Annotated in this window: 41 protein-coding genes and 1 tRNA gene; 24 read left to right on the top strand and 18 right to left on the bottom strand. The window is 70.1% G+C overall.

Translation table 11 applies throughout. The features are described 5' to 3' along the window. The coding region (locus tag B8W67_RS20920; RefSeq protein WP_207567704.1) for a hypothetical protein at positions 1–183 on the top strand (183 nt) is incomplete at its 5' end. 14 nt (positions 184–197) lie between these two features. Here the strand turns inward: B8W67_RS20920 and B8W67_RS14870 are convergent. Together B8W67_RS14870 and B8W67_RS14865 are read right to left on the bottom strand one after the other, a co-directional pair. Continuing rightward, on the bottom strand, positions 198–1544 hold the full coding sequence (locus B8W67_RS14870) for an FAD-binding oxidoreductase (protein ID WP_069392150.1): 1347 nt from the start codon (positions 1542–1544) through the stop codon (positions 198–200). 41 nt (positions 1545–1585) lie between these two features. Then, positions 1586–2125: an LppP/LprE family lipoprotein gene (locus tag B8W67_RS14865; RefSeq protein WP_069392095.1), complete on the bottom strand. Its 540-nt coding sequence runs from the start codon at positions 2123–2125 to the stop codon at positions 1586–1588. Between the two features lie 191 nt (positions 2126–2316). Here B8W67_RS14865 and B8W67_RS14860 point away from each other — a divergent pair, with 191 nt between their 5' ends. Both B8W67_RS14860 and B8W67_RS14855 read left to right on the top strand, forming a co-directional pair. Continuing rightward, complete coding sequence (locus tag B8W67_RS14860; RefSeq protein ID WP_069392094.1) at positions 2317–4071, top strand: DEAD/DEAH box helicase; 1755 nt, start codon at positions 2317–2319, stop codon at positions 4069–4071. Then, positions 4068–5249 (top strand): acyltransferase family protein, encoded by a 1182-nt coding sequence (locus tag B8W67_RS14855; RefSeq protein ID WP_069392093.1) that lies wholly within the window; start codon positions 4068–4070, stop codon positions 5247–5249. The genes B8W67_RS14860 and B8W67_RS14855 overlap by 4 nt, the downstream gene beginning before the upstream one ends. Here B8W67_RS14855 and B8W67_RS14850 read toward each other — a convergent pair. The 3 genes from B8W67_RS14850 to B8W67_RS14840 are packed head-to-tail and all read right to left on the bottom strand — an operon-like array spanning position 5246 to position 8517. Continuing rightward, entirely contained in the window at positions 5246–5845 is a 600-nt protein-coding gene (locus tag B8W67_RS14850) for a TetR/AcrR family transcriptional regulator (RefSeq protein ID WP_069392092.1), read from the bottom strand. The genes B8W67_RS14855 and B8W67_RS14850 overlap by 4 nt on opposite strands. Then, positions 5845–7077 carry a cytochrome P450 gene (locus tag B8W67_RS14845; protein ID WP_085304745.1) on the bottom strand — a complete coding sequence of 411 codons (1233 nt, stop codon included), beginning with the start codon at positions 7075–7077 and terminating at the stop codon, positions 5845–5847. The genes B8W67_RS14850 and B8W67_RS14845 overlap by 1 nt, the downstream gene beginning before the upstream one ends. A 39-nt stretch (positions 7078–7116) precedes the next feature. Further along, a complete protein-coding gene (locus B8W67_RS14840) occupies positions 7117–8517 on the bottom strand; it encodes an FAD-binding oxidoreductase (protein WP_069392090.1) in 1401 nt (466 codons plus the stop codon). 81 nt (positions 8518–8598) lie between these two features. Between B8W67_RS14840 and B8W67_RS14835 the strand changes: the two genes are divergently transcribed. Both B8W67_RS14835 and B8W67_RS14830 read left to right on the top strand, forming a co-directional pair. Then, positions 8599–9435: a uracil-DNA glycosylase gene (locus B8W67_RS14835; protein WP_069392089.1), complete on the top strand. Its 837-nt coding sequence runs from the start codon at positions 8599–8601 to the stop codon at positions 9433–9435. A 6-nt stretch (positions 9436–9441) separates the two neighbouring features. Continuing rightward, positions 9442–10491, top strand: a complete 1050-nt coding sequence (locus B8W67_RS14830; RefSeq protein ID WP_085304743.1) for an LLM class flavin-dependent oxidoreductase — start codon at positions 9442–9444, stop codon at positions 10489–10491. Positions 10492–10505: 14 nt separating this feature from the next. On the opposite strand, the gene B8W67_RS14825 is transcribed toward B8W67_RS14830, so the two are convergent. Further along, a complete protein-coding gene (locus B8W67_RS14825; RefSeq protein ID WP_069392087.1) occupies positions 10506–10967 on the bottom strand; it encodes a nitroreductase family deazaflavin-dependent oxidoreductase in 462 nt (153 codons plus the stop codon). A gap of 27 nt (positions 10968–10994) precedes the next feature. After that, the gene (locus B8W67_RS14820; protein WP_234806773.1) at positions 10995–11471 is read right to left on the bottom strand and encodes an HIT family protein; all 477 of its coding nucleotides are present in this window, start codon (positions 11469–11471) and stop codon (positions 10995–10997) included. A gap of 174 nt (positions 11472–11645) precedes the next feature. Here B8W67_RS14820 and B8W67_RS14815 point away from each other — a divergent pair, with 174 nt between their 5' ends. Continuing rightward, positions 11646–12764 carry an adenylate/guanylate cyclase domain-containing protein gene (locus B8W67_RS14815; RefSeq protein ID WP_069392085.1) on the top strand — a complete coding sequence of 373 codons (1119 nt, stop codon included), beginning with the start codon at positions 11646–11648 and terminating at the stop codon, positions 12762–12764. Positions 12765–12882: 118 nt separating this feature from the next. Then, positions 12883–13875, top strand: a complete 993-nt coding sequence (locus tag B8W67_RS14810) for an Acg family FMN-binding oxidoreductase (protein WP_234806772.1) — start codon at positions 12883–12885, stop codon at positions 13873–13875. A gap of 10 nt (positions 13876–13885) precedes the next feature. Here the strand turns inward: B8W67_RS14810 and B8W67_RS14805 are convergent, their stop codons facing one another. Both B8W67_RS14805 and B8W67_RS14800 read right to left on the bottom strand, forming a co-directional pair. Further along, positions 13886–15808, bottom strand: a complete 1923-nt coding sequence (locus B8W67_RS14805; protein WP_085304737.1) for an ABC transporter ATP-binding protein — start codon at positions 15806–15808, stop codon at positions 13886–13888. Next, a complete protein-coding gene (locus B8W67_RS14800; protein ID WP_069392148.1) occupies positions 15805–17556 on the bottom strand; it encodes an ABC transporter ATP-binding protein in 1752 nt (583 codons plus the stop codon). Before B8W67_RS14800 ends, B8W67_RS14805 begins: the two co-directional genes overlap by 4 nt. 122 nt (positions 17557–17678) lie before the next feature. Here B8W67_RS14800 and B8W67_RS14795 point away from each other — a divergent pair, with 122 nt between their 5' ends. Further along, positions 17679–18233, top strand: coding sequence for a DUF3558 domain-containing protein (locus tag B8W67_RS14795; RefSeq protein ID WP_069392083.1), 555 nt, complete (start codon positions 17679–17681; stop codon positions 18231–18233). After that, a complete protein-coding gene (locus B8W67_RS14790; protein ID WP_069392082.1) occupies positions 18230–18793 on the top strand; it encodes a DUF3558 domain-containing protein in 564 nt (187 codons plus the stop codon). Before B8W67_RS14795 ends, B8W67_RS14790 begins: the two co-directional genes overlap by 4 nt. 22 nt (positions 18794–18815) lie before the next feature. Here the strand turns inward: B8W67_RS14790 and B8W67_RS14785 are convergent, their stop codons facing one another. After that, positions 18816–19337 carry a SixA phosphatase family protein gene (locus B8W67_RS14785; RefSeq protein ID WP_069392081.1) on the bottom strand — a complete coding sequence of 174 codons (522 nt, stop codon included), beginning with the start codon at positions 19335–19337 and terminating at the stop codon, positions 18816–18818. 136 nt (positions 19338–19473) lie between these two features. Here B8W67_RS14785 and B8W67_RS14780 point away from each other — a divergent pair, with 136 nt between their 5' ends. Next, positions 19474–20634 (top strand): metallophosphoesterase family protein, encoded by a 1161-nt coding sequence (locus B8W67_RS14780; protein WP_069392080.1) that lies wholly within the window; start codon positions 19474–19476, stop codon positions 20632–20634. Next, a complete protein-coding gene (locus tag B8W67_RS14775) occupies positions 20631–23240 on the top strand; it encodes an AAA family ATPase (RefSeq protein WP_069392079.1) in 2610 nt (869 codons plus the stop codon). Before B8W67_RS14780 ends, B8W67_RS14775 begins: the two co-directional genes overlap by 4 nt. Before the next feature lie 16 nt (positions 23241–23256). On the opposite strand, the gene B8W67_RS14770 is transcribed toward B8W67_RS14775, so the two are convergent. The 4 genes from B8W67_RS14770 to B8W67_RS14755 form a co-directional block, all read right to left on the bottom strand. Beyond that, positions 23257–24933, bottom strand: coding sequence for an oligopeptide ABC transporter substrate-binding protein OppA (locus tag B8W67_RS14770; RefSeq protein WP_069392078.1), 1677 nt, complete (start codon positions 24931–24933; stop codon positions 23257–23259). A 3-nt stretch (positions 24934–24936) separates the two neighbouring features. Continuing rightward, a complete protein-coding gene (locus tag B8W67_RS14765) occupies positions 24937–26775 on the bottom strand; it encodes an oligopeptide ABC transporter ATP-binding protein OppD (RefSeq protein ID WP_069392077.1) in 1839 nt (612 codons plus the stop codon). Continuing rightward, positions 26772–27647, bottom strand: a complete 876-nt coding sequence (locus B8W67_RS14760) for an oligopeptide ABC transporter permease OppC (protein ID WP_109470102.1) — start codon at positions 27645–27647, stop codon at positions 26772–26774. Before B8W67_RS14760 ends, B8W67_RS14765 begins: the two co-directional genes overlap by 4 nt. Before the next feature lie 65 nt (positions 27648–27712). Continuing rightward, a complete protein-coding gene (locus tag B8W67_RS14755) occupies positions 27713–28690 on the bottom strand; it encodes an oligopeptide ABC transporter permease OppB (protein ID WP_069392076.1) in 978 nt (325 codons plus the stop codon). Between the two features lie 152 nt (positions 28691–28842). On the opposite strand from B8W67_RS14755, the gene B8W67_RS14750 reads away from it, so the two are divergent. The 4 genes from B8W67_RS14750 (at position 28843) to B8W67_RS14735 (ending at position 32802) form a co-directional block, all read left to right on the top strand. Further along, complete coding sequence (locus B8W67_RS14750; protein ID WP_069392075.1) at positions 28843–29331, top strand: beta-class carbonic anhydrase; 489 nt, start codon at positions 28843–28845, stop codon at positions 29329–29331. Between the two features lie 135 nt (positions 29332–29466). Next, positions 29467–30396 (top strand): sulfate adenylyltransferase subunit CysD, encoded by a 930-nt coding sequence (gene cysD, locus B8W67_RS14745; RefSeq protein WP_069392074.1) that lies wholly within the window; start codon positions 29467–29469, stop codon positions 30394–30396. Further along, on the top strand, positions 30396–32249 hold the full coding sequence (gene cysC, locus B8W67_RS14740; protein WP_069392073.1) for a sulfate adenylyltransferase subunit CysN: 1854 nt from the start codon (positions 30396–30398) through the stop codon (positions 32247–32249). Before cysD ends, cysC begins: the two co-directional genes overlap by 1 nt. Positions 32250–32334: 85 nt before the next feature. Beyond that, on the top strand, positions 32335–32802 hold the full coding sequence (locus B8W67_RS14735; RefSeq protein ID WP_069392072.1) for an Rrf2 family transcriptional regulator: 468 nt from the start codon (positions 32335–32337) through the stop codon (positions 32800–32802). Positions 32803–32817: 15 nt separating this feature from the next. On the opposite strand, the gene B8W67_RS14730 is transcribed toward B8W67_RS14735, so the two are convergent. Further along, entirely contained in the window at positions 32818–33207 is a 390-nt protein-coding gene (locus B8W67_RS14730) for a VOC family protein (RefSeq protein WP_069392071.1), read from the bottom strand. A gap of 19 nt (positions 33208–33226) precedes the next feature. Beyond that, entirely contained in the window at positions 33227–33640 is a 414-nt protein-coding gene (locus B8W67_RS14725) for a VOC family protein (RefSeq protein WP_069392070.1), read from the bottom strand. 40 nt (positions 33641–33680) lie between these two features. Here B8W67_RS14725 and B8W67_RS14720 point away from each other — a divergent pair, with 40 nt between their 5' ends. From B8W67_RS14720 to B8W67_RS14710, 3 genes are all read left to right on the top strand, one after another. After that, positions 33681–34583: an LLM class flavin-dependent oxidoreductase gene (locus B8W67_RS14720; RefSeq protein WP_234793883.1), complete on the top strand. Its 903-nt coding sequence runs from the start codon at positions 33681–33683 to the stop codon at positions 34581–34583. Positions 34584–34678: 95 nt separating this feature from the next. Beyond that, a complete protein-coding gene (locus B8W67_RS14715) occupies positions 34679–36154 on the top strand; it encodes a glycoside hydrolase family 183 protein (protein ID WP_069392069.1) in 1476 nt (491 codons plus the stop codon). A 39-nt stretch (positions 36155–36193) separates the two neighbouring features. Then, positions 36194–36661, top strand: a complete 468-nt coding sequence (locus B8W67_RS14710; RefSeq protein WP_069392068.1) for a hypothetical protein — start codon at positions 36194–36196, stop codon at positions 36659–36661. On the opposite strand, the gene B8W67_RS14705 is transcribed toward B8W67_RS14710, so the two are convergent. Next, complete coding sequence (locus B8W67_RS14705) at positions 36643–37167, bottom strand: hypothetical protein (RefSeq protein WP_085304735.1); 525 nt, start codon at positions 37165–37167, stop codon at positions 36643–36645. The genes B8W67_RS14710 and B8W67_RS14705 overlap by 19 nt on opposite strands. Before the next feature lie 132 nt (positions 37168–37299). Beyond that, positions 37300–37375: transfer RNA gene (locus tag B8W67_RS14700), tRNA-Arg, on the bottom strand. A 117-nt stretch (positions 37376–37492) separates the two neighbouring features. Between B8W67_RS14700 and argS the strand changes: the two genes are divergently transcribed. From argS to rho, 6 genes are all read left to right on the top strand, one after another. Then, positions 37493–39145 (top strand): arginine--tRNA ligase, encoded by a 1653-nt coding sequence (gene argS / locus B8W67_RS14695; protein WP_085304733.1) that lies wholly within the window; start codon positions 37493–37495, stop codon positions 39143–39145. After that, complete coding sequence (lysA, locus tag B8W67_RS14690) at positions 39142–40536, top strand: diaminopimelate decarboxylase (protein WP_234806771.1); 1395 nt, start codon at positions 39142–39144, stop codon at positions 40534–40536. The genes argS and lysA overlap by 4 nt, the downstream gene beginning before the upstream one ends. Continuing rightward, positions 40526–41851, top strand: coding sequence for a homoserine dehydrogenase (locus tag B8W67_RS14685; protein ID WP_069392064.1), 1326 nt, complete (start codon positions 40526–40528; stop codon positions 41849–41851). The genes lysA and B8W67_RS14685 overlap by 11 nt, the downstream gene beginning before the upstream one ends. Continuing rightward, complete coding sequence (gene thrC / locus B8W67_RS14680; RefSeq protein ID WP_069392063.1) at positions 41848–42930, top strand: threonine synthase; 1083 nt, start codon at positions 41848–41850, stop codon at positions 42928–42930. The genes B8W67_RS14685 and thrC overlap by 4 nt, the downstream gene beginning before the upstream one ends. A gap of 9 nt (positions 42931–42939) precedes the next feature. Then, on the top strand, positions 42940–43884 hold the full coding sequence (gene thrB / locus B8W67_RS14675) for a homoserine kinase (protein ID WP_085304748.1): 945 nt from the start codon (positions 42940–42942) through the stop codon (positions 43882–43884). 265 nt (positions 43885–44149) lie between these two features. After that, entirely contained in the window at positions 44150–46087 is a 1938-nt protein-coding gene (rho, locus tag B8W67_RS14670) for a transcription termination factor Rho (RefSeq protein ID WP_372507490.1), read from the top strand. The last annotated feature ends 283 nt before the right edge of the window (positions 46088–46370 follow it).

Below are 46370 nucleotides of genomic sequence, written 5' to 3'. Positions count from 1 at the left end.
GTGCGGGCACCGCCCGCCCCACCGCCGGTGCCCGCACCCGACGTCGCGCCGGGGCAGCCGGTGTGGGACCTCGGGCCCGACACCGACGAGTTGGTGCGCCCGCACGACGACCCGCTGTTCTCCCCCGGGGGCTGGGGCCGGGCATCCGGGGGCGGTCGTCACGCCCGCCGTGACCCCGACTGATCACAGCGCCCCGCTCAGCCGAACAGCACCGCGCTGTTGAGATAGCCGGTGGGATCGAAGGCGGCCTTCAGGGTGCGCATCGCCGCGATGTCGGCGGGCCCGCGCGACATCGGAAGAAACTCCCGTTTGCGTACCCCCACCCCGTGCTCGGAGCTGACGTTGCCGCCGCAGCCGGTGATCAGCTCCATCATGGCCGCATCGAGGCGATGCTCACGGTCCTCGGTGAGCTCGCAGCGCAGCACATTGAGGTGCAGGTTGCCCTCGCCGAGATGACCGAAGAGCACCGGGATCGCCGCGGGGGCGTGCTCGGCGATCACCGCGGCGGCGCGGGAGGTGAACCCGGCGATCTCCTCCAGCGGCAACGACACATCGAATTTCAACGGCGGGCCGAACACCCCCAGGATGTCGGTGATCGCCTCGCGGGTCCGCCACAGCCGATGGCGCGCCGCGGCGTCGACGGCGACCGCGGGCTCGGCGCAGGGGCGTACCGCGGCCAGGGCCTCGCCGAGTGCCGCGGTGGGATCGTGGTCGGCGGCCACCTCCACCAGCAGAAGCCAGGTGCCCTCGACCGGGGCAGGCACCCCCTGATACTCATCGGTGAGCACCAGAGCCGCCCCGTCGATCACCTCCAACGCGGCGACCCCGTCGAGGTCGGCGAAGATCCGTCCGGCGTCGACGAGGGCGGCCAACTCGGTGAAGCCGCAGACCGCGGTGACCCGGTGCCGCGCCGGCCGGTGCAACCGGACCTCCAGGTCGGTGATCACCCCCAGGGTGCCCTCGGCGCCGACGAACAGCGCCGGCAGGTCATAGCCGGTGTTGTCGCGTCGCACCCGGCTGTGGCGGCGCAGCAACGTGGCGTCGGGCAGCGCCACCTGCAGGCCCAGCACCTGCTCGCCCATGGTGCCGTAGCGGATGGTGTGCAGGCCCCCGGCATTGGTGGCGGCCATGCCGCCGACCGTGGCGGTGTCACGAGCGGCCAGATCCACCCCGAACAGCAGCCCGGCGGCAGCCGCGCTCTGCTGCAGCACCGCCAACGGCACCCCCGCGCCCACGCTCACCCGCCGCTCGGTCGGATCCACCGCGCCGATCCCGGTGAGCCGGTCGGTCGCCAACAGCACGTCGTCGTGGCGCGGCACGGTGCCGGCAACCAGCGAGGTGCGCCCACCCTGCACGGTGACGTGGGCGCCGGCCTGCAGACAGACCTGCAGCACAGCGGCGACCTCGGCGGCCGAACCCGGACGCACCAGGGCGCAGGCCCGACCGCGGTAGCGGCCGGTGTAGTCGACGCTGCGGGCGGCGAGCACAGCGGCGTCGGTGCTCACATGCTCGGAGCCGACCACCGACCGCAGCCGCTTCGCCAGCGAGACGCTCACCTCGCCGGTCTATCACAACGGCGCGGCGCTCAGCGCACGCTGTTGGCGATCAGTTCCACCCCGTTGCCGTTCCAGCGGAACTTCACCACGCTGTCGAGCCCCTCCAGGCCCGTCGAGTACGTCAGTGCCACGGTGTCGCCGGTGCACTGCGCGGTGTCGATGCCGGTGAAGCCGTACGTGTCGGGCACCCCCTCGGGGATGAACTTGCCGAGGTGGAACATGACCGCCCGGGTGTTGGGATGCTCGGCGTTGGTGTTGGCGGCCACGATCACCGCTGACAGTTGGGCGCACTCGTTGTAGTTGCCGCCCAACGGTTCGGGGTTCCACGGTTGCCCACTGCGCGGATCGCGCGGCAACTCCGAGACAGCGCGCGCCACGGTGGGCGCGGCCAGGTTCACCGCACACGGGTCGACCGGGCCGGGCGGGGGACTGCTCGACGGTGGCGCCGACGACGCGACGGTCGGTGTCTCGGTCGCCGGGTCGGCGATCGTGGTGGTCGGGGTGGGGGTCTTCGCGACGGTGGAGTCACCGGACCCGCACGCGGCCAGGCCGCACGCCAGCAGGACCATGCTCGGCCCCACGACAATCCACCGGGAGGGTCTGCCCGCACTCACCACAGAGGGCACCGTACCGGCCCCGCCGCGCCGGAGGCGGGAGGCGCGGCCTCACCGGTCGGTGGTGATCGCCACAATCGAACGCCGATCGGCGCCGACGGCGACGGTCACCGCGGCCCCCGCATGCCCGTAGACTGCAAGACGCCATGACCTCCCCCGACAGTGCCGAAACCCCCGATTCCGAGTCGAGCGCGACCGATCCGGGCGCCGAGTCGCCACCGCTGGTGACCTTCGCCGACTTGACCCTGCACCCCGCGGTGCTGCAGGCGGTCACCGACGTCGGCTACGAGTCGCCGTCGGCGATCCAGGAAGCCACGATCCCGGCGCTGATGGCCGGCTCCGACGTGGTCGGGCTGGCCCAGACCGGCACCGGCAAGACCGCGGCGTTCGCCACCCCGATCCTGTCCAAGATCGACACCGCCGCCAAGACCACCCAGGCGCTGGTGCTCGCCCCCACCCGCGAGTTGGCGTTGCAGGTCGCCGAGGCGTTCAGCCGCTACGGCGCGCACCTGCCCGGACTCAACGTGCTCCCGATCTACGGCGGTTCCTCCTACGGGGTGCAGTTGGCGGGGCTGCGCCGCGGCGCCCAGGTGGTGGTCGGCACGCCGGGCCGCGTCATCGACCACCTCGAGCGCGGCACGCTGGACCTGTCCCGTGTGGACTACCTGGTGCTCGACGAAGCCGACGAGATGCTGCAGATGGGCTTCGCCGAGGACGTCGAACGCATCCTCGCCGACACCCCCGAATACCGGCAGGTGGCGCTGTTCTCGGCGACCATGCCGCGGGCGATCCGTTCCATCACCGCGAAATACCTGCACGACCCGGTCGAGGTCACCGTCAAGGCGAAAACCGCCACGGCGGAGAACATCACCCAGCGCTACATCCAGGTCTCCGGACCCCGCAAAATGGATGCGCTGACCCGGGTGCTGGAGGTCGAGCCGTTTGAGGCGATGATCGTGTTCGTCCGCACCAAACAGGCCACCGAGGAGGTCGCCGAGAAGTTGCGGGCCCGCGGGCTCGCCGCCGCCGCCATCAACGGCGATATCGCCCAGGCTCAGCGGGAACGCACGATCAGCGCGCTCAAAGACGGCACCCTCGACATCCTGGTCGCCACCGACGTGGCCGCGCGCGGACTCGACGTCGAACGCATCTCGCATGTGCTCAACTACGACATCCCGCACGACACCGAGTCCTATGTGCACCGCATCGGGCGCACCGGGCGGGCCGGGCGGGCAGGTGCTGCGCTGCTGTTCGTCTCGCCACGGGAACGCCACCTGCTCAAGGCGATCGAGAAGGCCACCCGCCAAAAACTCACCGAAGCGCAGTTGCCCACCGTCGAGGACGTCAACGCGCAACGAGTGGCCAAGTTCCGCGATTCCATCACCGACACGCTCAGCGCGCCGGGGATGGACCTGTTCCGCAGCCTCATCGAGGACTACGAACGCGACCACGACGTCCCGCTGGCCGACATCGCCGCCGCGTTGGCGCTGCAGTCCCGCAACGGTGACGAGTTCTTGATGGTCGAACCGCCGCCGGAGAAACGCCGTGAGCGTCGCGACCGAAAGCCCGAGCGGGACAGCAAGAACGCGCGCAGCGGCGGACCGCGGTCAGGTTTTGCCACCTACCGGATCGCGGTGGGCAAACGCCACAAGATCGGACCGGGGGCGATCGTCGGCGCCATCGCCAACGAGGGTGGATTGCAGCGCAGCGACTTCGGCCACATCAGCATCCACCCCAACTTCTCGTTGGTGGAGCTGCCGGCGAAGCTGCCACAACAAACGGTCAAGGCGTTGGAGAACACCCGCATCTCGGGAGTGCTGATCAATCTGCAACCCGACCGCGCGCAGGGAAAGGCGGGTCGTCGTGACCCGGCGAAACCGCGCCGGAAACACACCGAATGACCGTCTCGCGTGACATGCCCGTGCAGGGCGGGCTCGAGCAGATCCCCAGCGGCAGCACCTACCGGGTCGAGTCCCTCACCGGGATCCGTGCGGTCGCCGCCCTGTTGGTGATGGTCACCCATGCGGCGTTCACCACCGGAAAATATCCCGAAGGCTACTTCGGGTCGTTTTGGTCGCGCACCGAGATCGGTGTCCCGATCTTCTTCGTGCTCTCCGGGTTCCTGCTGTTTCGGCCCTGGGTGCAGGCCAGCCGCAAGGGCAGGCCGGGCCCGTCGCTGCTGCGCTACACCCGCCACCGGATCCGGCGCATCATGCCCGCCTACGTCGTCACCGTGCTCGCGGCCTACGCCGTCTACCATTTCCGCGCCGTCGAGCCGAATCCCGGCCACACCGTGACTGGGCTTTTCCGCAACCTGACGTTGACCCAGATCTACACCGACAACTACGTGTACTCCTATCTGCATCAGGGCCTGACCCAGATGTGGAGTCTCGCTGTCGAAGTCGGCTTCTACATCGCGTTGCCGTTTTTGGCGTACGTGTTGTTGGTGCTGTTGTGCCGGCGACAGTGGCGTCCTTATCGGCTGTTGGCCGGTCTGGCGGTCGCGGCGGCGATCAGCCCGGCCTGGCTGATCCTCGTGCACACCGTCGAGGGGCTACCCGACGGTGCGCGGTTGTGGCCGCCGGCGTATCTGATGTGGTTCGTCGGTGGCATGACGTTGACGGTGCTGCAGGCCCTCAACGTTCGGGCGTACGGGTTTGCGGTCATCCCGCTCGCGGTGATCTGCTACGCCATCGCCTCCACACCGGTCGCCGGGGAGCCGACGACGACACCGCGGGAACTGGCCCAGGCGTTGGTCAAAGTGGTGTTCTACGCGGTGATCGCCGCGCTGGCCGTCGCCCCGTTGGCGCTGGGGGACCGCGGCTGGTACGCCTGGGTGTTGGGCACCCGACCGATGGTGTGGCTCGGGGAGATCTCCTACGAGATGTTCCTCATCCACATGGTGCTGATCGAGATCGCCATGGTGGACGTGCTGCACTGGCGGATCTGGACCGGATCGATGTGGGGGCTGTTCGCGGTCACCGTGGTGATGACGGTGCCGCTGGCCTGGCTGCTGCACTACCTCACCTGGGATCTGCCCGCCCGGCGCCGTGCCCGCCGCGAGGAGTCCCGGGCCTAACTGCGCCGGGCCGGTGACACCACCAGCGGCGCCACGAAATCGGTCAGCATCGCGGTCTCCTCGGCGTCGTCGCCGCCGGGAAAGACCAGCAGCGACGTCAGCACCCGCACCACCCAGCGGGCGCGGCGTTCGACGCTGGGCCGGCCCGGATCGGCGTCCGGCTGCACGCTTTCCAGGAACGCGGCGACCATCGCGATGATCACCTCGGAGCGGTCGGCCATCTCCCCGCCCAGGGGCCCGGTGCGCGCGAACCAGGAACTCAGCGCGGGATTGGCGCGCACCAGTGCGATCGCCTCGGTCATACCGGTGACCAACCGGGTCTGGGGGTCGCTGATCCCGGCGAGGCGTTCGGCGAGCAGGCGGTCGAGTGATCGGGCCTGCCGGTGCACATAGGCCCGGTGCAAAGCCTCCCGATTGTCGAAGTAGCGGTAGAGGGTGGCGCGCGAACACCCTGCGGCCCGGGCGATCTCGTTCATCCCGACGGTCTCGGGGTCGTGGTGGGCGAACAACGTCTCGGCGGCGTCCAGGATGCGTTCGGCGGCCACCTCGCTGCGCTGATCGGCCAGCCAGCCCCGGGGGCCGGAAGCGTCGCCCATCACGGGGTGAACGGCACCGACAGCGGGCGGCGCACATAGCTGCCGCCGGCCCACTCGATGCCGGACTCGTCGACGGTGAACTCCGGGCAGCGGGCCAGCAGCTCCTCCAACGCCACCCGAGATTGCATCCGGGCGGCCTGATTGCCGATGCAGTGGTGCGCGCCGTAGCCGAAACTCAGGATCTGGGTGGGTTTGCGCGTCACGTCGAGGTCCTCGGCGTCGGGGCCGAAACGCCGCTGGTCGCGGTTGGCCGAGGCGTAGAGCAGCAGCACTTTGCGCCCCGCCGGGATCGTGGTGTTCTCGATGGTGACATCGCGGGTCGCGGTGCGGCACAGTCCCTGCACCGGCGAGGTCAGCCGCAACAACTCCTCGACCGCGTCGCGGATCGCCGACGGATCATCGACGAGTCGGCGCCGCTGGTCGGGGTGGGCGTGCAGCAGTTGCGCCGAGCCGCCCAGCATTCCGGTGGTGGTGTCGTTGCCGCCGGTGACCATGGTGAAGGCGAACGCCAGGATCGAGAACACCCCGGCGTGGTCGTCGGGGTCAGCACCCACCCCGGCGGCGACCAGATGCGAGATCGTGTCGTCACCGGCGTCGGTGCGGCGCCGGTCGATCAGCCCGGTGAAGTAGCCCATCATCTCGCCGACGGCGCCGCTGGCGCTGGCCACCCCGTCGGGGCGGGTGGTCGCCGCGACGATCGCATCGGTCCAGCCGTCGAACTGAGCCCGATCGGCCTGGGGGACCCCCAGGAAATGTGCCACGACCATCGACGGCAGTGGCTTGAACAGCTCGGTGACCAGATCCCCGCCCCCGGCGGCGCGCAGCCCCTCGATGCGCTCCACCACGAAGTCCCGCACCGTCGCCTCCAGCGCGGCGACGTGTGCCGGCGTGAACGCCCGCGCCACCAGCTTGCGGAACTCGGTGTGGCGCGGCGGGTCCTGCATGACCATCGGCGGGTTGTCGGCCAGGCCGATCATGTCCAGCTCGCCGTAGTTGACGGTCAGTCCCTGCGCCGAGGAGAACGTCTCGTGGTCACGCGCGGCCTCCCACACGTCGGCGTGCCGGGACAACACGTAATAGTCGCCGGCGCCGGGGGTCTCGGGGGAGTCGGTCACATGGTGAACCGGTTCGTGGTCGCGCAGCGCCCGGTAGGTCGGCCACGGGTTCGCCCAGGTGTCGGCGTCGAACAGCTGAAACGGCGGCGGTAAGACGTGAGACAATGATGCTGTCATGTCTCATTAATAGGACAGAGGATAAAAAGTGTCAACCCCTCAGATGCCCGCTCCCGGGTTGAGGATCCCGGTCGGGTCCAGGGCGTCTTTGATGCGCTGGTTGAGCGCCATCACCTCCGGGCCGAGCTGATCACCGAGCCACGGCCGCTTCAGCCGGCCCACCCCGTGTTCGCCGGTGATGGTGCCGCCCAGCGACAGCGCGAGATCCATGATCTGGCCGTAGGCGAGCTGGGCGCGGCGGGTGTTCTCCGGGTCGGTCGGGTCGTGCACGATCAGCGGATGGGTGTTGCCGTCCCCGGCGTGGGCGATCACCGAGATCAACAGGTCCTGCTGCGCGGCGATCTCCTCGATCCCGGTGACCAAGTCGGCCAGCGCCGGCAGCGGAACCCCGACGTCCTCCAACAGCAGCGGCCCCTTGGCCTCCACCGCCGGGATCGCGTAGCGGCGAGCGGCGATGAACTCCTCGCCCTCGGTGGGGTCGTCGGTGGAGTAGACCTCGGTGGCGCCGTGCTCGGTGAACACCGAACCGATCAGCGCGATGTCCTCGGCGCCGGCGGCACCGCGTTCGTCGGAGGCGGCCACCAGCATCGCCCCCGCCTTGCGGTCCAGGCCCATCCGCAGTTTGTCCTCGACCGCGTTGATCGCCGCGGCGTCCATGAACTCCAGCATGGCCGGGCGCATCCGGCCGGTCACCGCCAGCACCGCCTCGCAGGCGTGGCGCACCGAGGCGAACGTCGCCACCACCACGCACGACGACGGTTGCTCGGGCAGCAACCGCAGCGTGGCCTCGGTGACCACGCCGAGCGCGCCCTCGGAGCCGACGAACAGTTTGGTCAGCGAGAACCCGGCGACGTCCTTGAGCCGCGGACCCCCGAGACGCACCGCGGTGCCGTCGGCCAGCACCACCTCCACGCCCAGCACGTAGTCGGTGGTGACGCCGTACTTCACACAGCACAAGCCACCGGCGTTGGTGGCGATGTTGCCCCCGATGCTGCAGATCTCGAACGACGACGGGTCCGGCGGGTACCACAGGCCGTGCTTGGCGACCGCCTTCTTCACCTCGGCGTTGAGCAGACCGGGCTGGCACACCGCGGTCCGGGTGACGGGATCGACGGTGATGTCGCGCATCTTCTCCGTCGACAGCACGATTCCGCCGTCCACCGCGGTGGCGCCGCCGGAGAGCCCGGTTCCGGCACCGCGGGTGATCACCGGGATCCGGTGGGCGCCGGCCCAGCGCAGCACCGTCTGCACCTGCTCGGTGCGGTGCGGCCGGACCACCGCCAGCGGTGTGCCGGCGGCCGGATCCAACGCCCGATCCTGGCGGTATCCGTCGGTGATCGTCGGGTCGGTGACCACCATGCCGTCGGGCAGCGCGCTGACCAACTCCGCGACGGCGTCGGCGGCGGTGTCTCCGGCGCCCGCGGGCTCCACAGTGCTCATGTGCCTCCTTCAGCGGTGTCAGCTCTGATCGTACGGTCGGGCCGGTGCCGGGTCGCCCGTGTCGGCGGGCACGATGGTCATGTGCTCCCCCATCCGCGAACGGGTCAGCTCTTCGACTCCCCGGTGCCGGCGGGGGCCGGCTGGCCGGGTGACCCGGCCACCGCGGCCACCCCGGTCGCCGAGACCGCCGAGCAGGTCGCCGAGCTGGCGGCGGGCGCGTCGTCCCTGGCCGAACTCGATGCCGCGGTCAGCGTGTGCCGCGCCTGCCCGCGGCTGGTGGACTGGCGCGAACAGGTCGCGGTGACCAAACGGCGCGCCTTCGCCGGCGAACCGTACTGGGGGCGCCCGGTGCCCAGCTGGGGGGCGCCGCAGCCGCGGATCCTCGTCGTCGGGTTGGCCCCGGCCGCCAACGGCGCCAACCGCACCGGACGGATGTTCACCGGGGACCGCTCCGGTGACCAGCTGTACGCCGCGCTGCACCGCGCCGGGCTGGTCAACCAACCCACCAGCGTCGATGCCGCCGACGGGCTGCACACCGACACCGTGCGGATCATCGCGCCGGTGCACTGCGCGCCCCCCGGCAACCAGCCCACCACCGTCGAACGCAACACCTGCCTGCCGTGGTTGCACGCCGAGTGGCGGCTCATCGCCCCGCACGTCGCGGTGATCATCCCGTTGGGCGGTTTCGCCTGGCAGATCGCGCTGCGCCTGCTCGCCGATCAGATCACCAGCAAGCCCAAACCCAAGTTCGGTCACGGCGCGTCGGTGACGTTGACCTCCGGGGCCACCCTGCTGGGCTGTTTTCACCCCAGTCAGCAGAACATGTTCACCGGCCGGCTCACCCCGGCCATGCTCGATGACATCTTCGGTCGGGCCGCCGAGCTGGCGGGAACGTCCGGGCCCGGCGGAACGTTATAGCCAGTCGTGCGTCTCTCCGTCCTTGACCTGATCCCGGTTCGTACCGACCAGACCACCGCCGACGCGTTGGCCGCCACCGTCCGGCTGGCCCGAACCGCCGATCGGCTCGGTTTCACCCGCTACTGGGTCGCCGAACACCACAACATGCCCTCGGTCGCCGCGACCAGCCCGCCGGTGGTGTTGGCCTATCTCGCCGCCCAGACCGCCGCGCTGCGGCTCGGCTCCGGCGGGGTGATGTTGCCCAACCACGCGCCGCTGGCGGTGGCCGAGCAGTTCGCGCTGCTGGAGGCCGCCGCCCCCGGTCGCATCGATCTGGGCATCGGCCGCGCCCCCGGCAGCGACCCGGTGACCTCGATGGCGCTGCGTGGCTGGAGTGGCCGCGACGCCGCAGCACTGGACTCCGACGTGGAGAACTTCCCCGACTACCTCGATCAGGTGCGCGCGATGATGGGTGAGCGCGGGGTGCGGGTGGCGATCCCCGGCCGCGACTACACCCTCAAGGCCACCCCCGCCGCGCACGGCGAACCGGTGCTGTGGCTGCTGGGCTCGTCGTTGTACTCGGCGCGACTGGCCGCCGCCAAGGGCCTGCCGTATGTGTTCGCCCACCATTTCTCCGGCCGGGGCACCGCCGAGGCGCTGGAGGTCTATCGCAGCCAGTTTCAGCCCAGCCCGTGGTGTGCGCAGCCGTGGACGTTCCTGACCGCCAACGCCTCGGTGGCCCCGACCCGGGCCGAGGCCGAGGACCTTTTGCTGCCGAACCTGCAGATGATGGCGCGGCTGCGCACCGGGGAGGCGCTCGGCCCGCTCGACGTGGTCGAGGACGCCCGCGACGCCCAGCTCACCGCCGCCCAGCAGCGGATCGTCGCCGCCGGGCTGGAGCGCGCCGTCGTCGGCGCCCCCGCCGAGGCCGCCGACCAGGTGCGGGCGCTGGCCGCGGAGTTCGACGTCGACGAGGTGATGATCAGCCCGGCCGCCTCGGTGCGCCGCGGCACCGACCCGGCCACCAGCCCCGGACGCGAACACACCCTGGAGCTGTTGGCGCAGGAATTGCTGTAAACGCCGGCGCTGAACTAGCGCGGCGTCAACACCACGACCGGGATCGGCCGTGAGGTCCGCCGCTGATAGGCCGTGTAGCGATCGAAGTTGTTGGCGTTGACGATTCGCCACAACCGGGCGTAGTCGGGCGCGTCGGCGGTCACCGGTCGTGCGGTCACCGCCACCCGGCGCGGCCCGACGTTGATCTCCACCTCCGGCTGGGCCTTCAGATTGTGATACCAGCCCGGTGCGCGGTCGGCGCCGGCCAGCGAGGCGACGATCAGATAGTCGGCGCCGTCGCGGGCGTAGGTCAGCGAAACGGTCCGCGCCAGACCGGTCTTGGCTCCGACGGTGTGCAGCAGCAGGCTCGGCGGCGCACCCGGCACGCGGTGCCCGATCCAGCCACCGGTGGATTGATAGACGGTGTCGTGCAGGCGCAACAGCCGGAATCCGACCGTGCGTTCAAACCAGCGCGAGATGTCCCGGGAGCCACTCATGGCCCCAGTCTGCACCCGGTCGCCGGGTCAGGCCGAGCCCGGGGCCTCGGTGGTGTCCCCGGTGGTGTCGTCGGTGGTGTCCTCGGGGGTTTCGTCGAGGCGCGCGAGCGCTTCGCGCAGAATCCGTCCGGTGGTCTCCCGGTCCGGGTCGCGGCGCCAGATCAGGCCCTTGGCGAACGCCACCCGGTCCCCGGTGCGCCGGGGCACCACATGCAGGTGGATGTGGAACACGCTCTGAAAAGCGGCCCGCCCGTCGTTGATCGCGATGTTGTTGCCGTCGGCGTGCAGTCCGGACAGACGCGCCGCACGGGCGATGCGCTGGCCCAGGGTGCTCATGCCCGCCAGCGTCGCCGCCGGGGTGTCGGTCAGGTCCACCGTGTGCACTTTGGGAACCACCAGGGTGTGACCGCGGGTGAACGGCCGGACATCGAGAAAGGCCAGATACCGGTCGTCGTCGTGGATCAGCACCGCCGGGGCGTCCCCGGCGACGATGGCGCAGAACACACACGATCGCGACGGCGCGGGTGACGACGGCGCGGGTGACGACGGCGCGGGTGACGACGGCGCGGGTGACGACGGCGCGGGTGACATAGTCGGCACCGTAGCGCATCACCGGCGGTGGCCACGGCGTGCCGTGATCGAGCGCGCGGCGCCTCGGCCTCGCGGTACGTTGACCGGGTGACCGATCCGAGTGACGACGGCCTGCTCGACGGTTTGGCGGGCCAGGCCCGCGAAGAACGCGCCGAGCTGGTCTCGTGGCTTCTCGAGCAGGGCGTCACGCCCGAGGAGATCGGCAGCACGGTCGCCCCGATGCTGTTGGCGATGCGCCGTCAGATCGGCGACGACGGCCACTACGTGTCGACGCGGGAGATCGCCGACGCCCACGGAATGGATCTGGCGTTTCTGCAGCGGGTGCAGCGTGCCATCGGGCTCGCCCGTGTCGACGACCCGGATGCGGCGGTGTTCACCCGCGCCGACGCCGAGGCGGCCGCCGCGGTGCAGCCCTTCGTCGAGCTCGGCCTGGACCCCGATGATCTGGTGCTGGCCGCCCGCGTCCTCGCCGACGGGCTCGCCGATGCCGCCGAGGTGATGCGCCACACCGCACTCGGTGCGGTGCTGACCCCCGGGGCCACCGAATTGGAGACCGCTCAGCGGTCCACCGCGCTGCTCAAACAGGTCGCGCCCCTGCTGGGCTCGACGGTGTCGGAGCTGCTGCTGGTGCAGCTGCGCCAACTGATGGAGACCGAGGCGGTCACCGCCAGCGAGCGCGCGGCCGGCACGCCGCTGCCGGGAGCCCGGGAGATCACCGTCGCCTTCGCCGATTTGGTCGGCTTCACCCGGCTGGGGGAGACGGTGCCGCCCGAACAACTCGAGCGTCTGGCTAACCGGCTCGCCGAACTGGGCCATGAGGTGGCGGTCCCGCCGGTGCGGATGATCAAGACCATCGGTGATGCGGTGATGCTGGTGTGTCCGGACCCGGCGCCGCTGGTTCGGGCGGTGCTGCGGCTGGTCGCCCTCGCCGACGACGACGACGAGCTGCTGCGGCTGCGCGCCGGGGTGGCCGCCGGCCCTGCGGTCAGCCGGGCCGGCGACTGGTTCGGCAGCCCGGTCAACCTGGCCAGCCGGGTGACCGGGGTGGCCCGTCCGGGGTCGGTGCTGGTCACCGAGGAGGTCCGGGACGCCATCGGAGCCGACGACGCGGCGTTCCGCTGGTCGTTCGCCGGGCCGCGCCGCCTCAAGGGCATCGGCGGTGACGTGAAACTGTTCCGCGCCCGGCCCAGCGATCCGCCGCGTTAGGCGGGCGTCAGGCGGGCTTTCGGCCTCGGTCGGAACCAGGGTCTTCCGGCCCTGTCGGACATCGGCGGTGCTGGGCCACCCTGGAGTCGAGTCACCGACGGTTGAAAGGGGGTGCGCCGTGAGTGCAACGTCGGCGCCGCTGCTGGATGTCGAAATCATCAAAGACGCTGTCTCGCTGGCCTGCCGTGCGCCGTCGCTGCACAACAGCCAGCCCTGGCGGTGGGTGCGTGACCGCGCCGGGTTGCAGCTGTTCCTCGACCCCAGTCGCGCGGTCTACACCGACGACACCGCGCGCGAGGCGCTGATCTCCTGCGGTGCGGCGCTCGATCACCTGCGGGTGGCGTTGGCCGCCGCCGGATGGCACACGCTGATCGAGCGGTTCTCCGACCCGACAGACCCCACCCACCTGGCCGCCGTCACCTTCGACCGTGGTGGCGAGGTCACCGCGGCGCAACGGCGCCGCGCCGACGCGATCCTGCTGCGGCGCACCGACCGGCTGCCGCTGGCCGCACCGCGGAACTGGTCGGTGGTCGAGGCGATCCTGTCGGCGGAGTTGGCGTCCGGCCCGGTGCGCCTGGACACGGTGCCCACCGCCGAACGCACCCGCCTGGCCGAGGCCTCGCAGTACAGCGAGACGCTGCGGCTCTACGACGGGGAGTACCACGCCGAACTCGATTGGTGGACCGCGCCGTTCGAGGTTGCCGACGGAATACCCCAGAGCGCGTTGATCTCGGCGTCGGAGAGCGACCGGGTGGACGTGGGCCGGGTGTTCCCGGTGACCCGCGCCGGGCAGCGCCGTGCCGACATCGGCGACGACCGCGCCGCGATCGCGGTGCTGTCCACGCCCGGCGACGGGCCGGGGGACGCATTGGGCTGCGGGGAGGCGCTCTCGACGGTGCTGCTGGAGTGCGCGGCCGCCGGGTTGGCGACCTGCCCGCTGACCCACATCACCGAGGTGGCGACCAGTCGGGCCATGGTGGCGGCGCTGATCGGTGGCGACGCGGTGCCGCAGGTGCTCATCCGGGTCGGCACGGCACCGGCCATCGAGAATCCTCCCCCGCCCACCCCGCGGCACCCGGTCGACGAGGTGCTGATCATCGAGGTGCCGTGACGCCGCGTCCTCAGACCTGCGTCATCGCGTAGTAGGCGCCGCGGCGGGCCAGCAACTCCGCGGGACTGCCCTGCTCCACGACTCGGCCCCGGTCGAGGACGACGATGCGGTCGGCGTCGCGCACCGTGGAGAGGCGGTGGGCGATGACCAGAGTCGTCCGACCCCGGCGCAGCGCGGTGATCGCTTGCTGGACAGCCAGTTCCGTTCGGGTGTCGACTGAACTGGTCGCCTCGTCGAGGACCAGTAGCCGCGGCTGACTCAGCATCGTGCGGGCGATGGTGATCAACTGTTTCTCCCCGGCGCTCAGCGTGCCACCGTCGTTGCCCACGCGGGTCGCGTAGCCCTCCGGCAGCGACCGCACCACCTGGTCGACGTGGGCGGCCCGGGCGGCGGCCACCACCTCCTCATGACCGGCGCCGGGCCGGCCGTAACCGATGTTCTCGGCGATGGTGCCGTCGAACAGCCAGGTGTCCTGGGAGACCACCCCGATCTGCGACCGCAGCGCCCGACGGCCGAGGGTGGTGATGTCGACGCCGTCGATGAGGATCTGTCCGGCGTCGTCGTCGAGGTCGTAGAACCGCAGCAGCAGATTGACCAGGGTGGTCTTGCCGGCGCCGGTCGGCCCGACCAGCGCCACCGTGCTGCCGGGGGGCAGGGTCAGCGACACGTCGGTGAGTACCGGCCGGCCCGGCCGGTAGCCGAAGCCGACGTGGCGGAACTGCACCTGCGGCGCCGCGGTCGCCGGTGGTTCGGCGCGCACGTGATCCGCGACGCCGACCTCGGTGTCCTGCTCTTCCGGCTCATCGAGGAAGTCGAAAACCCTTTCCGCGCTGGCCATTCCGGACTGCAGCGTGTTGTACATCCCCGCCAGCTGGGTCAGCGGCTGATTGAACTGGCGCACATAGACGATGAACGCCTGAATGCTGCCGAGGCTGACCTGGCCGGTGGCGACCTGCAGCCCGCCGACCACCGCGACGGCGACGTAGGCGAGGTTGCCGATGAACCCCGCGGCCGGCGAGATCAGCCCGGAGAACAGCTGGGCGCCGAAACTGGCGCGGTAGAGCTCGTCGTTGCGCCGGTGGAACTCCGCGCGGGCGGCATCGCGGTGCCCGAACGTGCGCACCACGGTGAACCCGCTGTAGGTCTCCTCGATGTGGGCGCCCAGCGCCCCGGTGGCGGCCCACTGCGCGGCGAACAGCCGCCGGGAGCGTCGGGTGACCGTGCGCACCGTCAGCAGCGACAGCGGCACCGCCAGCACCGTGATGCCCGCCAACAGCGGCGAGATCGACACCATCATCGCCAGCACGGCGACCACGGTGAACACCGCGGTGAGCAGTTGGCTGATCGTCATCGACACCGAGACCGAGATGTTGTCGACGTCGTTGGTGACCCGGCTGAGCAGCTCACCGCGCTGGCGGGTGTCGACATAGGACACCGGCAGCCGGTGCAGTTTGTCCTCGACGTCACGGCGCAGCGCGGACATGGTGCGCTGCACCGTCACGTTGAGCACCCGGGCCTGCAGCCACACCATCGCCGCGCTGAGCAGATACACCCCCAACGCCAGTGCCAGGGTGCGCCCCAAGGCGGTGAAGTCGACGCCGTGGCCGGGGGAGACCGCCATCCCCGACAGCAGATCGGCGAAGGTCGTGTCGCCGCGGGCGCGGGCGGCCGCGATGGCCTCGCCGCGGCTCATCGCCGGGTCCAAGCGCCGCCCGATCACCCCGGTGAACACCACATCGGTGGCGTGCCCGAGGATCCGGGGGGCGGCCACGCCGGTGGCGATTCCGCCCAGCGACAACAGCACCGAGACGACGATCAGCCGTCGGTGCGGGGCCAGCCGGCGCAGCACCCGCGCCGCGGTCGCCAGGACGTCGCGCGACCGCGCCGGTGGGGTGGCCAGCGCCTGGCGCAACGCCGAGGTCTGCGCGCTCACCGCCGCGCCCCGATCGTCTGCGAGTCGACCAACTCCGCGTAGCTCGCGCAGGTGTCGAGCAGTTGCGCATGCGTGCCGGCCCCGCAGACCCGGCCGCCGTCGAGCACGATGATCTGATCGGCGTGTCTGACCGTGGCGATGCGCTGGGAGACGATCACCGTCGTCGCAGCGGCCGCCACCTGCGCCACCGCGTGGCGCACCCGCGCGTCGGTGTGCACGTCGAGGGCGGAGAACGCGTCGTCGAACAGATAGATCGCCGGGTCGGCCAGCACCGCCCGGGCGATCGCCAACCGCTGGCGCTGCCCCCCGGAGAAATTGACGCCGCCCTGGGCGACCGGTCGCGCCAGGCCGTCGGGATGGTCGGCGACGAAATCGTCGGCGGCGGCCACCGCCAGCGCCTCCCACAGCGCGGCGTCGCTCACCTCGCGGCCCCGGCGCGCGCCGTAACGCAGGTTGTCGGCCACGGTGCCGGAGAACAGGTATCCGCGCTGGGGGACCAGACCGATCATCGCCCACAGCCGTTCGAGGTCCTGGTCGCGCACGTCGACCCCGCCGACCCGCACCGACCCGCCGGTCACGTCGTAGAACCGGCAGATCAGCGACACCAACGTCGACTTGCCCGACCCGGTGCCACCGACGATCGCGGTGCTGGTGCCCGGCCGGGCGATCAGCGACACCTCATCGAGCACCGGGCGCTGGGCACCCGGGTAGCAGAAGCTGACGTCGCGGAACTCCACCACCCCGGCGGCGGGATCGGGGGCGACGTGCGCGGCGCGCGGCCGCGGCGGGCTGGTGATCGCCGTGCGGGTGTCGAGCACCGCGCGGATCCGCTCGGCGCAGACCGTGGCGCGCGGCAGCACCATCAGCACCATCGTCGCCATCACCACCGACATCAGGATCTGCGTGAAGTAGGACAGCAACGCCACCAGCGCCCCGACCTGCATCTGCCCGGCGTCGATGCGCACCCCACCGAACCAGATCACCGCGACGCTGGAGCCGTTGATGATCACGGTGGTGGCCGGCAGCAGCAGCGCCTGCCAGTTGCCGGCGGCGATCGTGGTGTCGGTTAGGGCCCGGTTGGCGTCGGCGAAGCGGTCCCGTTCGGCGTCCTCGCGGGCCAGGGCGCGCACCACGCGCACCCCGCTCAACTGGTCGCGCAGCACCCGGTTGACAGCGTCGATCAGCCGCTGCAGGCGCCGCACGATCGGCAGCATCCGGGCGGCGATCGCATAGTTGGCCAGCGCCAGCAGCGGCACACTGACCACCAGCAGCCACGACAGCCCCGCGTCGAGGCGCAGCGCCATCACGATCCCGCCGATGCTCATGATCGGCGCGGCGACGAGAACGGTGGCGATCAACTGCACCAGCACCTGGATCTGGCGCACATCGTTGGTGGAGCGGGTCAGCAGTGACGGGGTCCCGAACCGCAGCGTCTCGGGCTCGGAGAAGCCGATCACCCGGTCGAAGACGGCGGCACGCAGGTCACGGCCGAACCCGGTGGCCGAGCGGGCCCCCACGTAGACCGCGGCCAGCGCGCACAGCACCTGCAGCGCGGCGAACGCCAGCATCACCGCCCCGTACTCGACGATGACCGCGGTGTCGCCGACCGCGATGCCGTCGTCGATGATGCGCGCGTTGATCGTCGGCAGGGCCAGTGAGGCCAGCGAACTCACCGCCTGCACCGCCAGCAGTACCGCCACCGGTGCGCGGTACGGCCGGAGGTAACACCGCAGCAGCGCCAGCAGCATCAGGTAACTGTCGCACACACCGCCGCTGCGACTCGCCCTGGTCACGTGCGGTGTCGCCGCAGCGCAGCGATCGGCGGCGACGGTGCCGCTACAGTGCAAGATGTGACAAGCGGTAGGTGTGCATGACCGTGGGGCGGACCCTGATTCTTCCGGCGCTGGCGGCGTCGATGGTGCTTCCGCTGGCCGTCGCCTGCAGCACGTCGGGCTCGGAGAAGACCACGCCGGGGCAGGTCCCTGGCCCTGAGCCCAGCGTCGCCGAGCACGGGCCCACCTTCCCGCAGTGCGGCGGGATCAGCGACGAAGAGATCGCGCAGCTGACCCGGGTCAGCGGGCTGGTGAACACCGCGCAGAACTCGGTGGGCTGCCAGTGGCTGGCCGGTGGCGGCATCATGGGCCCGCACTTCTCGTTCTCCTGGTATCGCGGCAGCCCGATCGGCCGTGAACGCAAAACCGAGGAGTTGACCCGCACCAGCGTCGAGGACATCACCATCGACGGCAACGACGGGTTCATCGCCGTGGGCACCGTGCCGATGCTCGGCGACTCGCTGTGCGAGATCGGCATCCAGTTCGACGACGACTTCATCGAATGGTCGATCAGCTTCGACCGCGACCCCTATCCGGACCCGTGCGAGGTCGCCAAGGAACTGACCAGCCGATCGATTGCGAACGCGCGATGAGCCGACCGACCACCGCGAGACGCCGCACCGCCGTGGTGCTGGTGACACTGCTGGCCGTCCTCGGCGGCGTCGCCGGCTGCACCCGCACGGTCGGGGGCACCGCGGTCAAGCCGGGCACCCACAGCGTGACCCGCAACGACCACTCCGAGCAGCAGTTCCCCAACCTGCTCAAGGAGTGCGACGTGCTCGGCGAGGACATCCTGGCCAAAACCGTCGGGGCGGACCCGCTGGATATCCAGGGCACGTTCGTCGGCGCGATCTGCCGGTGGCAGGCCGGGACCCCGTCGGGCCTGGTGGACATCACCCGGTTCTGGTTCGAGCAGGGCAGCCTGGACAACGAACGGTCGGTGGCCCAGCAGTTGAACTACCGGATCGAGGAACGCCAGATCGAAGGCATCGAGTCGATCGTGCTGCGCACCGCCGACCCCAACGGCGCGTGCGGGGTGGCCAGCGGCGCCGAGGGTGCGGTGGGCTGGTGGGTCAACCCGCAGTCGCCGGGGGTGGATGCCTGCGAGCAGGCGATCAAGCTGATGCAGATGACCCTGGCGCGCAACTACTGAGCGCGGCCTACTGAGCGCGCGCTCAGCGCGGCACGTGGAACCGGGTCAACGTGGCACCGCCGAGTTCCAGCCGGCTCCACGGGCACGGCACGGTGAGCACCGCGATCCCCGAGGTGGGGAACTTGGTGGCGATGCGGTCCGCGGCGTCGCGGTCGCTGGTAGCCGGGTCGGCCAGTCCGAGCGCCACCTGCGAGATCGCCGGCTCGTGACCGATGACGACCAGCGTGGCCGCCGTCTCGGGAACCGCGTTGATCTCGGCGATGACGGCGCCGGGGGTGGCGCCGTAGAGCCGCTCCACGTAGCGCACCGCGGCGACGGGCACGGCGAGGTCGGCGCGCGAGAGCGTCTGACGGGTGCGCACCGCCGTCGAGCACAGCACCGCGTCGATGACGGGGAACTCCGCGTGCAACCACCGCCCGGCGATTCCGGCCTCACGGCGTCCCCGCGCGGCCAACGGCCGACCGTGGTCGTCGACGCCGGGTGGGTAGTCCGATTTGGCGTGCCGCAGCAGGATCAGGGTGCGGGGCGGACTGGCGTGCGACACGCCCCCACGGTAGGCCCGTCGGCGGCGCTCAGCCCGACCGGGCCGTCTGGGGTCCCCGGCTGTGTCGTACCGGGGTCCTACACTCGCGGTGCCGAATGATCGGGTTCGGCGGCGACGGTGAAGGGAGGCCACCACGATGCGGTTCATCCACACCGCCGACTGGCAGCTCGGTATGACGCGCCGCCGTCTCGGCGAGGACGCCCAGGCGCGGTATTCGGCGGCGCGGCGCGACGCGGTCACCGGGTTGGGTGCGCTGGCCGCCGCGGAGGGAGCGGCGTTCGTGGTGGTCGCCGGCGACGTCTTCGAGCACAACCAGCTCGACCCGCAGGTGATCAGCCAGTCGCTGGAGGCGATGCGCGCGATCGGGGTGCCGGTGTATCTGCTGCCCGGCAACCACGACCCGCTGGATGCCGCCTCGGTGTACACCAGTGCCCTGTTCCGCGACGAATGCCCCGACAACGTGGTGGTGCTCGACACCGCCGGGGTGCACACCGTGGCCACCGGTGTCCAACTCGTCGCCGCGCCGTGGGCGGGTAAACGCCCCACCACCGACCTGGCCGGTGCCGCCCTGGCGGCGCTTCCCGATCCCGCCGGTGCGATCCGCGTACTCGTCGCCCACGGCGGGGTCGATGTGCTCGATCCCGATCCGACCAATCCGGCACTGATCCGGATGGCGGGGCTGCAGGACGCACTCGACCGGGCAGCGGTGCACTATGTCGCTTTGGGCGACAAGCATTCCCGCACCGACGTCGGTGGGGACGGCCGGGTTTGGTATTCCGGGTCGCCGGAGGTCACCAACTTCGATGACGTCGAGGCCGACTCCGGTCACGTGCTGGTCGTCGACATCGACGAGACCGATCCGCGCCACCCGGTCACCGTCGCGTCGCGGCGGGTCGGGCGGTGGCGTTTTCGCACGCTGCGCCGCCAACTCGACACCGCCGCCGACGTCGCGGCGTTCGGTGAGGAACTCGACGCGCTGCGCGACAAGGACCGCACCATGGTCCGGATCGGGCTGACCGGCGCGCTCAGCGTCACCGAGCACGCCGCCCTCGATGACCTGCTGGACAGACAGGGCCGGCGGTTCGCCGCGCTCTACCCGTGGCAGCGACACACCGACCTGGTGGTGGTGCCCGCCGACGGTGAGTTCGACGACCTGGGCCTGGGGGGATTCGCCGACGCCGCGGTCGAGGAACTCATCGCCACGGCGCGCGGCGATGACGAGACCGCCGCCGCCGATGCGCAGGCGGCACTGGGGTTGCTGCTGCGTCTCGCCGGACACGACCGGGGTGCGGCATGAAACTGCACCGGCTGACCCTGACCGATTACCGCGGCATCGCCCACCGCGAAATCACCTTCCCCGACCGCGGGGTGATCGTCGTCTGCGGCCCCAACGAGATCGGCAAGTCGTCGATGATCGAGGCGCTGGACCTGCTGCTGGAGGTCAAAGACCGGTCCTCGCGCAAAGAGGTCAAGGCGATCAAACCGACACACGCCGACGTCGGATCGGAGATCACCGCCGAAATTAGCAGCGGCCCTTACCGATTCGAATACTTCAAACGCTTCAACAAGAACCCGCAGACGGCGTTGACGGTGACGGCGCCGCGCCACGAACAGCTCACCGGCGACCAGGCCCATGAACGTGTCGAGGCGATCCTCGCCGAAACCCTCGACACCGACCTGTGGCACGCCCTGCGGGTGCTGCAGTCCGGGTCGACCGCCACGGTGGATTTGTCCGGCTGCGATGCGCTGTCCCGCGCGCTCGACGTCGCCGCCGGAGAGGCCGCCGACTCCGGTGGTGCGGAGACCCCGCTGATGGATCGCATCGCCGCCGAATTCGGCCGGTATTTCACCGCAACCGGGCGTCCCACCGGGCAGTGGGCCGCAGCCCGCAAGCGACTCGCCGCCGCCGAGGCGGAACTGGCCCGGTGTGGCGATGCCGTCGCGGACGTCGACGAGCGCACCCGCCGTCACGCCGAGCTGTCCGAACAGCTGGCCGCCGCGGTCACCGTCGACGACGCGGCGCAGGACCGGCTGGTCGACGCCCGTGCAGCCGCGGCGGAGGTCGACCGGCTCCGCACGGAGCTGGGGGAGGCCGAACTGGCGGCGCTCAAAGCGAAGACGGCGTATACCGAAGCCCACAACGCCCACGCGGAACGACTGCGCCTCGCCGGTGAACTCGACAGCAAGACAACCGAGTTGGTCGAGCTCGACGACGCTGCGGCATCCGCACGCACCGACTGTGCTCAGGCCGCCGAGGCCGCTGCCGCCGCCGAGGCAGCCGAGGCCGGCGCCACCGCCACGGTCGATGCCGCCGCGGCGACCGTGGAGAAGGCCCGCCGGCTCATCGACGACCTCACCGCCTGCGCGGACGCCGAACGCCTCGCCGCACGGCTGGCCCGCATCGACGCCCTCGAGGCCGACCGTGACCGGATCGACGGCGAACTGGCGGCGATCACGCTCACCGGCGACGGTGTCGACCGCATCGAGGATCTCGCCGGCCGGCTCGAGGTGGCCGCGGCGGCGCGGCAGTTGGCGGCGGCGACCGTCGCGGTCACCGCCGTCGAGGATGTGGACCTCGTCGTCGACGGCGCACCGCTGTCGCTGCGAGCCGGACAGCAGCACTCTGCGGCCGCGCCCATCGAGATCGCGCTGGCGAAGCTGGTCCGGGTGCGCGTCGACCCGGGCGCCGCCGCCCGGGAATCCGCCGCCGAGCACACCGCCACCCGCCAGCGCCTCGACGCCGCCCTGGCCGACGCCGGGGTCGCCGATGTCGCCGAGGCGCGCCGCCTCGCACACCGGCGCGAGAACCTGCTCAGCGAACGCGCCCGAGTCGAGGCCGTCATCACCGAGGTCTGCGGTGCCGACCTCATCGATGATCTGCGCAAGCACCTCAAACAACTCAGCGCCGACCTTCCGGAGCAGACCCCCAACGGCGATGCCGAGACCGCCCGCGCCGAGCTGACCGCCGCCCACGACGCCCACCGGGCCGCCCTGCAGGTGCAGACGCAGCACCGCGCGGTGACCGCGAGCGCCGATCGCCGGCTCATCGAGCACACCAGCCGCGCCGACATGCTGGCCGAGCAGGCGCGGTCCCACCGCGCGGTCATCGATGAGCTCACCGACCGGCTGGCCGCCGCCCGCGCACTCACCGGCGATGCGGCGCTCGCCGACGCCGCCACCGCCACCCACACCGTCGTGCAGGAGGCGGACCGGCGGGCGGCTGAGTCCGCCGCCCGGCTCGCCGATGCACAGCCCGATGCGGTGGCCGCCGAGTTGGAGGCGGCCGGCGCGGCCGCCCGGGAGGCGGGCAGCCGCCGCGAACAGATCGCGCTGGGCCTGCGTGACGTCGAGGCGCAATTGGAGATGCTTGGCGGCGAAGGGCGCTACAGCGCACTGGAGGTCGCCGACGCCGACCACGCGCACGCGGTCGCCGAGCACCGCCGCATCCAGCGGTGCGCGCGCGCCGCACAGTTGCTGCACACGGTGATGACCCGGCACCGCGACGACAGCCGCAGCCGCTACGTGGCGCCGTTTCGCACCGAGATCGAGCGGCTCGCCCGCCCGGTGTTCGGCGCGGACTTCGCTGTCGAGATCGACATCGACCTGACGATCAGCAGCCGCACCCTCGACGGGCGGACCGTCCCGTATGACTCGCTGTCCGGCGGCGCCAAAGAACAGCTGGGGATCCTGTCGCGGCTGGCCGGGGCGGCGCTGGTCGCCGAGGGCGACGCGGTACCGGTGCTCATCGACGATGCGTTGGGTTTCACCGACCCCGACCGGCTCGTGACGATGGGCACGGTGTTCGCCACGGTGGGAACGAGCGGCCAGGTGATCGTTTTGACCTGCACCCCGGGGCGTTACGACAGCGTCGACGGGGCGCACCGCATCGATCTGGCCGACTGACCGTCGACGTCCCCGGTCAATTCGGGAGGAACCCGATCGCGGTGTAGTCGAGGTCGGCGAGTCCCGGCGCCCCGAAGTTGGCCAGCGTGCTGCGCACCGCGACGTTGCCGGGGGTCTGGATCAGCGGCAGGCTGAACCCCTCGGCCCACAGCAACGCGTCGACCTCGTTGGCGCGGTCGCGGGCGACCTGCGGATCCAGCGCAGCCAGGGTCTGCTCGATCTTGTCGTCGATGGCCGGGCTGCCGATCCGACCGAAGTTGGATTCGCCGTAGGAGGCGTAGATCTGGGTAAGCCCGGACAGCGGGAACGCGTCACCGACCCACCCGAATTGGGCGATGTCGAAATCGCCCGGGACCACGTAGTCGCGGAAGAACCCGCCGCCGGATTTGGCTTCCAATTCCAGCTTCACCCCGATCTGGGCCAGGCTGTGCTGGGCGACCTGGCCGAACATCCGGGTGCTCTGGGCGTCGAAGAGCAGATGGCGCAGCACCAGCGTTCGCCCGTCCTTCTCCCGGTACGCCCCGCGGCGGACCCAGCCGAGCTCGTCGAGTTCACGGCCGGCGCGCTCCGGGTCGTAGGCGACCACGGCGCTGTTGTCCTGGTAGCCCTCCTGGCCGGCAACGAAGATGTGGTTGTTCAACGCGACCGGGTCGGATGTCAGGCCGCGCAGGGTCACCTTGGCGATGGTGGCGCGGTCGATGCCGCGCATGACCGCCAACCGCAGCTTCTTGTCGGCGAGGAGCGCCCCGGGAGCACCGTTGAACGTGAAATGGCTCCAGGTGGGGGTGGGGGCGCGCCGAATCGCGATCCCGTCGGTGCGCCGCGCGACCGTCAACTGGTCCAGGGTGGACACCCCGGCGGCGTCGATGGTGTGGTTCTGCAGCGCGGGCATGCGCGCGGCATCGTCGAGCACCAGATAGGTGATCGAGTCCAGCCGCGGGGTGCGGCCCCACCAGTGGGGATTGCGGGTCAACACGATGCGCTGCGTGGTGCGGTCCAGTGCGGAGAGGATGAACGGACCGGCCGAGGGGCCCGGCCGGTTCAGCTGTGCTTTGTTGAACGCCTCGGGGGTCGCGGTCATCGATGCCGGCAGCAGCATGCCGTTGCCGGCGAACATGCCACGCCACTCTGCGTAGGGCTTGGCGAACGTCATCACCGCTTGGCGCTCGTCGACACCGCGGGTCACCGACGCCACCCGGTCGGCGCCGTTGGTGCTCGCGATCGCGAAGTTGGGGTCCGCACCGCTGGTGGCGTGCACCTGGCTGGCGATGTCCTCCCAGCTCAGCGGGGTGCCGTCGGACCAGACCGCATCGGGGTTGATGGTGTAGGTGACCTGCTGCGGGTCGGTTCCGGTCAGTTCGACGGAGGTGAAGTAGTCGGTGTCGACGGTGGTGGAGCCGTCGGAGCCGATGATGAAGGCCCGCGGCATCGTGGCCTTGAGCATGGCGGCGTTGTCGGCGAGGTTTCCGTCGATGTGCAGCGGATTGAAGTTCGGCGGGAACTGCGCCAACGACAACCGCAGATCCCCGCCGTCGCGCAGGGTGGCCGGGTCGTGCGGGTTGATGTCACTGGCGCCGATCGTCGCCGACGTCTCCGGCAGCGCGGCCTCGTCGGGAACGGCACAGCCGCCGGCAAGGACCGTCGCGGCGAGCAACACACTGCCCAGGCGGACGAGATGGCGGTTGGCGCGCACCGGTTACCTCCTTGTCGAGGGGTCGGGGAGCGGGACAGCGGCCAACAGGCGGCGCGTGTATTCCTCGCGCGGATGGGCGAGCACCTCCTCTGCCGGGCCGTGCTCGACGACCTGTCCGCCGTGCATGACGACCACGTCGTGGGCCAGATGTTTGACCACCGAGAGGTCGTGGGAGACGAACAGATACGACAACCCGAACTGCTGTTGCAGGTCGAGCAGCAGGTTGATGATTCCGGCCTGTATGGAGACGTCGAGTGCCGACACCGGCTCGTCGAGGGCGAGGATCTTCGGGTGCAGCGCCAGTGCCCGCGCGATACCCACCCGCTGTTTCTGCCCGCCGGAGAATTCAGCCGGATAGCGGGCCGCGTCGGCGCGGCGAAGCCCCACGATGTCGAGCAACTCCGCCACCCGGACTCGAAGTGCTCGATCATCGAACCCATTGGCGCGCAACGGCTGTGCCAACACTTCGAAGATCGGCAGCCGCGGATCCAAGGAGGCCACCGGGTCCTGGAAGACAACTTGGAGGTTCCGGCGCACGTCGCGGCGGGTACGGCTGGTCAGTGTCGCCACGTCGGTGCCCAGCACCTCGATCGTTCCCGACTGCGGGGCGCGCAGCTCGAGGATCTGGCGCAGCGTGGTCGATTTCCCCGACCCGGATTCGCCGACGATTCCCAGGGTGCGCCCCTCGGTCAGGGTGAAGCTGACCCCGTCGACGGCGCGCACCTCGCCGACGGTGCGACGGAACACCACCCCGGTGGTCAGCGGGTAGGTGCGCACCAGATCGTGCACCCGCACCACGGCGGGGGCGTCGGCCGGTGGCGGCGGCGTGGGCGGGGCGCTGACCCCGTAGACCTCCGCGGCGCTGCGGTCGGCCACCTGATCGGTGTGGATGCAGGCCACCCGGTGGGCGGCGGCCACCTCGCGCAGGGCCGGCTCGTCGCCGAGGCACTCGTCGGTCGCCAGCGGGCAGCGCGGCGCGAACGGGCAGCCGGGACTCAACTCGGTCAGCGACGGCGGTGCCCCGGGGATCGGGACCAGCCGGGTGCCCTGCGCGGCGTCGAGCCGCGGCACCGATCCCAACAGCCCGACGGTGTAGGGCATCTGACGGTCGCAGTAGAGCACGTCGACCGGCGCGGACTCCACCACCCGACCCGCGTACATGACCAGCGCCCGGTCGGCGAACTCGGCCACCACCCCGAGATCGTGGGTGATGATCAACACCCCCGCGCCGGTCACGTCGCGCGCGGTCTTGAGCACGTCGAGGATCTGGGCCTGCACGGTGACGTCGAGCGCGGTGGTCGGCTCGTCGCAGATCAGCAGGTCCGGATCGTTGGCGATCGCGATCGCGATCACCACCCGCTGGCGCTCGCCGCCGGAGAGCTCGTGCGGAAACGCCCGGGCCCGCTGGCCGGGTCGGGCGATCCCGACCAGCTCCAGCAGCTCCACCGCGCGCCGCCGCGCCGCCCGCCGGCCGAGTCGTGGTTGGTGGATCCGGATCGCCTCGGCGATCTGGTCGCCGACGGTGTAGACCGGGGTCAGCGCCGACATCGGGTCTTGGAACACCATCCCGATCGTGTTGCCCCGCAGCGCCGACAGCGCCTTGTCGCTCATGCCGAGCAGCTCGCGGTCGTCAAGGCGAACCGACCCGGTGACGGTGGCGTACTCCGGTAGCAGTCCCATCACCGCCATCGCCGCCGCCGACTTGCCCGATCCCGATTCGCCCACCATCGCGACCACCTCACCGGGGTCGATGCGATAGCTCACACCGCGCACCGCATGTACCTGCTCGGCGTCGGTGGGGAAGGTGACGGTCAAATCGCGCACCTGCAGCAGGGGGGTCATCGGCGGCTCCGGCGCAGGGTCAGGCTCGCCGGGTCCAGCGCGTCGCGCAGGCCATCACCGGCGAGGTTGGCGCAGACCAGGATCGCCACCAGGATCCCGGCGGGGAACAGGAACACCCACGGGAAGGTGATCGCCGAGGCGGTGCCGTCGGCGATCAGCGTGCCCAGGGAGACGTCCGGCGGTTGGATCCCGAACCCCAGGAAGCTCAGACCGGTCTCGGCCAGGATCGCCACCGCCACGTTCAGCGCGGTGTCGATGATCAGGATCGACGCCACGTTGGGGATGATGTGGCGGGTGATGATCTGGTGATTGGGCACGCCCATATACCGTGCGGCCCTGACGAATTCACGATCACGCAGGCTCATCGTCAAACCGCGCACCATGCGGGAGCTGATCATCCAGCTGAACGCCGCCAACAGCACGATCAGTGCGCCGATGTTCCCGGAGTTCTTGGTCCTCGGCGTGACGATCGCGATCAGGATGAAGCTGGGCACCACCAACAGCAGATCGACCAGCCACATCAGCACCCGGTCGCGCCACCCCCCGAAATACCCGGAGATCGCGCCGACGGTCGCGGCGATGACGGTAGAGATCAACGCCACGCAGACACCGATCAGCATCGATTTCTGCATGCCCCGCAACGTCTGGGCCAGCAGATCCTGGCCGAGAGCGTTGGTGCCGAGCCAATGCCGCGCGCTCGGCGGATGCAACAGGGCGTCGTAATCGAGGTCGGTGTAGGAGTACGGCAGCAATCCGGGCAGCAGGTACGCCCCGGCGAACAGCAGCACCAGCACCGTCAGGGAGCCGACCGCGGCACGGTTGCGCAGAAACCGGCGCAGCACCAGGGTGCGCCGGGAGGCGAACACCGGCACATCCCCACCACCGATGCCGCCACCGGCACCGTCGCCGCCGTCGGCGGGGTCGGTCCGCTCGGCGCTCACGAGGCGCGCACCCGCGGGTCGAGCAGGGCGTAGATGACGTCGGAGAGCAGCCCGGCCGCCAACACCGCGGCACCGGAGAACACCGTGATCGCGGCGACGATGTTGGTGTCCTGGGTGGCGATGCCGGAGACCACCCATTCGCCCATGCCGTGCCAGCCGAAGATCTTCTCCACGAACACCGCACCGGTGACCAGCCCGGCCACCCCGTAGGCGAACAGGGTGGCCATCGGGATCAGCGCGGTGCGCAAACCGTGTTTGAACAGCGCCTGGCGGCGGGTGAGCCCCTTGGCGCGGGCGGTGCGGATGAAATCTTGGCCGAGAACGTCGAGCATGGCGTTGCGCTGATAGCGGCTGAAGCTGGCGGCGGCGGCCAGCGCCAACGTCAACGTGGGCAGAAACAGGTGCTGCAGGCGGTCCAGCAGCGCCGCCCAGCCGCCGGCGAGCATGCCCGGTGAGGTCTCCCCGACGTATTCGAACACCTGCGCCCCGAGCAGCCAGTTGGTGTGCAGGCCCACCTGGATGAGCAGGTTCGCCAGCACGAACGTCGGGATCGACAACACCAGCAGTGACGCCATGGTGATGACCCGGTCGCTGAGCCGGTACTGGCGCACCGCCCCCCACGCTCCGGCGACGACACCGAGCGCCGTGCCGGCCAGCGAGCCGATGACCAGCAGCCGCAGGCTCACCCCGACGCGGCGCCACAGTTCCTCCGAGACCGGCTGGCCGGTGACGGTGACCCCGAAATCACCGCGCACGGCGTTGCTCGCCCAATGGGCGTAGCGCAGCGGAATCGGTTTGTCCAAGCCGAGTTCGGCGGCTTTGGCGTCGATGACCGCCTGTGGGGGCCGCGGGTTGCGCTGCATCAGGGCATCCAGCGGCGCGAAGGTCACCGAGGTCAGACAGAACGTCAGGAACGACGCCAGCGCCAACAGCACCAGATAGTTCAGGAGCCGGCCCGCCAGGAAACGCGTCATGCCCGGGTCTGTCCGCGTTGCATGGGCTCAGGGTAGGAGATGGCGCGCCGATCCAGCGCAGGGTGGTTGCGCGTGGCGCACGGTTGGCTGCCGGGTTGTTAAGCTGCGCAGGCGGGGCAAACCGGCGGCAGACGAGAGTTCAGGAGATCGGCGTGACCGTAACCGACGACTATCTGGCCAACAACGAGAAGTACTCGCAGGGGTTCTCCGGCCCGCTGCCGATGCCGCCGAGCAAACAGGTCGCGATCGTGGCGTGCATGGATGCCCGGATGGACGTCTACCGCCTGCTGGGCATCGCCGAGGGCGAGGCGCACTGCATCCGCAACGCCGGCGGGGTGATCACCGAGGACGTCATCCGGTCGCTGGCGATCAGCCAACGGCTGCTCGGCACCCGCGAGATCATCCTCATCCATCACACCGACTGCGGCATGCTGACGTTCACCGACGACGACTTCAAACGCGACATCGCCGCCGACACCGGCATCCGGCCCTCCTGGGCGGGGGAGGCGTTCCCCGACCCCGCCGAGGACGTCCGGCAGTCCATCCGCCGGGTGCAGGCCAGCGCGTTCGTCTCGCACGCGTCGCTGCGCGGCTTCGTCTTCGATGTCGCCACCGGAAAGCTGGCCGAGATCACCCTCTGAGCCGGACCTCGCACCGCGGCGCGCCGGGCGCGTGCGGTGCGGGCCGCCGGCGTTTTGACAATCACCGCCACTCTTGGTTGCATGGGCGATTATGCGGATTAATCGGGTCAAATCAACCAACTTAACCGGGAAATCGTGAGCGCGCCGGCCACGACCCGGCCGGTGCCCGGGCAGTACGAACTGAGCCAACTGCGGGCGCTGGAGGCGGAGGCGATCCACATCATCCGTGAGGTCGCCGCCGAGTTCGAGCGCCCCGTGCTGCTGTTCTCCGGCGGCAAGGACTCGATCGTGATGCTGCATCTGGCGCTCAAGGCGTTTCACCCCGGTCGGTTGCCGTTCCCGGTCATGCACGTCGACACCGGGCACAACTTCGACGAGGTGATCGCCACCCGCGACCAACTGGTCGCCGAGACCGGCATCCGGCTGGTGGTGGCCTCGGTGCAGGAGGACATCGACGCCGGCCGGGTCGCCGAGTCCTTCCCGTCGCGCAACCCCATCCAGACCGTCACGCTGTTGCGCGCGATCCGGGAGAACCGTTTCGACGCCGCCTTCGGCGGGGCCCGCCGCGACGAGGAGAAGGCCCGCGCCAAGGAGCGGGTGTTCAGCTTCCGCGACGAGTTCGGGCAGTGGGACCCTAAGGCGCAGCGCCCCGAACTGTGGGCCCTGTACAACGGTCGGCACCGCAAGGGCGAGCACATCCGAGTGTTCCCGCTGTCGAACTGGACCGAGTTCGACATCTGGTCCTACATCGGTGCGGAGAACATCACGCTGCCGCCGATCTACTACGCGCACCGCCGTGAGGTGTTCCGCCGCGACGGCATGCTGCTGGCGGTGCACCGGCACATGCAGCCGCGACCCGATGAGGAGGTGTTCGAGGCGATGGTGCGTTTCCGCACCGTCGGTGACGTCACCTGCACCGGGTGCGTGGAGTCGGCCGCGACCACCGTCGAGGAGGTGATCGCCGAGACCGCGGTCTCACGGCTCACCGAGCGGGGCGCCACCCGCGCCGACGACCGCATCTCCGAGGCCGGCATGGAAGACCGCAAACGACAGGGCTACTTCTGATGAGCACCCCCACCACGTTGCTGCGCATCGCCACCGCGGGCAGCGTCGACGACGGCAAATCCACCCTGATCGGTCGGCTGCTGTTCGACTCCAAGGCGGTGATGGAAGACCAGTGGGCGGCGGTGGAACGCACCTCCGCCGAACGCGGCAACGACTACACCGACTTGGCGCTGGTCACCGACGGGCTGCGCGCCGAGCGGGAACAAGGCATCACCATCGACGTCGCGTACCGCTACTTCGCCACCCCCAAGCGCAAATTCATCATCGCCGACACCCCCGGGCACATCCAATACACCCGCAACATGGTGACCGGAACCTCGACCGCGCAGTTGGCGATCGTGTTGGTCGATGCGCGCCACGGGCTGCAGGAGCAGTCCCGCCGGCACGCGTTTCTGGCCGCGCTGCTGGGGATCCGCCACATCGTGCTCGCAGTCAATAAGATGGACCTCATCGACTGGGACCAGCAGCGGTTCGAGGCGATCCGCGACGACTTCCACGCGTTCGCCACCCGCCTGGATGTCCACGACGTCACCACGATCCCGCTCTCGGCGCTGCACGGCGACAACGTCGTCACCAAATCCGACCGGGCGCCGTGGTACGAGGGGACCTCGCTGCTGTCGCACCTGGAGGAGGTCTACATCGGCGGGGACCGCAACCTCGTCGACGTGCGGTTCCCGGTGCAGTATGTGATCCGTCCGCAGACCCGCGAACACTGGGACCACCGCAGCTACGCCGGGACCGTGGCCAGCGGGGTGATGCGCCCCGGCGACGAGGTGGTGGTGCTGCCGGCCGGCAAACCCACCCGGATCACCGCGATCGACGGGCCGACCGGTCCGGTGGCCGAGGCGTTCCCGCCGATGGCGGTCTCGGTCAGCCTCGCCGACGACATCGACATCTCCCGCGGCGACATGATCGCCCGGACCAACAACCAGCCGCGCATCGCGCAGGACTTCGACGCCACCGTGTGCTGGATGTCGGACTCCTCGGCGTTGGAGCCCGGGCGCAGCTACGTCATCAAACACACCACCAAAACCACCCGGGTGCGGGTGGCCGCGCTGGAGTACCGCCTCGACGTCAACACGCTGCACCGCGACAAGACCGCCACCGCGCTCAAACTCAACGAGCTCGGACGCATCGCGTTGCGGGCGCAGGTGCCGCTGCTGCTCGACGAGTACTCCCGGAACACCGCCACCGGGTCGTTCATCCTCATCGACCCGGAGACCAACGCCACGGTGGCCGCCGGGATGGTGCTGCGCGACACCTCGGCGCGCACCGCGAGTCCCAACGCGGTGCGGCACGCCTCGCTGGTCAACGCCGAGGACCGGCTTGCCCGCGGGCGCACCGTGTGGTTCACCGGCCTGTCCGGCTCCGGCAAGTCCTCGGTGGCGGTCCACGTCGAGCGCCGCCTGCTCGAACTCGGTGTGGCCGCCTATGTGCTCGACGGCGACAACCTGCGCCACGGCCTCAACGCCGACCTGGGCTTCTCGATGGCCGACCGTGCGGAGAACCTGCGCCGGTTGGCCCACGTCGCCACGTTGATGGCCGACTCGGGTCAGATCGTGCTGGTCCCGGCGATCAGCCCGCTGACCGAGCACCGCCAGCTGGCGCGGCAGGTCCACGTCGACGCCGGCGTGGAGTTCTACGAGGTGTTCTGCGACACCCCGCTGGAAGACTGCGAACGCCGCGACCCCAAGGGGCTCTACGCCAAGGCCCGCGCCGGGGAGATCACCCACTTCACCGGGATCGACAGTCCCTACCAGCGGCCCAAGAACCCGGACCTGCGGCTGGTGCCCGACCGCAGCGTCGAAGAACTCGCCGAGCAGGTGATCGCGCTGCTCGACATCGGGTCCTGACCCGCCGGCCGGTCCACCCGCCGGCCGACCCGCGCTGGCGATGACACGGGCGTGCGCGGGGCGTGCGGGTGGCACAATTCGCGGCATGCGGATGTCGGCCAAGGCGGAGTACGCGGTGCGCGCGATGGTGCACCTGGCCACCGTCGAGCCCGGCACCGTGATCAAAACCGACGATCTGGCGCACGCCCAGGGCATCCCGGCGCAGTTTTTGGTCGACATCCTCGCCGCGCTGCGGTCGGACCGGTTGGTGCGCAGCCACCGCGGCCGTGACGGCGGCTACGCGCTGGCGCGACCCGCCACCGAGATCAGCGTCGCCGACGTCCTGCGCTGTATCGACGGTCCGCTGGCCAGTGTGCGTGACATCGGCCTGGGGGACCTGCCCTATTCGGGGCCGACCGCCGCACTCACCGATGTGTGGCGGGCGCTGCGGGCCAGCATGCGCTCGGTGCTCGAGGAGACCACGCTGGCGGCGGTGGCCTCCGGCGCGCTGCCCACCCACGTCGGGAGCCTCGCCGACGACTACCGCGCCCAGGAGCGCCGCCGCCGCGGCTGAGCGCGGCGCCCGGCGCTATCCGCCTGAGCCGTAGGGGCGGGTGAGGATCTCCAGGTTGTGTCCCACCGGGTCGCGGAAGTACACCCCGCGGCCGTCGTCGCGGCGGTTGATCTCGCCGGGGCGTTGATGGTGCGGATCGGCCCAGTGGTCGATCCCGTTGGCGCGGATCCGCCCGTAGATGGCGTCGAACTCCTCCTCGGAGACCAGAAATGCGTAGTGCTGCGGGTGAATCGGCTCGTCGGGGTCGACGTCGGCGTAGTCGAGGCTGGCCTGGTGGGCCAGGGTGACGACCTGGAAACGACCGTAGGGCTGCGGGTCGGGCAGAGAGAACAACTCGGTGAGGAAGCGTGCCGACCGTTCCTTGTCGCGGGCGGCGACGATGGTGTGGTTGAAGCTGATCGACATGGCGGCCTCCCGGATCGGGTCATTTGGGTGCGGTGAGTTCCAGGGCGATGTTGTCGGGATCGCGGAACTGCAGGATGTAGGACGGCCCGATATCCTTGACCGGGCCGTGGTCGATGCCGAGGTCATCGAGATGAACGGCGGCCGAATCGATTTCGGCCTTACTGGTGAGACGCAGCGCCAGATGATCCAGGCCGACCCGGTTCTCGTCGAAGGTGTCGGAGGCCACCGGCCGCAACCCGAGCAGCGCACCGCCGAGGTCGTAGATGACCCCGCCGAACAGAAAACTCAGCTGCTGGCGGGTTGCGGTGTCGGCGTTGGAGGGCACCTCCAGCAGCACCGGCCAGCCGAACACCGACTCGTAGAACCGCCGTGACCGTTCGATGTCGGTGACCGTCAGCCGGACGTGGGCGATGGACGTGCTGGTGATCGGCATGTCCCCATGGTGCCACCGCGGCCATGGGACCATCGGGACCATGCAGATCGGGATGACGCTACCGGTGATGGAGTCCGACGTGTCGGCGCAGACACTGCGGCGCTGGGCCGCGACGGTCGACGAGGGACCCTTCTCGTCGCTGTGCTGGGGGGAGCGCATCGCCTTCGCCAACCCTGACAGCCTGACGTTGCTCGGGGCGCTGTCGGGCTGGACCGAGCGAGTCCGGCTGGTAGCCACCGTCATCGTGGCGCAACTGCACGATCCGGTGCTGTTGGCCAAGGCGCTGGCCACCGCCGACCAGTTCAGCAGTGGCCGGCTGACGGTCGGTCTCGGCGTGGGTGGACGCCACGAGGACTATCGCGCGGTCGGTGCCGATCCGGCCACCCAGACCAGAGCGGTGCTGGCGGAGCGGGCCGCGACACTCAAAGCGGTCTGGGCGGGCCGCAGAGTCACCGACGCGGTCGAGCCCGTCGGTCCCGCGCCGGCCCAACCCGGCGGCCCGCCGCTGCTGGTCGGCGCGACCGGCGAGAAAACCCTGCGCAGCGCGGCCGGCTGGGCCGACGGGCTGGCCGGGATCACCCTCGACCTCGACCGGGAGAAGCAGCGTGCGCTGTTCGAGGTGGCTCACAGCGCCTGGTCCGCCGCCGGCAAGGACAAGCCCCATCTGGCGACGTCGTTCTGGTACGCCCTCGGGGAACCCGACGCGGCGCGCGCCCAGATGCACCGGCACCTGCGCCACTACATAAATTGGCTACCGCGCAGCGCCGTCGACGAGCTCGCCCCGCACACCGGGTTCGCCGGCACCGACGAGGACCTGGCGGCCGTGCTGCGCGGTTTCGCCGACATCGGCACCGACGAGGTGTATCTCATCCCGACCAGCGACGACATCACGCAGCTGCAGCGTGCCGCCGCCGTGGTCGCCGACCTGGCCGCAACCGGGTGAATGCCGCCGGTTGCGACACGGTCACGAACACGCATCCCTTTACGCATCATTGGTCACATGAATAACAATTGCCGCTAACGTCACACGGGCCAGTGATGGGCGTCCCACGGCGTCCGGCCGTGGAAAGGTGTGACATGTCGCCGTTTATCCGGATTGCGTCGATGTCGGTGGCGGTGGTGACCGCCCTCGAACTCGTCGTCGCGATCGGGCTCGCCCCGCACGCGGCGGCCGAGCCGTGCACGGATCCCGCGGCCAACGCGGTGCCCGGCGCAGTACCGGCCATTCCGGCACCGGGACCGGCAGTGCAACCGCCGACCGGGCACCGGCCGCCGGGCACCAACGACAACGCGCCCCTGCCGGACATCGGTGCATTGCTCGCCGGTGCGCAGAACACCGTGCATCAGCAGGCTGGGGTTGTGCCGCCGGCACCGGCCCCCGAGCCGCAGCAGCCCGATCCCGGCGCCGCCCCGCAGCCCCAGCCCCAGCCGCAGGCCGCCGAGCCGGCGCCGGCGGCGCCGAACCCGGGCGCGGCACTGGGGGGAGCGCGCACGTCGATCATCAACTGGGTCAGTGGACCGCACAGCCCCAACAGCACCCTGCAGCGGTTCGGGATCTCCGGCACCGATCTCGGCATTATGTGGGACAACGGCAACCCGGGCAACCGTCAGGTGCTGATGGCGTTCGGCGACACGTTCGGCTTCTGCCGGGTGCAGGGCAAGCAGTGGCGCTACAACGTGCTGTTCCGCACCCAGGCACGTGATCTCTCCGGGGGGCTCGCGGTGCCCCAGGGGGTTCCCGGCAACCGGTTCTCCGGGGCCCCGGTGTACCGCTCCGGGATCGCCAAGCAGGTCGTCAACAGCATCCGGTGGGCGCCGACGGAGAAAGGGGTGATCCCCACCGCCGGCACCTCGGTCGGCGGGGTGCAGTACATGAATTTCATGTCGATCCGCAACTGGGGGCGCGACGGCGAGTGGTCGACCAACTACTCCGCGCTGGCCATGTCGCGCGACAACGGCGAGACGTGGGGCATCCTGCCCACCACGATCCGCACCCCGGAGCCGGGCACCACCTCCAAAGCCCGCCACATCCCCGGCAACCAGAACTTCCAGCAGGGCGCGTTCCTGCAGCCCGGGGATGGCTACGTGTACTCCTACGGAACCCCGTCGGGGCGCGGCGGCCCGATCTTTTTGTCGCGGGTCCCGCAGAACGCGCTGCCGGACCTGAGGAAATACCAGTACTGGAGCAACTCGGACTGGGCTGCGGCCGACCCGGCAACCGCCACGCCGATCGTCCCCGGCCCGGCCGGAGAGATGTCGGTGCAGTACAACGACTACCTGCAGCAGTATTTGATGCTCTACACCAACGGCGCCTCCAACGACGTCGTCGCGCGCACCTCGCCGACACCGCAGGGCCCGTGGAGCCCGGAAAGCGTGCTGGTGCGTTCACCGCAGATCCCCGGCGGGATCTACGCACCGTTCCTGCACCCGTGGGCGAGCGGCCAGGACATCTACTACAACCTGTCGCTGTGGTCGGCCTACAACGTGATCCTGATGCACACCAAGCTCGGTTAGTGCTGCAGGGGAGCGCTTCGGGCCGTTAGATTTACCGTCATGAGGTATCCGGCATCGATAGCGGCCGCGGTCGCGGCGTTGGCTTTGACGGTGACACCGGAGGCCGGCGCCGACCCGCCCCCGGACCTCCCCGACATCGGCGCCTACCCGATCGCCGAAGGGCACTTCAGCTCTGAGGCGCCGGAGGACTTCTACTGGAAATTCTTCCGCACCCCCGACGGGCGTCACTGCGGAATCGGCCCCAACGGCGGGCCGGTCGGTTGCGACGCGGTGCCCTACGACGCCCCGGCGGGCACCAACCAGACCATCGTGGCCTCCTATCAAGCCGCCGAATACCGGCACTCCGACACCGCGCGGTTCACCCGCGACGTCGACGTGCTGCCCGAGGGGCACCGGCTGGAGAACTGGGGCGCCAGCTGCGCCGTCGGCTATCAGGGGGCGGTGACGTGTCAGACCTACGGCGAGCACGGGTTCGTGCTGTCGAACGCTTACGGGGTGCTCTGGTAGCCGTGCCGACGTGTACTGCGCCGCGCGAACGCAAGGGTGATCAGCAGGATCCCCCACGAGCCCAGTGCGGTGACGTACGACAGTTCGGCGACCCGATTGCTCAGCTCCAGGGTGTGGTCGCTGTACCCGGCCAGGTTGATCAGCACCGACTTCTCCGGCTCCGTCTGAGAGGTGGACGGGTCATCGACGTCGACCCAACCCACCCCGAAGGCGATCAGCGCGACCCATACGGTGATCTGGCTGGTCGCAGCGACCGCCGCCACCCACGGCGCCGGTGGCGCAGGGGAGGGTCCGCGGTCGACCGCCCGCGCCAGCAGCGTGGTCGCGGTCAACGCACCGGCCGCGATCGGTAGACCAATCACCCCGAAGATCACCGTGTTCCACCCGTCGACACCGAGAACGAAGCGGGCCGGTAGCAGCCAGACCAGGATCGCCACGTTCATCGGGATCATCGACGTGCGCACGATGCGCCAGAGGCGGGTGGGTGTTCCCGCGGGGAGGGGCATCCGGGCATTTTTTCAGCCAACGGGGCCGTCCGCGTCCACCGGTCTGGCGGCCGGTAGTGCCAGCCCGAGAGTCACGGATGCTGCACGGTTTGCTGGCTAGCCGTGGAAATAGCATCTGGGCTGGGCTTATGGTGGTGCCCCCGGCAGGATTCGAACCTGCGGCCTTCTGCTCCGGAGGCAGACGCTCTATCCCCTGAGCTACGGGGGCGCAGCGATCAAGAGATCTCGCGCCAATGGGCTTGCCCAGCGTAACGCATGGCCACCGCCGGGTGATGACCGGAACGGATTCGGGGGCTGACCACGCCAGACCATAGGATGGAGCCTCGTGACCCCCGCCGACCTGGCTGACCTGCTCAAGACGACCGCCGCCGCGGTGCTGGCCGACCATGGCCTGGACGCCGCCGCCCTGCCCGCGACGGTCACCGTCGAGCGCCCCCGCAACCCCGAGCACGGCGACTACGCCACCAACCTCGCACTGCAGCTGGGCAAAAAGGTCGGCGCCAACCCCCGTGAGCTGGCCGGATGGCTGGCCGAGGCCCTGAATGCGGCCGACGGCATCAGTGCGGCCGAGGTCGCCGGGCCCGGCTTCGTCAACCTGCGTCTCGAGGCCTCCGCGCAGGGCGTGGTGATCGACAACGTCATCGACGCCGGACCCCGCTACGGGCACTCGACCGATCTCGGCGGCCAGACCATCAACCTCGAGTTTGTCTCGGCCAACCCCACCGGGCCGATCCACATCGGCGGTACCCGCTGGGCCGCGGTCGGCGACGCGCTCGGCCGGCTGCTGTCCACCCAGGGGGCCGCGGTCACCCGCGAGTACTACTTCAACGACCACGGCGCCCAGATCGACCGGTTCGCCGAGTCGCTGATCGCCGCCGCCACCGGCGAGCCCGTCCCGGAGAACGGCTACGCCGGGGCCTACATCACCGAGATCGCCGCAGCCGTGCAGGCCAAAGCCCCCGACGCGGTGGGCAAACCGCCCGCCGAGCGCCACGAGACGTTCCGGGCGATCGGGGTGGACCTGATGTTCGCCCACATCAAGGCCTCTCTGCACGAGTTCGGCACCGACTTCGACGTCTTCACCCACGAAGACTCCATGCACACCTCCGGCCGGGTGGACGAAGCCATCGCCAAGTTGCGCGACAACGGCAACATCTACGAGAAGGACGGCGCCACCTGGCTGCGCACCAGCGCGTTCGGTGACGACAAGGACCGTGTCGTGATCAAAAGCGACGGCAAACCCGCCTACATCGCCGGTGACCTCGCCTACTACCTCGACAAGCGGCAGCGCGGCTTCGACCTGTGCATCTACATGCTCGGTGCGGACCACCACGGCTACATCGCCCGGCTCAAAGCCGCCGCCGCGGCGTTCGGGGAGGATCCGGCAACCGTCGAGGTGCTGATCGGCCAGATGGTCAACCTGGTCCGCGACGGAGCGCCGGTGAAGATGAGTAAACGCGCCGGCACCGTGATCACCCTCGACGACCTCGTCGAGGCGATCGGCGTCGACGCGGCGCGCTACAGCCTGATCCGCTCCTCGGTGGACACCCCGATCGACATCGACCTGGCCCTGTGGTCGTCGGCGTCGAACGAAAACCCGGTCTACTACGTGCAATACGCGCACGCTCGGCTCTCGGCGCTGGCCCGCAACGCCGCCGAACTCGGCATCATCGGTGACACCGGCCACCTCGAGTTGCTCACCCACGACAAAGAGGGCGCGCTGATCCGCAGCCTCGGCGAGTTCCCCCGGGTGCTCAAAGCCGCGGCGGCCCTGCGCGAACCACACCGCATCTGCCGATACCTCGAGGAGTTGGCCGGCGACTATCACCGGTTCTACGACTCGTGCCGGGTGCTGCCCCAAGGTGATGAGACGCCCACCGACCTGCACGTCGCACGGTTGGCGCTGTGCCAGGCGACCCGCCAGGTCGTCGCCAACGGCCTGGGAATCCTGGGCGTGAGCGCACCGGAGCGGATGTGAGCACCCACTCCGCCGGGGCGCCGCCGCGCCCGAACAGTGCCGACGACGCCCTGCTGCTGGCGCCGCACGTCTGGCCGCGGGGCACCACCCGCGGTGACGACGGGGTGGCACGCATCGGCGGTGTGGGCGTCGACACCCTGGCCCAGCAGTACGGCACCCCGCTGTTCGTCATCGACGAAGACGACTTCCGCAGTCGCTGCCGCGAGATCGCCGCCGCCTTCGGTGGCGGTGACCACGTGCACTACGCGGCCAAGGCATTCCTGTGCAGCGAGGTCGCCCGGTGGGTCGCTGAGGAGGGCCTGTCGCTGGATGTGGCCACCGGCGGTGAGTTGGCCGTCGCCGTGCATGCCGGATTCCCGCCCGAACGAATTGCGGTGCACGGCAACAACAAATCCGTCCAGGAACTGCGCGCTGCGGTCAAAGCCGGTGTCGGGCACGTGGTGCTCGACTCCCTGATCGAGATCGACCGACTCGAGGCGGTCGCCGCCGAGGCCGGTGTGGTCCAAGACGTCTTGGTGCGCGTCACCGTCGGGGTCGAGGCGCACACCCACGAATTCATCTCCACCGCCCACGAAGACCAGAAGTTCGGGCTGTCGCTGGCCGGGGGAGCGGCGATGGACGCCATCCGCCGTGTCTTCGCCACCGAGCACCTGCGGTTGGTCGGGCTGCACAGCCACATCGGGTCGCAGATCTTCGACGTGGCCGGATTCGAGATCGCCGCCCACCGGGTGATCGGCCTGCTGCGCGACATCGTCGCCGAATTCGGGGTCGACCGGACCGCCCAGCTGCGCACCGTCGACCTCGGCGGCGGATTCGGTATCGCCTACCTGCCCGACGACGACCCGCCGCCGGTGGAGCAATTGGCGACCAAACTCACCGACATCGTCGCCGGTGAGTCCGCCGCCGTGGGGCTGGCCGCCCCGAAGCTGGTGGTGGAGCCGGGCCGGGCGATCGCCGGGCCGGGGACGGTCACCGTCTACGAGGTGGGCACGGTCAAAGACGTCGACGTCAGCGCCTCGGCGCGCCGCCGCTACATCAGCGTCGACGGCGGGATGAGCGACAACATCCGCCCGTCGCTGTACGGGGCGCGCTACGACGTGCGGCTGGTCTCCCGACGCAGCGAATCGCCGCCGGTGTTGGCGCGAATCGTCGGAAAACACTGTGAGAGCGGCGATATCATCGTGCGGGACACCTGGGTTCCCGGTGACGTGGAGCCGGGGGACCTGCTCGCGGTGGCCGCGACCGGCGCCTACTGTTACTCGATGTCGAGCCGATACAACCTGCTGTGCCGCCCGGCGGTGGTGGCGGTCCGTGACGGTCAGCCCCGGCTGGTGCTGCGTCGGGAGACCATGGATGATTTGTTGAGCCTGGAGGTGGGCGGTGGCCACTGAGCAAAAACCGGTCGGTGTTGCGGTACTGGGGTACGGCAACGTCGGCAGCGAGGTTGTCCGCATCATCGAGAACAGTGCCGCCGATCTGGCCGCGCGCATCGGTGCGCCCCTGGTGCTGCGCGGTGTGGGAGTGCGGCGGGTCAACGCCAACCGCGGCGTGCCGATCGGGCTGCTCACCGACGACATCGACGGGCTGGTCTCCCGCGACGACGTCGACATCGTCGTGGAGTTGATGGGCCCGGTGGAGCCGGCCCGCAAGGCGATCCTCACCGCGATCGAACACGGCAAATCGGTGGTGACCGCCAACAAGGCGCTGCTGGCCAGCTCCACCGGTGACCTGGCCCGCGCGGCCGAACGCGCCCACGTGGACCTGTACTTCGAAGCCGCGGTCGCCGGCGCGATCCCGGTGATCCGGCCGCTGACCCAGTCGCTGGCCGGGGACACGGTGCAGCGGGTCGCCGGGATCGTCAACGGCACCACCAACTACATCCTCTCGGAGATGGAGACCACTGGCGCCGACTACGCCAGCGCACTGGCCGACGCCAGCGTGCTCGGCTACGCCGAAGCCGACCCGAGTGCTGACGTCGACGGCTACGACGCGGCATCGAAGGCCGCGATCCTCGCCTCGATCGCGTTCCACACCACCGTCACCGCCGACGACGTGTACCGGGAGGGGATCACCGCGATCACCCCCGACGACTTCGTGTCGGCGCGGGCGCTGAACTGCACGATCAAACTGCTCGCGATCTGTGAACGCATCACCGACGCCGACGGCACGGAGATGGTCTCCGCCCGCGTCTACCCGGCGCTGGTGCCGGCCACCCACCCGCTGGCCACCGTCGGCGGGGCGTTCAACGCGGTGGTGGTGGAGGCCGAGGCCTCCGGCCGGGTGATGTTCTACGGGCAGGGCGCCGGCGGAACGCCGACCGCCTCAGCGGTCGCCGGCGACATCGTGATGGCGGCGCGCAACCGGGTGCAGGGCGGGCGCGGGCCGCGGGAGTCGAAGTACGCCCAGTTGCCGATCGCCCCGATCGGTAAGGTCTCCACCCGCTACTACGTCAGCATGGACGTCGCCGACAAGCCCGGCGTGCTGGCCGCGGTCGCCGCCGAATTCGCCAAACGCGAAGTCAGCATCGCCGAGGTGCGCCAGGAGGGCGTGGTCGACGACGGCGGTCAACGGGTCGGCGCGCGCATCGTGGTGGTCACCCACCGCGCCACCGACGCCGCGCTGTCGGAGACGGTGCGCGCCCTCGAAGACCTCGACGCCGTCGCCAGTGTGGCCAGCGTGCTGCGATTGGAAGGAACCAACCCATGAGCCCCGCCTCGACGAGTCCGCATCAGCCCTGGCCCGGTCTGATCGCGGCGTACCGCGACCGGTTGCCGGTCGGCGACGACTGGACCCCGGTGACCCTGCTGGAGGGCGGCACCCCGCTCATCCACGCCGTGCGACTCTCCGAGCGGACCGGATGCACCGTGCATCTGAAGGTCGAGGGTCTCAACCCCACGGGGTCGTTCAAGGACCGCGGTATGACGATGGCGGTGACCGACGCCTTGGCCCGCGGGCAGCAGGCGGTGTTGTGCGCCTCGACCGGCAACACCTCCGCCTCGGCGGCGGCCTATGCCGCCCGGGCCGGGATCACCTGCGCGGTGCTGATCCCGCAGGGCAAGATCGCGATGGGAAAGCTGGCCCAGGCGGTGATGCACGGCGCGAAGATCATCCAGGTCGACGGCAACTTCGACGACTGTCTGGAGTTGGCCCGCAAGATGACCACCGACTTCCCGACGATCGCATTGGTCAACTCGGTCAACCCGGTGCGCATCGAGGGCCAGAAGACCGCCGCGTTCGAGATCGTCGACGCGCTGGGCACCGCCCCCGACGTCCACTCCCTGCCGGTCGGCAACGCCGGCAACATCACCGCGTACTGGCGCGGCTACCGCGAGTACCACGCCGATGGGCTGGCCGACCGGTTGCCGCGCATGCTGGGCACCCAGGCGGCCGGGGCCGCGCCGCTGGTCACGGGCAAGCCGGTGAGCGATCCCGAGACGGTGGCCACCGCCATCCGGATCGGCTCACCCGCGTCCTGGGCATCGGCGGTGGAAGCCCAACAGGACTCCGCAGGACGCTTTCTGGCGGCCACCGACGAGGAGATCCTCGCCGCGTATCACCTGGTCGCCGAGGCCGAAGGGGTGTTCGTCGAACCGGCTTCGGCGGCGAGCATCGCGGGCCTGCTCAAATCCATCGACGACGGTTGGGTGGCGCGCGGTTCGACGGTGGTCTGTACCGTCACCGGCAACGGGCTGAAGGACCCTGACACCGCGTTGCGGGACTTGCCCACCGTGACGCCGGTTCCCGTGGACGCCGGTGTCGTGGTCGAGCAGTTGGGGCTGGGCTAGATGTCTCCGGTGACCCCGACGCTGCCCGTCGGCCTGTCGGCCACCGCCGCGGTGGCCGCCTCCAGCGCCAACCTGGGCCCCGGTTTCGACAGTCTCGGACTGGCGTTGAGTCTCTACGACGAAATCCTCGTGGAGACAATCGATTCCGGTCTGATCGTTGAGGTCGAGGGTGAAGGCGCCGGCCAGGTGCCGTCCAACGCCGAGCACCTGGTGGTCCAGGCCATCCAGCGGGGATTGGCGGCCTGTGGGGTGCGCGCACCCGGAATGGTGGTGCGGTGTCGCAACGCCATCCCGCACTCGCGGGGCCTGGGGTCCTCAGCCGCCGCGGTTGTCGGCGGTTTGGCTGTCGTCAATGGGCTTGTAGCGCAAGCGAATACCGCGACGATGAGTGAGCAGCAGTTGATTCAGCTCTCCTCGGAGTTCGAGGGGCACTCCGACAACGCGGCGGCGTCGGTGCTCGGCGGTGCGGTGGTGTCGTGGATCGACAGCGACGCCAACCCGCCGCGTTACGCCGCGGTGCCGCTGCGGCTGCACCCCGACTTGCGGCTGTTTCCGGCGATCCCCGAACAGCGGTCCTCGACCGCCGAGACCCGGGTGCTGCTGCCGGCGCAGGTCAGCCACCAGGACGCTCGCTTCAATGTCAGTCGGGCCGCACTGCTGGTGGTGGCGCTGACAGAGCGCCCCGACCTGTTGATGGCGGCCACCGAGGATGTGCTGCACCAGCCGCAGCGGGCCGCGGCGATGCCGGCCTCCGCGGAGTATCTGCAACTGCTGCGCGATCACGGTGTCGCCGCGGTGCTCTCCGGTGCGGGACCTGCGGTGATCGCGTTGAGCACCGACGACCATCTGCCCGCGGAGGCCGTGGACTTCGGTCGCGAACACGGGTTCACCGTCGGTGAGATGGCGATCGGGGAGCCGGTGCGCTGGGGTGCCGGGGCATTGCTGTCGAGTTGACGGCGCGACCCGCCGGCGGCGCGCGCGGCGGGTTTGGTTGCGCACAATCGTCAGGCGGGTTATTCTCGGAGCCGTCCGGTAATCGCAGCATCTACGTCTGCGCTGAACACAAGGACACCTACCAAATTCTTCTCGGGGATCATTTAGCGACCGCCACCATGGCGGTCACCGTCGCGGGAATGTCGTGGTAGCACGCGTTCGGTGAATGAGCTGAATGCCACTGACCCCTCGCCTGATGAAGCTTGCGGGGGAAGAAAGGAAATCCGTGACCGATACGGACCTGATCACAGCTGACGACAACGGCGGGGCCGACACCAAAAAAGACAAGCGCGGTGGGCTGTCGTCGATGGTGCTGCCTGAGCTGCGGGTGTTGGCCGTGCAATCCGGCGTCAAGGGAGCCTCCGGTATGCGAAAAAGCGAACTGATCGCCGCGATCAACGAAAGTCGTGACCACAAGAACGGCGGAGCACACGAGGCGCCCACAACGCCCTCGACGGCGAACCCCCAGGCGCAGGACAGTGACGCCGGCGGCGCCGATGCGCCGCGGCGCGAACGGCGTGGTGCCAGCCGCGACAGCGGTGCCGCCGCGGCAACCGACGGCGGTGACGCGACCGGGGCGTCGGAACCGGCGAAGAGCGCTGGATCCGACAGCGCGCCGGGCCAGACCGAGGCGCCGGCGGCGCAGGGCAGCGACCGTCCGAAGCAGGCCCGCGAGCCCCGCGACGGTGGCGACGCCAGGGGTGCCGGAAAAGACGCCAAAGACTCCAAAGACTCCAAAGACGCCCAGGGCGGCTCGCAGGACGGCCCCAACGACGGCCGGGGCCAGAACAAGAACGACAAGCCGCGCGACAAGAACGACGGCGGCGGCGACTCCGGCCAGCAGAACCAGCAGAACCAGCAGAACCAGCAGAACCGCGGCGACCAGAACCAGCAGAACCGCGGCGACGACGACGGCGACGGTCGCGGCGGCCGACGCGGCCGACGGTTCCGCGACCGGCGTCGCCGCGATCGCTCCGGTGATGGCGGCGATACCGAGCTGCGTGACGACGACGTCGTGCAGCCGGTGGCCGGCATCCTCGACGTGCTCGACAACTACGCGTTCGTGCGCACGTCGGGGTACCTCGCCGGGCCCAACGACGTGTACGTCTCGATGAACATGGTGCGCAAGAACGGCCTGCGGCGCGGTGACGCCGTCACCGGTGCGGTGCGTGCCCCGCGCGAAGGCGAAGGCGGCAACCAGAATTCTCGACAGAAGTTCAACCCGCTGGTGCGGTTGGACACTGTCAACGGGGGGCCGGTCGAGGACGCGAAGAAGCGCCCGGAGTTCGGCAAACTCACCCCGCTCTACCCCAACCAGCGCCTGCGGTTGGAGACCACCCCGGATCTGCTGACCACCCGGGTCATCGACCTGATCATGCCGATCGGTAAGGGCCAGCGCGCCCTGATCGTGTCGCCGCCGAAGGCCGGTAAGACCACGATCCTGCAAAGCATCGCCAATGCGATCACCGTCAACAACCCCGAGTGTCACCTCATGGTCGTCCTGGTCGATGAACGCCCCGAAGAGGTGACCGACATGCAGCGCTCGGTCAAGGGGGAGGTCATCGCCTCGACCTTCGACCGTCCGCCGTCAGACCACACCTCGGTGGCGGAACTGGCCATCGAGCGGGCCAAACGCCTCGTCGAGCAGGGCAAGGACGTGGTGGTGCTGCTGGACTCGATCACTCGTCTGGGTCGCGCCTACAACAACGCCTCCCCGGCGTCGGGCCGCATCCTCTCCGGTGGTGTGGACTCCACGGCGTTGTACCCGCCGAAACGATTCCTCGGCGCGGCGCGCAACATCGAAGAAGGCGGATCGTTGACCATCATCGCGACCGCGATGGTCGAAACCGGCTCGACCGGTGACACCGTGATCTTCGAAGAGTTCAAGGGCACCGGCAACGCGGAGTTGAAGCTGGACCGCAAGATTGCCGAACGCCGGGTGTTCCCGGCCGTCGACGTCAACCCGTCCGGCACCCGTAAGGATGAACTGCTGCTCTCACCCGACGAGTTCGGGATCGTGCACAAGCTGCGCCGGGTGCTCTCCGGATTGGACTCCCACCAGGCCATCGACCTGTTGATGAGCCAGTTGCGTAAGACCAAGAACAACTACGAGTTCTTGGTTCAGGTCTCCAAGACCACGCCCGGCGGGTTGGACAACGACTGACGCGCAGGCCGTTACCCACAGCGAGAAAAGATCAGCTCCCCGAGCCGTGTGGCTCGGGGAGCTGACCTTTTGGCGGACCTAGTACCCGACCGACGGCACCGGCGGGACCGGCGGAACAGGTGGCACCGGCGGGACCGGCGGGACCGGCGGGACTTCGGGAACCGGGGGCACCGGAGGAGCCGGCGGGACTTCGGGAACCGGGGGCACCGGCGGCACCGGGGGAGCCGGCGGGACCGGCGGAGGTGCCGGCACCGGCGGGGGCGCGGGCACCGGGGGTACCGGG

It is taken from the genome of Mycolicibacillus koreensis (assembly GCF_002104795.1).
GTDB classification, from domain to species: Bacteria; Actinomycetota; Actinomycetes; order Mycobacteriales; family Mycobacteriaceae; genus Mycobacterium; species Mycobacterium koreense.
Note: the sequence above shows the minus strand (reverse complement) of the source record. Positions and strands in the feature narration are given on the sequence as shown.

Coding starts and splice junctions, on each gene's coding strand:
- B8W67_RS14865 (WP_069392095.1), bottom strand. CDS start 2,125: ATGGTCCTGCTGGCGTGCGGCCTGGCCGCGTGCGGGTCCGGTGACTCC.
- B8W67_RS14860 (WP_069392094.1), top strand. CDS start 2,317: ATGACCTCCCCCGACAGTGCCGAAACCCCCGATTCCGAGTCGAGCGCG.
- B8W67_RS14855 (WP_069392093.1), top strand. CDS start 4,068: ATGACCGTCTCGCGTGACATGCCCGTGCAGGGCGGGCTCGAGCAGATC.
- B8W67_RS14850 (WP_069392092.1), bottom strand. CDS start 5,845: ATGGGCGACGCTTCCGGCCCCCGGGGCTGGCTGGCCGATCAGCGCAGC.
- B8W67_RS14845 (WP_085304745.1), bottom strand. CDS start 7,077: ATGACAGCATCATTGTCTCACGTCTTACCGCCGCCGTTTCAGCTGTTC.
- B8W67_RS14840 (WP_069392090.1), bottom strand. CDS start 8,517: ATGAGCACTGTGGAGCCCGCGGGCGCCGGAGACACCGCCGCCGACGCC.
- B8W67_RS14825 (WP_069392087.1), bottom strand. CDS start 10,967: ATGAGTGGCTCCCGGGACATCTCGCGCTGGTTTGAACGCACGGTCGGA.
- B8W67_RS14800 (WP_069392148.1), bottom strand. CDS start 17,556: ATGCTGCTGGCGCTGCTGCGGTGTTACCTCCGGCCGTACCGCGCACCG.
- B8W67_RS14795 (WP_069392083.1), top strand. CDS start 17,679: ATGACCGTGGGGCGGACCCTGATTCTTCCGGCGCTGGCGGCGTCGATG.
- B8W67_RS14790 (WP_069392082.1), top strand. CDS start 18,230: ATGAGCCGACCGACCACCGCGAGACGCCGCACCGCCGTGGTGCTGGTG.
- B8W67_RS14780 (WP_069392080.1), top strand. CDS start 19,474: ATGCGGTTCATCCACACCGCCGACTGGCAGCTCGGTATGACGCGCCGC.
- B8W67_RS14775 (WP_069392079.1), top strand. CDS start 20,631: ATGAAACTGCACCGGCTGACCCTGACCGATTACCGCGGCATCGCCCAC.
- B8W67_RS14765 (WP_069392077.1), bottom strand. CDS start 26,775: ATGACCCCCCTGCTGCAGGTGCGCGATTTGACCGTCACCTTCCCCACC.
- B8W67_RS14755 (WP_069392076.1), bottom strand. CDS start 28,690: ATGACGCGTTTCCTGGCGGGCCGGCTCCTGAACTATCTGGTGCTGTTG.
- cysC (WP_069392073.1), top strand. CDS start 30,396: ATGAGCACCCCCACCACGTTGCTGCGCATCGCCACCGCGGGCAGCGTC.
- B8W67_RS14735 (WP_069392072.1), top strand. CDS start 32,335: ATGCGGATGTCGGCCAAGGCGGAGTACGCGGTGCGCGCGATGGTGCAC.
- B8W67_RS14730 (WP_069392071.1), bottom strand. CDS start 33,207: ATGTCGATCAGCTTCAACCACACCATCGTCGCCGCCCGCGACAAGGAA.
- B8W67_RS14725 (WP_069392070.1), bottom strand. CDS start 33,640: ATGCCGATCACCAGCACGTCCATCGCCCACGTCCGGCTGACGGTCACC.
- B8W67_RS14720 (WP_234793883.1), top strand. CDS start 33,681: ATGCAGATCGGGATGACGCTACCGGTGATGGAGTCCGACGTGTCGGCG.
- B8W67_RS14715 (WP_069392069.1), top strand. CDS start 34,679: ATGGGCGTCCCACGGCGTCCGGCCGTGGAAAGGTGTGACATGTCGCCG.
- B8W67_RS14710 (WP_069392068.1), top strand. CDS start 36,194: ATGAGGTATCCGGCATCGATAGCGGCCGCGGTCGCGGCGTTGGCTTTG.
- B8W67_RS14705 (WP_085304735.1), bottom strand. CDS start 37,167: ATGCCCCTCCCCGCGGGAACACCCACCCGCCTCTGGCGCATCGTGCGC.
- thrC (WP_069392063.1), top strand. CDS start 41,848: ATGAGCCCCGCCTCGACGAGTCCGCATCAGCCCTGGCCCGGTCTGATC.